Source organism: Mesorhizobium sp. WSM1386 (assembly GCF_055901595.1).
The window spans coordinates 6663283-6720953 of sequence record NZ_CM148373.1 but is presented as its reverse complement, the minus strand read 5'-3'; the positions used below and the strand labels follow the sequence as shown (position 1 = coordinate 6720953).

Here is a 57671-nt window from a genome sequence, read left to right as displayed (position 1 = left end):
ACAGGCCACGCAAAGAACAGGCCACGGAAAGAGCATGACCATGAGCAACCTCGCCTATGACGCCACCGTGGATGGCGGCGATACCTCGCCGCAGGACATCGCCGCGATGCAGGCGTTGCGGCCGATACCGCGCATCTCGATCCAGGCATTCTGCGAGACGGAGGGCGTTGCCAATCCGGTCGAGCGGGCCGGCGAGGACCGCCGCATGACCAAGGCGCATCTCAAGGTCCACATGGGCGGCGTTCCCACCGCAATCGAGTTCTATCAGTCGGCGCCGACGCCCAATCTGATCCTGCTGGAGTCGCGCAGCGAACCCAAACAACTGCTGGAGCAACTCGCCCAACTCTCGGAGTACTGCGATCCGTCCTCGAAAGTGGTGGTGATCGGCCACTACAATGATGTCGGCCTCTATCGTGAACTCATCCGCTCCGGCATCTCCGAATATGTCATCGCGCCGGTCTCGATGGCCGACATCGTCAGTGTCGTGTCGTCGATTTTCGTCGATCCGGAGGCTGAACCGCTCGGCCGCTCGGTCGCCTTCATTGGCGCCAAGGGTGGCGTCGGCTCCTCGACGATCGCTCACAACGTAGCCTGGGCGATGTCCTCGCTGTTCAAATCCGAGGTCGTCGTTGCCGACCTCGACCTCGCCTTCGGCACGGCCAACATCAATTTCGACCAGGATCCGGCACAGGGCATCGCCGAAGCGGTGTTTTCGCCCGAGCGCATCGACGAAGTCTATCTCGACCGGCTGCTGACCCAGTGTGCCGAGCACCTGTCGCTGCTCGCGGCGCCTTCGACACTGGAACGCGTCTACGACTTCGATCCGGATGCCTTTGCGCAACTTGTCGATACTGCGCAGCGCAGCGTGCCGCTGCTGGTGCTCGACGTTCCCCATGTCTGGACCGGGTGGGCCAAGAACACGCTGGTCAAGGCCGACGAGATCGTCATCACGGCGACGCCGGAGCTGGCCAACCTGCGCAACACCAAGAACCTGGTCGACATGTTGAAGCGGCTTCGCCCCAATGACCCGCCGCCAAAGCTGATCATCAACCAGGCCGGGATCCCCAAGCGGCCGGAGATTTCGCCTTCCGATTTCGCCGAGCCGCTCGGCCTGACGCCGATGTCTGTCATCGGCTTTGATCCGGTCCTGTTCGGCAATGCCGCCAACAACGGGCGTATGCTTGGCGAGATGGATGCCAAGAACCCGGTTGTGGCCACGATCAACGAGATTGCTCATGTGCTGACCGGCCGCAGCGAGATCAAGACGAAAAAGAAGGCTGGCCTGGGCAGTCTGCTCGGCAAGCTGTCGCGCAACAAGAAGTGACGCAGTGGGATCGGTAGTCGATCATGTTTGGTAAACGAGGCAACGACGACGGCAACCGGTTCACGCCGGAATTTCGCCAGCCGGCACCTGCGCCGGCCGCACCGGCAGCCGCGGGTTCGGCTGACACGGCGGTTCTTGCACGGCCGGCGGCAGCGCCGCAGCCGAGCGCACCTGTCGCACCGCCGGCTCGCCGCGCGGTAGAGGCGCCTCCCGTCGCGCCGGAGCCCAAGCGTGGCCGCGAAAAGAGCGAAACCTATTACGACACCAAGAGCCAGGTGTTCTCGGCGCTCATCGACACGATCGACCTGTCGCAGCTCGCCAAGCTCGACCCCGAAAGCGCGCGCGAGGAAATCCGCGACATCGTCAACGACATCATCGCGATCAAGAATTTCGCGATGTCGATCGCCGAGCAGGAGGAACTGCTCGAGGACATCTGCAACGACGTGCTTGGCTACGGGCCGCTCGAGCCATTGCTTGCCCGCGACGACATCGCCGATATCATGGTCAACGGCTCCAAGAACGTCTACATCGAAGTCAACGGCAAGGTCGAACAGACCCCGATCCGCTTCCGCGACAACCAGCAGCTTCTCAACATCTGCCAGCGCATCGTCAGCCAGGTCGGCCGCCGTGTCGATGAATCCAGCCCGATCTGCGACGCCCGCCTTCCCGACGGCTCCCGCGTCAACGTCATCGCGCCGCCGCTCGCCATCGATGGCACCGCGCTCACCATCCGCAAGTTCAAGAAGGACAAGCTGACGCTCGATCAGCTGGTCAAGTTCGGCGCCATCTCGCCACAGGGAGCCGAAGTCCTCAAGATCATCAGCCGTGTTCGCTGCAACATCGTCATCTCGGGGGGCACCGGCTCCGGCAAGACCACACTGCTCAACTGCCTGACCAACTACATCGACCGCGAGGAGCGCGTCATCACTTGCGAGGATTCGGCCGAACTGCAACTGCAGCAGCCGCATGTCGTGCGCCTGGAAACCCGTCCGCCCAACCTCGAAGGCGAAGGCGAGGTGACGATGCGCGATCTGGTCAAGAACTGCCTGCGCATGCGGCCCGAGCGCATCATCGTCGGCGAAGTGCGCGGACCCGAGGTGTTCGACCTTTTGCAGGCGATGAACACCGGCCACGACGGCTCGATGGGAACGATCCACTCGAACAGCCCGCGCGAATGCCTGAACCGTATCGAATCCATGATCGCCATGGGCGGTTACTCGCTGCCGCAGAAAACCGTGCGCGAAATCGTCGTCGGCTCCATCGACGTGATCATCCAGGCGGCCCGCCTGCGCGACGGTTCACGTCGCATCACCCACATCACCGAGGTGATCGGGATGGAAGGCGACGTCGTCATCACGCAGGATATCGTCCTCTACAACATCAAGGGCGAGGACGCCAACGGCAGGCTGCTGGGAGAGCACGTGTCGACCGGCATCGGCCGTCCGCATTTCTGGGAACGGGCCCGTTATTACGGCGAGGAGCAGCGCCTCGCCATAGCGCTCGAGGCTATGGAGAAACGCGCTGACTGACGTACCCGCAGGCGTGAAGGTTCTGGCCAATGTTTGGAATTGACGGCACCGTATTGGCGTTTGTCGTGCTCGCCGGCTTCAGCGCCGGCGCGGTCGCCTATGCATTTCTGTTCAACCAGATCAGCAATGAGAGACAGACCGGCAAGCGGCTTGAAACGATCAAGGCCGCGGAGACGGACCGTTCCGTTGTCAAGGCCACGCGCGACCGTGCGACGGACGCGGCCAAGCGCCGTAAATCGGTCCAGGATTCGCTCAAGGAGCTCGACGAGAAGCAGAAATCCAAGGACAGCGCCATCAAGAAGCCGCCGCTGAAGGCACAGCTTCGCCAGGCTGGGATGAAGGTTCCGATCGAGCGTTTCTATATCTATTCCGCCATATGCGGCATCGCGCTGACCGTGATCGCGTTCGTGGCCGGGGCGCCGCTGATCGTCTTGCCCGGCGTGCTGCTGGCCGGTGCGCTCGGCCTGCCGCGCTGGTTCGTTTCATTTCGCCGCAGCCGGCGCGTCAAGGCGTTCCTCAACGAATTTCCAAATGCGCTCGACATCATCGTGCGCGCCGTCAAATCCGGCCTGCCGCTGAACGATGCAGTGCGCCTGATCGCCAACGAAGCCCCCGAGCCGGTGAAGACCGAGTTTCGCCGCATCGTCGATTCGCAGCAGATGGGCCTGTCGATACCCGACGCGACCTTGCGCATGCCCGAAACCATGCCATGCACCGAGGCGAGCTTCTTCGGCATTGTCATCCAGATCCAGTCGCAGGCCGGTGGCAATCTCTCCGAGGCGCTGGGCAATCTTTCGCGGGTGCTTCGTGATCGCAAGAAAATGAAGGCCAAGGTCCAGGCACTGTCGATGGAGGCAAAGGCGTCGGCCGCCATCATCGGCGCGCTGCCTTTCATCGTCGCGTTTCTCGTCTACCTGTCGAGCCCGACCTACCTGATGCCGCTGTTCAACACCAGCGTTGGAAATCTCATCCTCGGCTGTTCGGCAGTCTGGATGTCAATCGGCATCCTGGTGATGCGCAAGATGATGAACTTCGAGGTCTAGGATCGCGACATGACCGATCAAGTCATCAAATCACTGACCGATCCGAGCCTCCTGATCGCGCTGCTCGTCGCCATCGCGGTGTTCGCGACCGTCTTTACACTGCTGCCGGCGTTCAGCGGAAACCAGCTCAAGTCGCGCATGAAATCGGTCGCGCTGGAGCGCGATGAGCTTCGCGCCAAGCAGCGCGCGCGGCTGGCAACCGAGGCCGATCGCCGGCGCAAGGGCTTGCGCGAAGAACAGTCGGTCGGCATGCGCAACATTGTCGACCGGCTTGATCTGCGCCGCGCCCTTGCCGACGAAAGCACCTTGCAAAAGCTCAAGGTCGCCGGCTTTCGCGGCCAGAATCCGCTGACGCGGTTTCTGTTCTTCCGTCTCGTGCTGCCTTTCGTCGGCTTCGCGCTGGCCCTGGTCTACATATTCGTGCTCGGAGGATTGCCCGACAAGCCATTGGTCATCCGGCTGTTCGTTTGCATCCTCGTTGCCTATGCCGGCTTCTACGCGCCGGTTGTCTATGTCAACAACCGCGCCACCAAGCGCAAGCAATCGATTCAGATGGCGTGGCCGGATGCACTCGACCTGATGCTGATCTGCGTGGAATCGGGCATGTCGGTCGAAGCCGCGCTCCGCAAGGTCGCCGACGAGATCGGCGCGCAATCGGTGGCACTGGCTGAAGAGTTCATCCTGACCAATGCCGAGCTTTCCTATCTGCAGGAGCGCAAGCAGGCTTACGAGAATCTGGCCAGCCGCACTGGCTTGGAATCGGTCAGGTCGGTGTCGCAGGCACTCGTCCAGGCCGAGCGTTACGGCACGCCGGTGGCGCATGCGTTGCGCGTGCTTGCAGCCGAAAGCCGCGACCAGCGCATGAACGCCGCCGAGAAAAAGGCGGCAGCCCTGCCGCCAAAGCTCACCGTGCCGATGATCCTGTTCTTCCTGCCGGTGCTTTTCGCCATCATTCTGGGTCCCGCCGGCATTCAGGTCAGCCAGCGCGGCATCTTCGGCAGCGATCATGCATCATCGACTGCCCAGTAACGGCGGCACGTCCCAGTAGAAAGCCGCGCTGAACAAGCGCGGCTTTCATTCATGGTCGCAGCGGATTTTCGCCTGACGCATGTCGCCCGAAAGTCCGCATGCATGAAATCGTGAGTTGAGCGCGCCGGCTGAATCCGCTTTCGGCGCGGTGCGCTTCAGTTGGTCGCGGACTTCGACTTGTCCTTGTCCTGGTCCTTGAGCTGGCTCCAGGCATTCTGCTGCGCCAGCATGTGCCTGAGATAGGCGACATTGGCCTGCGCCTGCTCGGGCGAGAGTTCCTGCGAGGCAATCTTCTCGGCTTCATCGAAGCGGCCTTGCAGGCCGACGACGAGCGCGAGGTTCTGACGCACGCGGCTGTCGGCGGTGGGTTGCTGTGCGGCCGAACGCATGTAGGTCTCGGCGGTGCGCAGATCGCCTGCCAGCACATAGGACATGCCGAGATTGGAGAGAACCGAAGGCTCGTTCGGCTTGAGTTCGAGCGCCTTGCGATAGTCCTGGCGCGCCTGGTCCTTTTGGCCGAGTTGATCGAGGATGGCCGCTTCCGCCGACACCAGCCTCCAGTCGGGATATTCCGGCGTCTGCGCGCGCTGCACGGCGTCGAGCGCCGCTTCGAACTGGCCATTGGCGGCCAGCGCCTTGCCATACGAGGCGAGCACGTCGCGATCCTTGGGGTAGGCGATCGCCAGCTTGCGCATCACGGCAAGCGACTGGTCGGCATCGCCGTCCATCTGCAGCGCCGCCGCGAAATTGGTGGCGATTCGCTTGTCGTTGGGGTTCCTGGAGTAGGACTGGCCAAGGGAAGCGGTGGCATTGTGGAGTTCGCCCGCCGACATGGTCTCCAGCGGTTTGCCGCTGGTGGTGCGGCCGATCGAGCCGGTGGTGAGATTGCTGGTTCCACAGCCGGCGACACCCGCGGCGAGCGCCAGCATGAGGGCCGTGGTGATCAGCCGTTTTCCCCTGACGTCGATGGTGCGGTTGGTCGGCATCGGCCCTGGGCCTCCATTCATACGCGGCCATTGCGTGGCCGTCTTTCCTCCCGCAGAAATATTCTGTTAACCCTAACGGACGGTTAAGAAACGCCGACTCGCCAGGGTCGGCAGGAGAACATCGAATGCCTGTCGAACTCGTCGAGAAGAAATTGCAGGGCGCGCTGCCGGTCCATCTGGTCGCCAGGGATGGCCTGGAGGCCGCGGGCCTTGCGCCGTCCATGGTCGCCTGGGCTAGGGTCAACGGCTTTTCCGGGGAGGCAGGCAGGACGCTGGCCGTGCCCGGCGAAAATGGCGCGCTCGCCGGTGCCTTGTTCGGTCTTGGCGACGGCGATGGCGCGCTAGCGCTCGGCGTGCTGGCGAAAGCCCTGCCCGAAGGCGACTGGCATTTCGCCTCGGGGCCGGCCGATCCGCAACTTGCGGCAATCGCGTTGGTGCTCGGCGGCTATGTCTTTACCCGTTATAGCAAGAAGCCGGGCAAGACGCTGCGCTTCGACCTGCCGGCCGGTGCCGATGCAGCGCACGTTCGCCGCATCGCCGATGGTGTCTTCCTGACACGCGACCTGGTCAACACGCCGACCAGCGACATGGGGCCGGACGATCTGGAGGCGGCGGTGCGCACCCTGGCCGAGGTCCACGAGGCCGAAGTCTCGGTCATCAAGGGCGACGACCTGCTTGTGCGGAATTTCCCGATGATCCACGCCGTCGGCCGCGCATCCGTCGGCGCGCCGCGCCTGATCGACATGACATGGGGACGGCAAGACGCGCCGAAGGTGACGCTGGTCGGCAAGGGCGTCTGTTTCGACACCGGCGGTCTCGACATAAAGCCCTCGTCCGGCATGCTGCTGATGAAGAAGGACATGGGCGGAGCGGCCAATGTGCTGGGCCTGGCCTCGATGATCATGGCGGCCCGGCTGAACGTGCGGCTGCGCGTGCTGATCCCCGCGGTCGAGAATTCCATCGCCGGCAACGCCTTCCGGCCTGGCGATGTGCTGGCGAGCCGCAAGGGCATCTCGGTCGAGATCGGCAATACGGACGCTGAAGGGAGGCTCGTGCTGGGGGACGCACTGGCGCTGGCCGATGACGAGGAGCCTCAGCTGCTGATCGACATGGCAACGTTGACCGGAGCTGCCCGCGTCGCGCTCGGCCCTGATCTGCCGCCGTTCTACACCGGTGACGAGGTACTGGCATCAGACCTGGCGGCGGCTTCCGCCGCGGTCGAGGATCCGCTGTGGCGCATGCCGCTGTGGCAGCCCTACGAGCCGAAACTGTCGTCGAAGATCGCCGACATCAACAATGTCACCACGGACGGTTTCGCTGGCTCGATCACGGCGGCGCTGTTCCTCAAGCGCTTTGTCGAAAGGACGGCGAGCTGGGCGCATTTCGACATCTTCGCCTGGAGCCCCGCCGACCGTCCGCACGGCCCCGCCGGCGGCGAGGCGCAGGGCATCCGCGCGTTGGAGCGGATCATCTCGAAACGCTTCGGCTAACCACGATCAAGGTTGAGACTGAAACGGAACCGAAACAATTTGCCGTCATGCTGGACGGATGTCGATTGCGCTGCGCCCGAGCCAGGCCTTGCGACTGTGGCAGCAAGTGATGCTGTCGCAGGTGCGCGCCGACGCGCCTGACCTGACCATGCGCCAGACGGCGATCCTGTTCACCATCTATCTCGATCCGCCGCCGCACACGGTGCGCGGGCTCGCCGCCCGCCTCAACGTCACCAAGCCGGTCATCACCCGCGCGCTCGACACGATGGGCGCGCTGAAGCTGGTGTCGCGCCACCGCGACGAGCTCGACAAGCGCAATGTGCTGATCAAGCGTACGGTCGAGGGCGCGCTCTTTGTCGAGCGCTTCGGCGATGGTATCATCGCTAAAGCTCACGAACTGCCGATCTAACCAACCAACCTTGATCGAGTTGCTGATTTGACTGCCAGGGATGCCCGCCTTCACGCCTTTCGTTCCGACCTTGCCGATGCAAGATTGAAAGGAGAGGTTACCGCCGACCGCTTTGTCGCCGGCCGGCCGGCCCGGATCACCGCCTCCGTTGCCGATCTGCGCAAGGCGCCGCGTCCGGATGCCGGCATCAACACGCAGCTCCTGTTCGGTGATGATGTCCTCCTCTTCGAGGACAGGGAAGGCTGGGCCTGGGTCCAGGCCGAGCGCGACGGCTATGTCGGCTATGTCGCCGACATGATGCTGGGCGGACGCGACCACGCGCCCACCCATATCGTCTCGGTACCGCGCACCTTCCTCTACCCTGGTCCGGACCTGCGTTTCCCGATCGCCGGGCAGCTGTCGATGGGATCCACGATAACCGTGGCAGGTGCCGCCGAGACGCGGGGCACGCACTATGCTGTCCTTCCTTCCGGCGAGGCCGTCATATCAGGTCACCTCCGGCCGATCGGTGAGAGGGCGAGCGACTATGTTTCGGTGGCCGAGATGTTTCTCGGCACGCCCTATCTCTGGGGCGGTGTTTCCGGCTTTGGCATCGATTGCTCGGGCCTCGTGCAACTGGCGATGCGCATGGCCGGCAAAAACGTGCTGCGCGATTCCGACATGCAGGCGGCAAGCATCGGCGAGCCGCTCGATCCGGGCGCTGATTTCTCAGGATTGCGGCGCGGCGACCTCGTCTTCTGGAAAGGCCATGTCGCCGTCATGACCGATGCCGAGACCATGATCCACGCCAATGGCCACACCATGCTGGTCTCGCGCGAAGGGCTGAAGGACGCCATCGCCCGCATCGGCTATCTCTATGGCGGTCCGACAGGGTTCAGAAGGCCGTAGCGCTGATCTTCCCTTCTCCCCTTGTGGGGTCCGAAGGACGGGCGAGACAAGTGGCTCGCCCCCGGGCGGTGTCGCCGAAGGTGACGGATGAGGGGTATTCCAGGGAACGCCAACGTCTCACTCCGCTGGAACACCCCTCAACCGTCTCGGCGCTTCGCGCCGATCCACCTTCTCCCGCAGGGGGAGAAGGAAGAACAGCTCGATCCCCTTTTGTTCCGATTTTCCTTGGCGTTGGGCCGCCGTCGCGCTACCTCTGGGAGCGTGACCGAGCAACCGCGCCTTGCCAATCAGAATGCAGCCGTCGTCCTGCCCGAACCATTCATCAGGTGGTTCGGCGAGAAAGGCTGGTCGCCGCGCGCTCACCAGATCGAACTTTTGGCGAAGGCCCAGGCCGGGCAATCGGTGCTGCTGATCGCACCGACCGGCGCCGGCAAGACGCTGGCTGGGTTTCTTCCTTCGCTGACCGAACTCGCCGTCAGGCCAAGGCGGAAACCGGGCCAGGCGCATCGCGGCATCCACACGCTCTACATCTCGCCGCTGAAGGCGCTGGCTGTCGACATCGAGCGCAACCTCGGCAAGCCGGTGGAAGAGATCGGCCTGCCCGTCACCATCGAGACGCGCACCGGCGACACGCCTTCCCACAAGCGCCAGCGGCAGAAGCTGGTGCCGCCCGACATTCTGCTCACCACACCCGAGCAGTTGGCATTGCTCATCGCCGCCTCCGGCGCCCGGCGCTTCTTCGAGGATCTGCGCTATGTCGTGCTCGACGAGTTGCACTCGCTCGTCACGTCGAAACGCGGTCATCTGCTGGCGCTCGGGCTGGCGCGGCTGCGCGGCTACGTGCCCGGCCTGCAGACAATCGGCCTCTCGGCGACGGTCGCCGAGCCGGACGAATTGCGGCGCTGGCTGGTCAGCCAGAACCCACCCGGCGATATGTCCGAATTGATCGTTGTCACCGGTGGCGCGAAGCCTGAGATTTCCATCCTCGATTCCGAAGAGCGGGTGCCTTGGGCAGGACATTCGGCGCGCTACGCCACGCCGGAGATCTATCGCGAGATCAAGCGCCACAAGACGACGTTGCTGTTCGTCAACACCCGCAGCCAGGCGGAGCTGCTGTTCCAGGAATTATGGCGGGTCAACGAGGATACCTTGCCGATCGCCCTGCATCACGGCTCGCTCGATGTCGCCCAGCGCCGGCGCGTCGAGAAGGCGATGGGCGAGAACGCACTGCGCGCCATCGTCGCCACCTCGACGCTCGATCTCGGCATCGACTGGGGCGATGTCGATCTGGTCGTGCATGTCGGTGCGCCGAAGGGGGCGAGCCGACTGGCGCAACGCATTGGCCGCGCCAACCATCGCATGGACGAGCCGTCGAAGGCGATTTTGATCCCGGCCAACCGCTTCGAAGTGCTGGAATGCCGTGCTGCTCTCGACGCCAACTATCTCGGCGCCCAGGACACACCGCCGCTGGTCGATGGCGGGCTCGATGTGCTGGCGCAGCACGTGCTCGGCTGCGCCTGTGGCGCGCCGTTCCGTGCCGATGATCTGTTTGAGGAAGTGCGAACGGCGGCGCCCTATGCCAGCCTCGACCGGCCGACCTTCGACCGCGTCATCGATTTCGTCGCCACCGGCGGCTACGCGCTGAAAAATTATGAGCGCTACGCCCGCATCCGCCTCAACAAGGATGGGCTGTGGCGCGTCTCCAATCCGCGCGTCGCCCAGCAATACAGGTTGAACGTCGGCACCATCATAGAAGTGCCGGCGCTCAACGTGCGCTACGTGCAGGCTGGCAGCAAGGGCTCGGCCTCACGCGGTGGCCGGGTTCTCGGCAAGATCGAGGAGGCTTTTCTCGAAACCTTGACGCATGGCGACACCTTCATGTTTGCCGGCAAGGTGCTGCGCTTCGAAGGCATCCGCGAGAACGAATGCTTCGTCTCGAATGCGCTGGGCAGCGATGCCAAGGTACCCTACTATGGCGGCGGCAAGTTCCCGCTTTCGACCTACCTTGCCGAGCAGGTCCGCATCATGCTGGACGACCCCCGGCGCTGGGGGAAGCTGCCCGAGCAGGTGGCCGACTGGCTGCGGTTCCAGGCCGACAAGTCGGTGCTGCCAAAGCGCGATGACTTGCTGATCGAGACCTTTCCGCGCGGTAATCGCCATTATCTGGTCGCCTATCCCTTTGAAGGCCGGCTGGCGCACCAGACGCTCGGTATGCTGCTTACCCGGCGTCTCGACCGGGCGGGCGCGAGACCACTCGGCTTCGTCGCCACCGACTACGCGCTGGCCATATGGTCGCTGGGTGATATGGGCGCGATGTTCAAGGCCCGGAAGCCCTCGCTCGGTGCGCTCTTCGACCAGGATATGCTTGGCGACGACCTCGAGGCCTGGCTGGCCGACAGCTGGCTTCTCAAGCGCACCTTCCGCAACTGCGCGCTGATTTCCGGACTGATCGAAAAACGCCATCCCGGCCAGGAGAAAAGCGGCCGCCAGGTCACCGTGTCGACCGACCTTATCTACGACGTCCTGCGCAGCCACGAGCCCGACCATATTCTGCTGCAGGCGACACGTGCCGATGCAGCGACCGGCCTGCTCGATGTCAGCAGACTTGCCGACATGCTCTCGCGCATTCAAGGTCGAATCGTGCATAAGGATCTGGAACAGATCTCGCCGCTTGCCGTGCCGATCATGCTCGAGATCGGCAAGATGCCGGTGAATGGTGAAGCCGATGAAACGCTGCTGATGGATGCCGCGACGCTGGTCGAGGAGGCCATGGGGCCGGAGATGGTCGAGGAATGAACTTTTCGCTGGCGCGGACATCGCTGATCGCCGAGGCCGACCTTGTCGGTATCGCCGGCGAGAGCGCGGTCTGCGATCCGCGCGGCGTGCTCTATTTTCCCGAGCTCCGGCTTCTGGCGGTATCGGACCTGCATCTCGAAAAAGGCTCGTCGCTGGCGCGGCGCGGCACGCTGATCCCGCCCTATGACACCGGCGCGACATTGCTGCGGCTGCAGGCTGTGATATCGGATTATCAGCCCTCGATCGTCATCAGCCTGGGTGACAGCTTCCATGATGGCGGTGGCGCGGAGCGCATGCATGCCAGTTTCCGCGAGCGGCTGGAAGCGCTGATGGCAGGCCGCGACTGGTTCTGGGTCGCCGGCAATCATGATCCCGAAGCGCCGGCCGATTTGCCTGGCGAAACGGTGCGCGAACTGGCGATCGGCTCGCTGCTGTTCCGGCACGAGCCATCCAAGCTGCGCGTCGAAGGCGAGATATCGGGTCACCTGCATCCGTGCGCGCGCATCGTCCAGCAGGGGCGCTCGGTGCGCAGGCGCTGCTTTGCCGGCGACGGTGGGCGCATGATCATGCCGGCCTTTGGCGCCTATACCGGTTCGCTCAACGTGCTCGACCGCGCCTATGCCGGGCTGTTCCGCCTGGAATCGCTGATGGCCTACATGCTTGGCGTCGACCGCATCTTCGCCATCTCCGGCTCGATGCTGCGCCCCGGCTGACCTCAACGTCCGTAGTAGAGCGTGACCGTGTGCTTCGCCTCGGCGAAGAACAGCCAGCGTTCGACCAGCATGCCGGCGAACTGGACGATCGCGGCGAGCACCGACGCCGCCGCCGCAAAAGGCCAGGGCAGGGCAGAGGTGACGGCGAGGAGCAGGACTGGCAAGGCAAAGGCCAGAGCTTGCGTGATCAGGCGCAACTTTGCACTGTGCTTGCGCGCGATGCGAAAGCCCATTTCCTTGAGCAGGTAGTTTTCCTCGGTATGCGGCCATTCCAACGACCGCACCGTGCCGCCGGCAAGGCCGGTCGCGGTGTTGGCGTTGGTCGGGATCTCCAGACGGTCGTTGTAGCGCCACGTCGCCAGCTTCCAGCCCCAGCCGATCATGGTCAGCAGCACGCAAGCCGCCAGAAGCGTCTTCGAACCGACATCAAAACTCTGCATCAACGCGTTCAACAGCACGCTGCCGGTCATCGCAGAGAAGATGAGATAGCCGGGCAAGGTGAATCGGCTGTGCCACTGCGCGATCGGCTTCAGCGACGCGTAGATCATGCCCGTGGTGCAGACGGTGACCACCGCGCAAAAGGCCGTCAGAATTCCGGCGATGCCGACCCAGCCGTCCGTGCGGCCGAAGAACACCCATCCTATGCCGAACAGGCCCGCCGGGATGAAGGTGAGAACGGAGGCAACGCCCTCCCGCGACAGCCACGAGCTGCGCCATTGCGAGAACGCCCTCCAGGCTCGCTCAGGCCTGCCGAGATGGGCGGTCGAGGACAACAATCCGGCCGCGACGAGGCCGAGCGCCAGACCCAGGCCGATGAGGCCGAGCCAGAAATCGGGCGGGATGATCTGCAAGCCTCCGAACACGCCAAGCAGCGCCAGCAGGCCGTAGCCCGCGCCGGTGGCAGTGGTGAAGAAGACGACGGAAAAGGCTGGATGCATGTTCTAGTTCGAAAGCATGCGGTCGACCCAGCCGAGGAAGCCGCCCTCGGCCCGCACCGGCTCCAGCGCCTTCGCAGGCACCGATGCGGCGCGTTGCGTGTGGGCGCGCGGCGGCAGGTATTTGTTGGTCGGGCGATAACCGAGCTCGGGCATCAGGTCGACGCCGCCGCGCTCCGCCACCAGTTGCGAGACGGCAGAATGGGGGTCGCCGAGGTCGCCGAAATGCCGGGCGCTGGTCGGGCAAGCGGCGACGCAGGCCGGCACGCGGTCTTCTTCGGCCAGATTGTCATTGTAGATGCGGTCGATGCACAGCGTGCATTTCTTCATCACGCCGACATCGGTGTCGAATTCGCGCGCGCCGTAGGGGCAGGCCCAGCTGCACAATTTGCAGCCGATGCACTTGTCTTCGTCGACCAGCACGATGCCGTCCGAGGCCCGCTTGTAGGAGGCCCCGGTCGGGCAGACCGTGACGCACGCCGGCGTCTCGCAATGCAGGCAGGAGCGCGGGAAGTTGACCGTGCGCCCGCCCATCTCGGTGGTGTGCTCGTAACTGTGGACGCGGTTGAACCATACGCCGTCGGCATGGCCGCCATAGGGATCGATGTCGGTCAGTGGCGCCATGTGGCCGCCGGTATTCCACTCCTTGCAAGCGGTGACGCAGGCCTGGCAACCGACGCAGGTATCGAGGTCGATGACCAGGCCGAGCCTTTTGTCGGTGTGGGAGGGAAGGCAGGTCATCCGGTGGTTTCTCTTTTCGTGCGGAATTCGGCGCCGAAGGTCAATTTATCGGGCGCGGGCTCGAAATGCGGGGGTTGTTGAAACCGCTCGAATTGCGGTTCGGTGAAGCCGGCTTCCTCATCGGCGCATTTGACGATGCGCACGCGAAGATCGAACCATGCCGCCTGGCCGGTGACCGGATCGGAGTTCGAATAGCGTTTGCCCTGCGCGTCCGCCGCGGTCTGGTCGCCGATGACATGGTTGAGCAGGAAGCCGCGATTGCTCTCGGCCGCGTCGTCCTTCAGCCCCCAGCTGCCGCGCCGCTTGCCGACCGCATTCCAGGTCCAGACCGTGCTTTCGTTGATACCGTCGACCAGCTTGATCTGCCCCTTCACCTTGCCATTGACGCTTTCGATCCACACCCAGTCGTCATCGGCAAGACCGAGGCCGGCGGCGGTCCGGTGATGCACGAACAGCCGGTTCTGGCTGGTGATTTGCCTGAGCCACGCATTTTGCGAACCCCAGGAATGATACATGTGCATCGGCCGCTGCGTCAGCGCGTGCAGCGGGTATCTTTCGAGGTCGATGGCCGCTTCCTCGAACGGCATGTGCCAGAACGGCAGCGGGTCCATGTAGGTCTCGATGCGCTGGCGATCGCCCTCTGGCGGCAACACGCGGCCGTGGCCTCGCGCGGCGAGGCGAAAGCGCTGCAACGGCTCGGAATAAAGCTGGAAGACGATCGGCTCCGCCGTGGGGATGAAGCCCATCTGCACGGCGAAGTCGAGATAGGAGCGGTTGGCCATCTTGTAGTAACGCTGGTCGTCAGCGAAATCGTGGTGCCAGAAGCCGCCATTGTCGATGTAACGCTGCAACTGGTCCGGATTGGCCGCGCCCTTGCCGATCGACGATCCATCCTGGCCGCGCCAGCCGGCAAGCGGGCCGATGCCCGGCGTGCGCTCGTGGTTGACGATGTAGTCGGCATAGTCGGCATATCTGGTCGAGCCGTCGTCCTTGACGAAACCGGGCAGGCCGAGCCGCGCACCGAGCTCGATCAGCACCGACTGGAACGGCCTGACGTCGCGGTCCGGCGCGACGACGGGATGGCGGATGGCATCGCCTGGCCCGTCGGCATGGCTGATCGGCCGGTCGAGCAGGCTGATGCAGTCATGCCGCTCGAGATAGGTGGTGTCCGGCAGCACGAGGTCGGCGAACGGCACGGTCTCGGAATAATAGGCGTCGGAATAGATGATGAAGGGGATCTTGTAGTTACCCGCATCATCGCTGTCGGTCAGCATGGCCATGGTCTCGACGGTGTTCATCGAGGAATTCCACGCCATGTTCGACATGTACATCATCAGCGTGTCGATCGGGTACGGATCGCCGGCCCAGGCATTGCGGATGACGGTGTGCATCAGGCCGTGCGCGGCCAGCGGCGCCTCCCACGAATAGGCCTTGTCGATGCGAAGCGGTGTACCAGCCTCGTCGACCAGCAGATCGTCCGGCCCACAGACGAAGCCAAGCGGCATGCCATCGAGCGGCGTCATCGCCTTGGTTGCCTTGCCGGCGGGTTTTGGCCCCGGCGGTGCCGATCTGGGGTAGGGCGGCTTGAAACGGAAGCCACCGGGAACATCCACGGTTCCCAGCAGCACCTGGAGCAGATGGATGGCGCGGCAAGTGTGAAAGCCGTTCGAATGGGCGGAGATGCCGCGCATGGCATGCATCGAGATGGGCCGGCCCTTGATCGTCTCGTGCCGGCGCCCGGCCCAATCGGTCCAAGCTATTGGCAATTCGATGGTCTGTTCGAAGGCGACATGGGCGAGTTCGGCGGCGATCCGGCGGATCGTATCGGCCGCAATGCCGCAGCGCTCAGCGACCGCATCCGGCGCATGGCTCTCGTCGAGGTAGCGGTCGGCAATGAGCTGGAACACCGGAACGCAGTGACGCCCTTCGATCCTAAAGCTGCCGGTCAGCACCGGCTTCGCCTCCGGGTCGGTTGCCTTGATGGAGGCCTTCGCCACCCTGTCCCAGGCCAGCGGATTGCCGTCGGCATCGCGGACGAACAGACCGTCGTCGGCAGCACCTGGCTCCTGGACGACGAGGATATGGGCGTTGGTGTAGCGGAGCAAATAATCGAGATCGACGCGGCCGGCCTTCAGCAATTCGTGGATGAGCGCGAAGACGAACAGCCCGTCGGTGCCCGGCCGGATGCCGATCCAGTCGTCGGCAATGGCGTTGTAGCCGGTCCGGCACGGATTGATCGACACCACCTTGGCGCCGCGCGCCTTGAGCTTGCCGAGGCCGATCTTGATCGGGTTGGAATCATGATCCTCGGCGACGCCGAACAGCATGAAGTACTTGGTGTTGTCCCAGTCGGGCTCGCCGAACTCCCAGAACGAGCCGCCGATCGTATAGAGGCCGCCAGCCGCCATGTTGACCGAGCAGAAGCCGCCATGGGCGGCGAAATTCGGCGTGCCGAACTTGCTCGCCCACCAGCCGGTCAGGGATTGCGACTGGTCGCGGCCGGTGAAGAAGGCAAGTTTTTTCGGATCGGTGCGGCGGATGGCGGAGAGCCGCTCGGTGGCGATCACGAACGCTTCTTCCCACTCGATCTCGCGGAACTCGCCAGAGCCGCGCGGGCCGGTGCGCAACAGCGGCTTCTTCAGTCGCGCCGGGCTGTAGTGCTGCATGATGCCGGAACTGCCCTTGCCGCAGATCACGCCGCGATTGACCGGATGGTCCTTGTTGCCGTTGAGGTAGCGGACCTTGCCGTCCTTGATGTGCACGTCGATGCCGCAGCGGCAGGCGCACATGTAGCAGGTGGTCTTGGCGATGCTGTCGGAAACATCGGGCGAGGTGTCGACGCCGTCACCTTCGTCAGGCGCACGCGTGTCGGCAAGCGGGCGTTGCGATGGTGCCGAATTCGCGCCGCGCGGTGGTCCGTGCATCATGATCCAGTGCGGTTCGCGGATTTGGCGCGCGTCTTCGGTCCGGGGCCGCGCATGTAATGCTCTTCCGGGTGGTAGCGATCGCCGGCCAGCCGTCGCCTTATGCCACGGGCCCAATGGGCAAACAGGGATCTGAACCGCCCGATCATTTTATTCGCTGCGACCTGATGGCCAATTTTTTCTAACTTCACCTGAAAAAATAGAATAAAGCTATCGATCCGTCTAATCAGTTGTTCTTGTAAATTCGATCGATATTGGTTCTTAATGCACGCATGACCCTGGACCAGTTGCGCATTTTCGTCGCCGTCGCCGAGCGCGGCCACATGACCAAGGCGGCGGAGCTTTTGGGTATCTCCCAGTCGGCGGCATCGGCCGCCATCCGCGCGCTCGAAGAACAGCACGGCGTGCACCTGTTCAACCGCGTCGGCCGCAACATCGAACTGTCCCAGACTGGCCATCGGTTCCTGCCGGAGGCGAAGGCCGTGCTCGAGCGGGCCGCCGCCGCCCGCAATGTGCTTGAACATGTCTCACAGACGATCGCCGGCAGTCTCTCGATCGCGGCCAGCCTGACCATCGCCAGCTACTGGCTGCCACGCCGGCTGGCTTCCTTCCACGAAGCCTATCCGGCCGTCAGGCTGAGCGTCACCATCGGCAACACCAGGCAGGTCGAGGCCAGCGTGCTGGATGGAACCGCCGATCTCGGCCTGGTCGAGGGGCGCACCGAATCCGACATATTGCGCCGCGCCAAGGTCGATACCGACAGGCTGATGCTGGTCGTTGCCAGTTCCCACCCCGAGATCGCCGAAACCGCGCCCGGCCATCCCGACATCAGGGGCCTGCGCTGGATCATCCGCGAGGGCGGCTCGGGCACGCGCGAGGTGCTGGAGGATCTGGCGCGGCGCGAGGGGATTTCGCTTGCCGACCTGCAAATATTCCTGGTGCTGCCCAGCAACGAGGCGGTTCGCCAGGCGGTCGAGGCGGGTGCCGGCGCCACCATCATTTCGGACCTGGTCGTCGGCCGTGCCGTTGCCGAAGGCAGCCTGCGGTCGGTGCCGCTCGAACTGCCGAAACGCGACTTCGCCATGATCACGCACCGCGATCGCCAGGCAAGCTTGGCCCAGATGGCGCTCAAGGCGCATCTCGGTGCCGAAACGACCGGATCTGCGCCAGCATAAGGTTCGTTGAGGTTCAGGTCAGGCCGTGCCGAAAATGGTTGGTTCCGAGAACCGGAACGGAGCGTACGTTCGGGTACGCGAGTACCGGAAGCGCAGGAAACGGCCATTTGCAGGCCGGCATCACCTGAATATCAACGGACCGGTCAGCCGAACTTGCGCTGCGCGTCGAGAGCCAGGCCAAGCCCGACCGAGCCGAACATGTCGCCCTCGATGACGGAAGCCTGCGGCACCAGCGACAGGATCTCCCGTCTTGCCAGCGGGATCGCGGTCGATCCGCCGGTCAGGAACACCGCGGTGATGTCGGATGGTTTGACCCGCGCGTCGCGGATGGTCTCCCCGACCGTTGCGGTGACCCGCTCGATGTCCCGGGCGATCGTGGCGTCCAGCCCGCCGCGCGTGATCTCGGCGGAGAAGTCCGCCCCCGGCAGCTTCACCGCCACCTCGGCGGATGATCTGTCCGTCAACTCGATCTTGGCCTTTTCGACCAGTGCCGCCAGCGCGTGCCCATAACGATGCTCGACGATGTGGATGAAACGATCGACCAGGTCGGCGCGCACGGCCTCGTAGCGGATCTGGCGCAGATGCGTCATCGCCTTGGCGGTGTAGACCAGGTTGATGCGCTGCCATGTCGCGAGATCGATGAAATAGCTGGCCGGCAGATTGCGCTTGCCGTCCTTGGTCGGGGTCAGATAGCCGAGCCGCGGCATCACATGGGCAATGCTCAGCAGCCGGTCGAAATCCGTGCCGCCGATATGAACGCCCCGGCTGGCCAGGATGTCGTCCTTGCGGTCCAGCGAGCGGGAGCGCTCCGGCGAGACGCGCACGACCGAGAAGTCGGACGTGCCGCCGCCCATATCGATGATCAGCGCCAGCTCCTCGCGCGTGACCCTCTGCTCGTAGTCGAGCGCCGCGGCGATCGGCTCGAACTGGAAAGCAATGTGCTTGAAGCCCTGGGCATGGGCGGCTTTTTCAAGGTCGCCCTGCGCATTCGCATCGGCTTGCGGATCGTCGTCGACGAACTGCACCGGCCGGCCGAGCACCACCGTCTCGACCACGTCGCCGGCGTCTTCTTCCAGCCTCTTCCTGAGATGTCCGAGGAACAGGCCGATGATTTCCATGAAGCCGATCGAGCGCGCCTTGATGCGCGTCTTTTCGTGCGCCAGCGAACTGCCGAGCACGCTCTTCAGCGAGCGCATCAGCCGGCCTTCGACGCTGTCGGTGTAGTTGGCGATGGCCTGGCGGCCAAAGCAGATGCGGCCGTCCTCGAAATTGAAGAACACCGCGCTCGGCAACGTGACCTGGCCGTCTTCAAGCCCGACGAGGCGCGGCTGCCCGTTGCGGACCACGCCAACCGTGGAGTTCGACGTGCCGAAGTCGATACCGGCGAATGCTGGTCGCAAGGCAGCCTCCTGTCATTGGTGGCAGGCAGCGGATCGGCGCTCGCGGGAGAAGCGTGCGCTGCGGTCCGGGCGACCGAACCACTATGCCGGATTGACCACTCTGCCGAATTGAATTGCTTGCCCGTCGGGCGGGGAGGTGCGGTCTACAGCATGACCCGGGAAAGGGGAACCCCTTTTGGTCGTCTCAGTCCCTGCGGAAGACCAGCCTGCCGAGCCAGCCCGTCAGCATGGCCAACGATATGGCGAAGACGCCGTAGAGGAAGGCATAATCGTGCGCGACGCGGAAGATCGACTGTTCGAAGCCGGACTTGCGGATTTCGAGCTGGGCCGAGCTCTCCTTGATGAACAGGCCGCTCTTGAACAGGAACGCGCGGGCTTTATGGGTTCCAACTGGCACATTCGGTGCCAGCCTGACGGTGGCGCGGAACAGGTTCTGCGACAGGAACTGCACGCCGCCGACATTCTCGCTGTAGAGGCCGGCCGCCGCCTTGCGTTCGCGCAGCGCGGCGGTGAATTCCTGGATCGTCGCCGGGCTGTCGCCGGCATCGGCGGGCTGCATGTAGAGGTTGGAGGCGCCGAGCGACAGCTGCTTGTAACTGTTCGGTTCGGTAATGTCTTGCAGCGGCCGTGTCGTCGCCACCGAATAGGAGACCGGCACGTTCTCGAAGGTTTCCGATTCCAGATTGATCCAGACGCCGAGCACCCGGTCCTTTCGGCGCACCACCACAGGCTTGGGCGGCCCTTCGAGCACGACGATGACATCGTAGCGGCCTTGGCGGGCAACCAGCGGGTCGGGGTTCTCCAGCGAACCGAAAATGGTCAGGTCGGCACCGGAAAAGCCGGCGGTGATCGAGACATTGTCGGTGGAGAGCCCGATCTGGATGCCTTCCGTCAGCGGCGTCTGTGCCTTCGCCGGCAAGGCGGCCACCAGCAAGGACAGGAGAATGGCGGTTGCGAATGCGTTAGGGCCCGTCATCAGTTGAGGCCCGCGCCGGACAGCGAATAAAGGTTGGGCGGCGTGACGAACAGGCCGATGGCCAGCCTTATCGCCACCGCCAGAACCAGCAATGCCAGGAGCGCCCTCAATTGTTCGCCGCGCAGCCTCTGGCCGGCCTTGGCGCCATATTGTGCGCCGGCCACGCCACCAGCCATCAGCAGGAAAGCCAGCATCACGTCGACGGTCTGGTTGGTGCTGGCGTGAACCAGCGTCGTGTAGGCGGAGGTGAAGATGATCTGGAACAGGGACGTGCCGATGACCACATTGGTCGGTACTTTGAGCAGATAGATCAGCGCCGGCACCATGATAAAGCCGCCGCCGACGCCCATGATGGACGACAGGAAACCGATGCCGGCGCCAAGGCCCAGCACCGGGATGACGCTGACGAACAGTTTCGAGGCCCTGAAGCGCATCTTCAGCGGCAAGCGGTGGATCCAGTTGTGTTGGCCGGATTTCTTCAGGACCGGTGCCGCGCCGCTGCGCGTCGCGCGCAGCGCATTGACGCTTTCAACCAGCATCAGTCCGCCCACCGTGCCGAGCAGCACGACGTAAAGCAGCGAGATGAACAGGTCGAGCTGGCCGAGCCTGCGCAGGAAAGCGAACACGAAGATGCCGCCGGTCGAACCGACAATGCCACCGGCCAGAAGCACCCCGCCGAGCTTGAAGTCGAGCGTACCCCGCTTCATGTGCGACAGCGCACCGGAGAAGGAGGAGGCGATGACCTGGTTGGCGCCCGTGGCGACCGCGATCGCTGGCGGAATGTTGTAGAAGATCAGGAGCGGCGTGATGAGGAAGCCGCCGCCGACGCCGAACATGCCCGACAGGAAACCCACCGCGGCGCCCATGGCCAGCAGCACGAAGACGTTGACGGAAATTTCCGCAATCGGGAGATAGATGCCCACCCGTCAGTCTCGATCAGTTTGCCTGTCGGCGAATACAGCCGTTGCGGACAGTCTCGCACCGAAAAGCCAATTTTTTCTTGCGCCGACGCGGCGGCGGGAAAAAACCCCGTTACCGCGCCGAAACAAAAAACATCTCAATCAGTTAACAGGCAAATGTGTGGCAAGGGCGTCGTGGAAGCGACGCATCTGCCGTTATTTGCGCGCCAGCAGCGCCTTGACCAGTTTCTCGTCGACCGCGCCGGTGGCCGGCATCTTGTTGTCCGTTTGGAAAGCCATGATCGCGGTCTTCGTCTTCTGGCCCATCTTGCCGTCGGCGCCACCGGCGTCGTAGCCGTTCTTGTTGAGAATGCGCTGGATGTTCTGGACCGCCTTTTTCATGTCGATGCTGGCGGTGGTCTGCGGCGTGCCTTCCTGCCAGGCATCGGGAACGTCGACCGAATTGGCTGCCACGTTGAGCGGCTTGGCTTTCCACAATTCGGTCGCGGCACGGGCGCGCTCGAGCTGTTCGGGCCGCAACGCATTGGCAATCTCGTCGCGCTTGGCGGCCGCGTCCTTGTCGCCGGTCTTGGCGACGAGCGCGAACCATTTGTAGGATTCCTCGAGGTTCTGCTTCATGCCGACGCCCTTGGCGGCGAGAATGCCGAGATTGAACTGGCTGTCCTTGACGCCGAGATCGGCGGCCTCCTGGAACCAGTGGGCGGCCGATTCATTGTCGGTCACGCCGTCGGCGGCCATGGCGAACAGCACGGCCAGATTGTGCATGGCGCTGGCGTTGCCCTGCTCGGCGGCCATCTGGTACCAGGTCTTCGACTTCTTGATGTCGCGCGCGACGCCGATGCCCTTCTCGTAGAAATTGCCGATACGGTATTCGGCCGGCGCGAAGCCGAGTTCTGCCGATTTCTCATACCATTTGGCCGCTGTCGCCATGTCTTCCTTGACGCCGCGCGACTCCGCGTAGCGCGAACCGATCTCGAACAGCGCCTTGGCGTCGCCGCCAGCGGCGGCATCGCGGAGCCCGACCGGGCCGGCCTCGGCCGGAATGTCGAACTTGGCCGCGGCTGTCGTGGCGGATGTATCCGTCGGCGCAACCGCGCCAGTGGTGTCGTTGCCTTTGGTGTCGTTGGTCGCGGTTGGCGCGGCCATGGTCGGCTGGGCATCGCTGGCCGTGGCCTGCGCGCCACCGGTGATGGCCGCCAGCGTTGACGTCGTCGGGGCCGTCGAAGTGGGCGCGGCCGGAGCCATTGCTTCGGAGGCGGCGCCTGCGCCGGAAGCGTCGGCCGTAGCCGTGGATCCCGCTGTGGCTGGTGCCGTATCCGCCATCGCATCGTTGTCGGAAGGCATCGCCATGGCGGTCTGGTTGACCATGTCGTCTTTAGCCATCGGCGCGGATGGTTCGGCCTGCCTGACGGCGTGGGCCGGCGCGTTGTCCGTTGCCGCCGGCTGGGCTTCCGCCTTCGGCGGGCTGGCTGCGTCGACGGATGCCGTTTGAACCGGCTGCGAGGCCACGATTGGTGCCGCGTCGTTGCTTGCCACCTGGGCCGGATCGGAGAGGAATGCCTTGCCGAGCTGCAGGCCTGCAAGCGCCAGCATGATCGCGGCCGCCGCCATCAGGATCGGCTTGCGCCGCGCCTTGAGCAGGTCGCCGATCCTGAGCGCCTTTACCGGCCCTTTCATCGTCGACTGGCGCTTCAAGGCATCGGCTTCGGCCGCGGCGGCCTGCGCCGCGCGCCGCGCCGCCGCGATGAAGTCCGATTTGGAGGCATCGCTGTCGCTGAGCTTTGCCGGCTGGCCCCGCTCGTCGCGCACGCGCTTCATGATGGCATTGAGGTCGGGCGCGCCCGAGCCGGGCTCCAGCGGCCGGTTGGCCATTTTCGGGTCGAGCGGCTCGTCGAGATCGACGCTCGGGATATCGGCGCTCGGCGCCGAGCCGGCCAGGGGCGGAATATCCGCCGCCTTCTTGCCCTTGAAGGCGCGTGCCAGCCCGCCGAACATCGATTTGCGGCCGGCCGGCTGGTCCTTCTCGGCAATGGTGTCGGAACCGAGTGCGGCCATCGCGGCTGCAGCGGCGGCTTCCGCCGGCGAGCGTGTGCCTCCCGGCTCGTTGCGCATTATGGCGGCGGCACGGCCGTCGAGATCGGCCATGTCGCCCGTCAGCGGCATCGGCGCGTCGATATCCATCGACGGCGCCTCGACAGCCATCTTGGCCGTGCGTGCGCGGCGTTTGCCGACTGCTTCATCCGGCCGTGCGTCCAAAAGCTCGCTTACCGCCTCGGACGGATCGCTGGTTTCCAGCGAGCCCAGCCTGTCGACGATCTTGAGCAGCGTGTCGTGGATGGCCTCGAAGGTCCGCGAATTGCGCTCGTCGGAACGGCGTGTCAGCGTCTCAAGCGTCTTCAGGTCCTGCGCGAGCCCCGAAACGGCGGCGGTATTGGCGCTCGACCCGGCCAGCGACTGCACTGCGTTTTCGGCCGCTTCGCGCGCCGCGCCGAGGATGGAATCGCGGGTCCCGGCCAGCGACTTCTCGATTTCGTTGAGGCGCGGGCTGATGTCTTCGAATTCCGGCAGCGGCGTGCCGGGCTTGGAAAGATGCGCGGACAGGCCGGTGACCTGCGCCTCCAGGCTGCGGATCAGCGCCGGGTCGATGCCGGCTACCTGCGCGGCCGATGCGTCGAGCCGGCTGGAAATGTCCACGAGCCGGCTTTCCAGGCCGCGGATTGCCGCTTCGCCGGCGGGATCGGGAGCGCGCGTCTCGATGCGCTTGGCGAGCGCGGTGAAGCGGGCGTCGATGGCCTCCATGATACCGGCACTGTCGATCTGCGGCACGCGCTGGTCCAGCCGATCGGCAACCTCGTCCAGCCGGCGCTCGAGATCGCGAAACAGCATGTTGCCCTGTTCGATGGCGTCGCCCTGGCGGCGTTCCATCATGCTCGACAGCACGTCGAAACGCTGCTCCAGGCCGTGGAAGATATAGTCGGCATCGGGCATGGCCGGCGCTTGGTCGATCTTGTCGGCGATGAGCGCGATCTGCTTGGCCAGCCGTTCCATCGCCTGTTCGGGCAGGTTGGCGCGGCCGGCGAGTTCGTCGACACGGCTCGACAGCGTGCTCAGGCGATCCATGACGGCATTGCCCGGGCGGTCCTGCGCCACTTCCTCGATCTGCCGGGCCAGAGAATCGATCCGCTTCTCGATGCGCTCGAAGGCTTCATGGTCGAGCGAATTGGCCTGCGCCGCGACGGTCGAGGCAACGATAGCGCGGGAAATTTCGTCCAGCCGCTCGTCGATCATGGCCAGCGTGTCGCTGCCGCTATTGTCCTGCTGGCTGGCGAAGTGATCGACGGCGCCGGCCAGCGTGCGGACTTTTTCCTCCAGCGAACGCAGCGATAGCGATTCCGGCAGGTTGTTGACGGCATTGCTGATCTGCTCCAGCCGATCGGTCAAGGCGGCAAGCGCGGGCTCGTCGGAGCGCTTGCGCTGGTCGGCGTCGACGCGGTCTTCGAAGGCTGTCCAGCGGCGATCGAAATCATCCCAGCGGCGATCGACCTTCTGCACGCTCTCCTCGCGCGCCAGCGTGTCGAGCGCGGACTTGACCTGCTCGAGTTCCAGCCGCAGCAGGTTGACGCTTCTGTCGTCGCTCTTTTCCGACAGCGACTTGATGGCGCCGGAGAGCCGTTCGAATTCGACGCCGAGTTCGGCGCTGCCCTTGCCCGATGCGCCTGGGCCTGATGCGCCCGTCTTGGCGTTCGACTGGAAGGCGCGGTCGATATCCTTGCGCAGTGCTTCGAATTCGCGCTGCAGTCCTGATGTCATCTGGTGGCGCAGTTCCTCGCGCATGCCGCGCAGCTCGCCGGCGATCTTGCCGACCATGGCGACGCTGTCTTCCTGGCCGCGGACACGGTCGATGTCGCGGGCAATAGCCTGATAGCTCTGGTCGAAAGCGGGGGGCGGCACTGGGGCCTTGGCGCGCGGTGCCGGCTGCGGATCCTCGTACCAGCGCTGCTGGCCGGCAGGCTGGGTGGCGGGATAGCGGGGATCGGCCGCGGGATAGCGCGGTTCGGCGCCATACTGTCGGGGAGCGGGCCGTGCCATCGTGTCTTCGCGCGTCTGCCCCAGCCGCTGTTCCAGCGTCTCCAGCGAGCGGTTGAGCTGCTCGAGCGTGGTCTGCGGCCTACGCTGCCTGCCGGCGTTGAGTGTATCGAGATAGGACCGCTTGCTGTTCATCGGTGCGTCCGTCTTTCAGATTGGCCAGTTTGCGACCAGCTCCCCAAGTCCCTGCCGGAACGAGGCGACCGCGCTTCCATGCGGTGGAAGACAAGCTTCCCGGGGTTCACCCGCGCTCCGAAAAACCGTGAAAAATTCGATACAGGATAAACACGGGTAGCCGACATGCGCACATTTCGCCCAACGTGGTAAACAACGCGTTAACCAAGCTTAAGAAGTTGGAAGGAAGTTCACGGCCGCGCCCGCGCTGCGGCATCGCATTTGCGCTGCGGCAAAAAGCACCGTTCGTGGAACACCCACAGAACGCCCTTGCGTCATGAGGCGGCTATCGGTATAGAATTGACGTAAACGTAAAAGGCGCATTGAGTGTGCTGTTTTGCGATTTGTTTGTCGAAACCACGGCCGGAAGCACGCCCCCGCTTCCAGTCAGGCGACGCATGGTCAAGGACCGCGACGCCACCAGACGGGGAATGCCAGTGACCATGAAGCTTATTTCGGCCGGCGAGACCGCGGCCAATACCAACAATATACCTGTCGAAGCCGGCGAGGATCTCGTCCGCATCGGCGAGATGGCCAAGAAGTACGGCGTGACGCTGCGCACGCTGCGTTTCTACGAAGACAAGGGCCTGCTCAATCCTCAGCGTGACGGCTCGACCCGCCTCTACACGCGCCGCGACAGGGCCCGGCTGAAGCTGATCCTGCTCGGCCGCAAGGTCGGCTTCTCGCTGCGCGACGTCAAGCAGATGATGGATCTCTACGATCCGACCGGGTCCAACACCAAGCAGCTGCGGCTGGCGCTCGACAAGTCTGAAAAGCAGCTTGCCCGCCTGCAGAAGCAGCGGGCGCTGATCGACGACGCCATCAATGAGCTGGGCGGCTCGATGACGGCGGTGCGCCAGATGCTGGCCGAGCGCTCGGCGCCGCAGGCGAGCGTCGCGGGCTAAGCCAGCCCCCATCTGCTTTCAACCGAAAAAGCCGCGTGGCCGTTGCCGCGCGGCTTTTTTAGGATGGGCGCAGCGGACCGCCGCGCTAGGATGATGCCTGCGCCTGTGAACTGGTGATCCGAAGGCCGGTCGCGCCTGCAGCTTCAAGAAGCGCAAGCAGGCTCCAGAATGCGTCCGGGGAAGCCGTTCCGAAGTCCACGTTCAGCACTTTGGGCCGAATGGAAGCCGAGTGGATGATATTTCCCAATTCGGCGCCCTCTTGGTGACGCTCGTCATCGGGATCGAACCAGTGCTGGAACCAGATGCCTATCTGGTCGAGCGGAGCAGCCGCGAGCGTGTGATGGATCACGACATCGTTCCATTGCAACTGCTCTATCAGGAATTCGGCGCGCTCAATCCGACCCGATATCGGCTCGAATGTGAGGAAATCCGGCTGAAGCTCGATGGGATCGACTTTGCCGTCATTCTTGACAAAGTCGACGCAACAAAGCCCCCGAAATATCCCGCTATCCTCACCGATCTGGAACTTTACTTCGGGAGACCCCTGAACGCAGCTCTGCCGCTGCTTTGCTACGAACGCCCGAAACTGATCCAGGTAATGGCTCTGAACGCTGATTATGAATGCGGCGGGGTTCATGCGATGAAATTGCCCTGTCGCGAACAGCCGGGCAAGCGGCCGCTTGCGAAATTTCGGACAAAGCCTGGCAAAAATTTTTGCGGCGCAAACAATTGACGTTTACGCAAACGTCAATAATTGCTATTGCGACTTCGACATTGGCTCGCCTGCCTCGCACGGCTTGGTTTGGGGCCAAATCCGCATGGTGGAGGAAAAGCATGCCGATCTACAGGGCACCGGTCCAGGATACGCTGTTCGTGTTGAACGAGGTGCTGGGCTACCAGCGCTATTCGAACCTTCCCGGATTTGCGGATGCCACGCCCGACGTGCTGGAGGCGATCCTCGCGGAGGGCGCCAAGCTTGCCGAAAACGTCATGCACCCGCTCAACCGTGTCGGCGACATGGAAGGCTGCGTCCGTCACGACGATGGCTCGGTGACGACGCCCAAGGGCTTCAAGGAAGCTTTCGACCAGTACCGCGAAGGCGGCTGGATGGGGCTTGCCGCGCCGGTCGAGTTCGGCGGCCAGGGCTTGCCCTACGCCGTGCACACCGCGGTTGCCGAATACATGGTGTCGGCCAACATGTCGCTGATGATGTATCCGGGCCTGACGCAGGGTGCGATCGCGGCGATCATCACCCATGGCACCGATGAGCAGAAAGCCAAATGGCTGCCCAGGATGGTCGAGGGTGCCTGGACCGGCACCATGAACCTGACCGAGCCGCATTGCGGCACCGATCTCGGCCTGCTGCGCACCAAGGCGGTGCCGAACGGCGATGGCACCTACAAAATCTCGGGCCAGAAGATCTTCATCTCGGCCGGCGAGCACGACATGTCGGACAACATCGTCCATCTGGTGCTGGCCCGCATCGAGGGCGCGCCGGAAGGCGTCAAGGGCATCTCGCTGTTCATCGTGCCGAAGCTCAAGCTCGATGCATCAGGCAATCCGGGCGAGCGCAACACCCTCTCCTGCGGTTCGATCGAGGAGAAGATGGGCATCCACGGCAATTCCACCTGCGTCATGAATTACGACGAGGCCGAGGGTACGTTGCTCGGCGAGGCCAATGGCGGCTTGAAGGCCATGTTCACGATGATGAACGAGGCGCGGCTCGGTGTCGGCCTGCAGGGGCTGTCGCTGTCCGAAATCGCCTACCAGAACGCCGTCGCCTACGCCAAGGACCGTTTGCAGGGCCGCTCGCTGTCGGGGCCGAAGGCGCCCGACAAGAAGGCCGACCCGATCATCGTCCATCCCGACATCCGCCGCTCGCTGATGACCATGAGGGCCTTCAACGAAGCCGGCCGCGCGCTGGCGCTGTGGACGGCGATCAAATCCGACATCGCGCACCGTTCCGCCGACGAAAAGGACCGCCAGGCGGCTGACGACTACACCGGCCTGATGACACCGGTGGTCAAGGGCGTGCTCACCGACAAGGGTTTCGACCACGCTGTCATGGCTCAGCAGGTGTTCGGCGGCCACGGCTACATCGAGGAACACGGCATGAGCCAGTTCGTGCGCGATGCCCGCATCGCCATGATCTATGAAGGCGCCAACGGCATCCAGGCGCTTGACCTCGTCGGCCGCAAGCTTGGCCTGAATGGCGGCCGCGCCGTGCAGGCTTTCTTCAAGGAAGTCGGCGAATTCTGCGAGGAAAACCGCGCCGACGAGAAGATGGCGCCCTTCACCAAGGCGCTGAAGAAGGGTCTCAACGATTTGCAGGCGGCGACCATGTGGCTGCTGCAGAACGGCATGGCCAAGCCTGACAATGCCGGAGCCGCCTCGACCGACTACATGCATCTCTTCGGCCTTGTGGCGCTCGGCTACATGTGGGCGCAGATGGCCAAGGCGGCGCTGGGTAAGACCGGCGCCAACGGTTCCCAGTCCTTCTACGACAACAAGGTGGTGACGGCGCGCTTCTTCATGGAGCGGATCATGCCGGAGACATCGGCACATCTGGCCCGCATTTCCAGTGGTGCGGACACGCTAATGGCGCTGACTGCGGAAGCGTTCTAGAAATGGCCGGCGTCACCCTCCCCCTTGAGGGGAGGGTGGCCCGAAGGGCCGGGAGGGGTCCTGCGTGCAGTGCGCCGGCTGGTTGGCGCTTTGGGAGGAGAATGATCGCAATGCCCCAAACCCGCGTCAGTTTCGAAGATAAGGTCGAGCACGTCATCGGCGACCCCACCCGACCGCTTCGCGTGCCACCCTCCCCTCGAGGGGGAGGGGGACGTCGGCGCGGGAGAAACGGCATGACAAATCCAGCTGAAGTGCTTTCTTTGCCGAAACCCGCCTGGGCGGCGGACGAGGTCGGCATGCTCTACGACATGGCGGTCCGCTTCATGTCGGAGGAGATCGCGCCGCGTTACGACGAGTTCGAGAAGAACGAGATGGTCGACCGCGAAAGCTGGCTGAAGGCGGGAGCCGCCGGCCTGCTCTGTGCCTCGATGCCGGAAGAGTATGGCGGCTCGGGCGGAACCTTCGCGCATGAGAGCGCCATCATCGAGGCCATCGGCCATGTCGGTGTCGACGGCTTCGGCATCGGCCTGCACAATTCGATCGTCGCCCCCTACATCCTCCACTACGGCTCGGAAGAGCAGAAGAAGAAGTGGCTGCCGAAGCTGGCGACCGGCGAACTGATCGGCGCCATCGCCATGACCGAGCCGGGCGCCGGCTCCGATCTGCAAGGCGTCAAGACGCGCGCCGAAAAGGACGGCAACCAGTACAAGATCAACGGTTCCAAGACCTTCATCACCAATGGCCAGCTGGCCAATTTCATCATCGTCGTCACCAAGACCGATCCGGCCAAGGGCGCCAAGGGCACCTCGCTGATCGTCGTCGAGAGCGACGAGGTCGAAGGGTTTCAGCGCGGCCGCAACCTCGACAAGATCGGCTTGAAGGCCAACGACACCTCGGAATTGTTCTTCAACGACGTGCGCGTGCCGACCTCCAACCTGCTTGGCCATGAGGAAGGGCAGGGCTTCATCCAGCTGATGCAGCAGCTGCCGCAGGAGCGGCTGCAGATCGGCACCGGCGCCATCGCCATGATCGAGCGGGCGCTGGCGCTGACCATCGACTACGTCAAGGAGCGCAAGGCGTTCGGCAAGGCGATCATCGACTTCCAGAACACCCAGTTCAAGCTGGCCGAACTCAAGACCGAGGCCACTATCGGCCGCGTCTTCTACAACGATTGCGTCGCCCGCCACATCAATGGCGGCCTCGATCCGGTGACGGCGTCGATGGCCAAATACTGGCTCAGCGACCTGCAGGGAAAAGTCGTCGACGAATGCCTTCAATTGCATGGCGGCTATGGCTACATGAATGAATATCCGATCGCCCGCATGTTCCGCGACGCCCGTGTCCAGCGCATCTACGGCGGCACCAACGAGATCATGAAATTGCTGATCGGCCGCTCGCTCTGAGAGCGACGACCGGCAAACCCAAGGAGCAGAAAAATGGCTGACGCTTATGTCTATGACGCCGTGCGCACGCCGCGGGGCAAGGGCAAGAAGGACGGGTCGCTGCACGAGGTGCCGGCGGTACGGCTCGCCGCCAAGACGCTCGAGGCTTTGCGCGACCGCAATGGGCTGGATACCGGCAATGTCGACGACATCATCTTCGGCTGCGTCGATCCGGTCGGCGAGGCCGGCTCGGTCATTCCGCGTGCCGCCGCCTTCGAGGCCGGTTACGACGACAAGGCGCCGGGCATGCAGATATCGCGCTTCTGCGCCTCGGGCCTCGACGCCATCAATTTCGGCGCCGCCAAGATCGCCCAGGGCGCCGACGAGATCGTCATCGCTGGCGGCGTCGAATCCATGTCGCGCGTTGGCATGGGCGCCTCGGGCGGCGCCTGGTTCATGGACCCTTCGGTCGGCCTGCCCGGCTGGTTCGTGCCGCAAGGCATCTCGGCCGACCTGATCGCCACCAAATACGGCTTTTCCCGCGACGACGTCGACGCCTATGCGGTGGAAAGCCAGAAGCGCGCCGGCAAGGCCTGGGCCGATGGCCGCTTCAAGAACTCCGTCATCCCGATCAAGGACCAGAACGGCCTGACCATTCTCGACCATGATGAGCACATGCGGCCTACGACCGACATGCAGTCGCTGGCCTCGCTTAATCCGTCCTTCGTCATGCCCGGTGAAATGGGCGGCTTCGACGCGGTTGCCGTGCAAAAGCACCCGGAAGTGGAAGAAGTGAACCACGTCCACCATGCCGGCAATTCGTCGGGCATCGTCGATGGCGCTGCCGCCGTGCTGCTCGGTTCGAAGAAGGCCGGCAAGACGATGGGGCTGAAGCCACGCGCCCGCATCCGCGCTTTCGCCAACATCGGTTCCGAGCCGGTGCTGATGCTGACCGGCCCGGTCGACGTGACTGAAAAGCTGTTGAAGCGGGCCAAGATGAAGCTGTCCGACATCGACCTGTTCGAACTCAACGAGGCTTTTGCCTCGGTGGTGCTGCGTTACATGCAGGCTTTCGACATCCCGCACGACAAGATCAACGTCAATGGCGGCGCCATCGCCATGGGCCATCCGCTCGGGGCTACCGGCGCGATGATCCTCGGCACCGTGCTCGACGAACTCGAGCGCCGTGACCTCAACACCGCGCTGGTGACGCTGTGCATCGGCGCCGGCATGGGCACGGCAACCATCATCGAACGCGTCTGACGGGGAGAGAGAAAATGAGCTACACCAATTTCACCCTCGACATCGACGCCGACGGCATCGCGCTGGTCACCTGGAACAGCCCGGACCGCTCGATGAACGTCTTCACCGAAGAGGTGATGCGCGAGTTGAACGCCATCGTCGATCATGTGGCCGGCGACGCGGCCATCAAGGGCGCGGTGATCACCTCCGGCAAGGACACGTTCTCCGGCGGCGCCGACATCACCCTGCTGCAGAAGATGCTGGCGACTTTTGCCACGGACAAGGGCAAGGATGCCGAAAAGGCGACCAAGGCGCTGTTCGAGAATGCCGGTTACATGACCGGCCTGTTCCGCAAGCTGGAGACCTCAGGCAAGCCGTGGGTTTCGGCGATCAACGGCACCTGCATGGGCGGCGCTTTCGAGCTGTCGCTCGCCTGCCACGGCCGCGTAGCAGCCGACTCTGATAAGGTCAGGATGGCGCTTCCCGAGGTCAAGATCGGCATCTTCCCGGGCGCCGGCGGCACCCAGCGCGTGCCGCGGCTGACCGATCAGCAGCAGGCGCTGCAGATGCTGACCTCCGGCCAGACGCTGTCGCCGCAGAAGGCTAAGGCGATGGGGCTCATCCACGAGATCGCCGAACCGGCCAGGCTGGTCGAGACCGCCAAGGCGATGATCAGGAACGGCCTCAAGCCGGTGGCGCCGTGGGACGAGAAGGGCTTCAAGCTGCCTGGCGGCCAGATCTATACACCCGCCGGCTTCAACCTGTGGCCGCCGGCCATCGCCATCCTGCGCCGCGAGACCTATGGCAATTATCCGGCAGCCGCCGCGATCCTGAAATGCGTCTATGAAGGCCTGCTGGTGCCGTTCGACACCGCGCTCAGGATCGAACAGCGCTATTTCACCGAGATCATGCAGACCAAGGAAGCGGCGGCGATGATTCGCTCGCTGTTCGTGTCGCTGCAGGAACTGAACAAGGGCGCCCGCCGCCCGGCCGGCGTGCCGGAAACCAAATTCAAGAAGATCGGCATTCTCGGCGCCGGTTTCATGGGTGCCGGCATCGCCTATGTCACGGCCAAGGCCGGCATTCCGGTGGTGCTGCTCGACCGCGATATGGAGTCGGCGCAGAAGGGCAAGGCGCATTCCGACAGCCTGGTCTCCGATCAGGTCAAGAAGGGCCGCGCCAAGCCCGAGGAGCGTGACAAGCTTTTGTCGCTGATCACGCCGACGGCCGACTATGCCGACCTTGCCGCCTGCGATCTGGTGGTCGAGGCGGTGTTCGAGGATTCCGCCGTCAAGAAGGCCGCCACCGAACAGGCGGAGGCCGTGCTGAAATCGTCGGCGATCTTAGCGTCCAACACCTCGACGATCCCGATCACCGGTCTGGCCAAGAATTCGGCGCGGCCGAAGAACTTCATCGGCATCCATTTTTTCTCGCCGGTCGACAAGATGATGCTGGTCGAGATCATTTTGGGCAAGAAGACCGGCGACAAGGCGCTGGCCACCGCGATCGACTTCGTGCGCGCCATCAAGAAGACGCCGATCGTCGTCAATGACACGCGCGGCTTCTACGTCAACCGCTGCGTGCTGCGCTACATGTCGGAAGCCTACAAGATGCTGATCGAAGGCGTACCCGCGCCGATGATCGAGAATGCGGCCAAGGCCGCCGGCATGCCGGTTGGTCCGTTGGCGCTGACCGACGAGACGGCCATCGACCTTGCCCAGAAGATCATGAAGCAGACCATCAGGGATCTCGGCGACAAGGCTGTCGACCCCAAGCAGATGGCGCTGATCAACACCATGGTCGACGACCATGGCCGCTTCGGCCGCAAGAACGGCAAGGGCTTCTACGACTATCCGGCCAAGCCCGCCAAGAAGAAGCTTTGGCCCGGCCTCAAGGATCTCTATCCGCAGTTGGCACCCGAGAAGGTCGACTATGAGGAGCTGCAGCAGCGTCTGCTCGTCACCATCGCGTTGGAAGCGGCGCGGGTGATGGAGGAGGGGATCGTCACCGATCCGCGCGAGGCCGATGTCGGCTCGATCCTGGCCTTCGGCTTCGCACCCTACACCGGCGGCGCGCTGTCCTATATCGACGGCATTGGTGCCAAGGAATTCGTCAAGATCGCCAAGGGCCTGCAGAAGAAATACGGGGCCGAGTTCAAGGCGCCGAAGCTGCTGCTCGACATGGCCGAGAAGGGCGAAACCTTCTACGAACGCTTCGATCCCTACGCCAAGGGCGACGTGAAGCAGGCCGCCTGATGTAAAATTATGTACGTCTGGGCGCGTATGGCGCGCATGCTGGCCACGACGCGAAGCCGTGGCCCCTACGTGATGGGCGGTGAAAGCCGGCTGGGCTTTCGCTGCCTGCCGACCGACATCGATTTCAACGTCCATCTCAACAATGCGCGATACATGATGCTGGCCGATCTCGGCCGCATCGACCTGTTCGTCCGTGCCGGCCTTATCAGGCTGGCGCGGAAGAATGGCTGGGCGCCGATGATGGGCGGACTGCAGGTGGTCTATGCCCGCGAGATCAGGCTGTGGCGCCGTTTCGAGGTGGTGTCCTCGATCGAGACCTGGGAAGGCACCCAGGTCATCGGCAAGCACCGCTTCGTCCTCGACAATGGCGAGACGGCCGCCTTGATCCTGACGACGGCCGGCGTCTACGACCGCAAGGCGCGACGCTTCCTCGACATAGACGAGGTTGTGACCGCCCTTGGCCGCGCTGTAAATCCGCGGCCGCCAACGCATGAAGAGCGGATTTTCATGACGTCGCACCAGGGTTTGCGCAGTCTTGCCAAGGCGGCTGACTAATCCCCGCAATCGGAGTTTGCCCGGCCGACGGGACCGCGCGTCATGGCCGCACGCCGGTGGACAAACCGGCATTCCAAGACTAGAAGGAAAAGGCATTTTTTCCTGTTTCGGAGGAGAGCACGACATGCTCTCGCACGACCGTGTCTGGGCTGCCATCGATGCTCTTGCCGAGCGCTATTCGCTTTCGGCCTCGGGTCTCGCAAGGCGCGCAGGGCTCGATTCGACCGCCTTCAACAAGTCGAAACGCCTGTCGTCGGATGGCCGGCCCCGCTGGCCCTCGACCGAATCACTGGCCAAGATCATCGAGGCGACGGGGGCTTCGCTCGACGAATTCACCGGGCTGATCGAAGGCAGGGCCGGACTTGTCCATGACGCCCGGGATGGCCGCAGACGGTCGGTGCCTTTGCTCGGTTTTGCCCAGGCCGGCGCCGGCGGCTTCTTCGACGATGCCGGCTTCCCGGCGGGTCAGGGCTGGGATCTGGTCGAACTGCCGGCGCAATCGACCGAGAGCTCCTACGCACTGCAGGTGCAGGGCGATTCCATGTTGCCGCTCTACCGCAATGGCGACGTCCTCATCGTCGAGCCGGGCGCGGTCACCCGCAAGGGCGATCGTGTCGTCGTCAAGACCACTGCCGGCGAGGTGATGGCCAAGGTGCTCGAACGCCAGACCGTCAAGTCGATTTCACTGGTTTCGCTCAATCCCGATCATCCCGACCGCGACATCTCCATGCGCGAGGTCGAGTGGGTGGCGCGGATTGTCTGGGCAAGCCAGTAGGTCCGGCCGATGCGGTTTCCCCATCTTGTCCTTGCGGTTCTGATGGTCCCGGCGATGGCGGCGCTGGTCATCGCCGGCGGGCGCACGCTGAAGGGAAGCGAAAGCGCTGTTACGGTCGATCAGATCGATCCTGGCGCCGATACGATCGCTCAAGGTACAGGGCCCGAAGAGCCGGCCACCTCGGCTCTTCCCACGCCCTCGCAACCGTCAAAGCCGCCTTCGCCGCATTCGAGGGCTATCGATCCCGCCGTCGTCGCGCCACCGGAACTGCCCAGCGGGGAACTCGAGCGGATCGAACCGCGCGAACCGTTGAGCAAGCTGGCGCTTGCCACACCGCCCAAGCCGAAGATGCCTGACGACTGGAACGGCACGAAGCTGTTTCAGCCGGTCGCATCGGCCGCCGGCCTGATCGAGGCGAAGGGCTATTCGGTCGCGGTCTCCGGCATCGACGTTGTCGGGCAGGACGAGACCTGCACCACGGATGGCAAATCCTGGCCATGCGGCATCCGCGCCCGCACGGCGTTCCGCGCCTTCCTGCGCGGCCGCGCCGTGGTCTGCACCGTGCCGCCCGAGGGCGGTCGCGACCTGGTCGCGGCGGAATGCCGGATCGGCAAGCAGGATATCGGTCAATGGCTGGTCGAGAATGGCTGGGCGCGCGCCGCCAAAGGCGGACCCTACGTCGATGCCGGCGAAAAGGCCCGCACCGAAAAGAAAGGTATTTTCGGATCGGCGCCGAACCTTGCCGGCATCTCGGCGGCGCCAGCCGCGCCCGCCCCGGCGCCTCAGGCGCCGGGCTCGATCCTGGAAGAGGTCGACGGCGCCCTCAAGCCAGCTGTCCCGCCAACGCCTTCTGAATGAGCGCGCGGGTCTCGGCGACGCCGTAGAGCGCTGCGAACGATCCGAAGCGCGGGCCGCGCTCCTGGCCGATGAGCACCTGGTAGATCATCTGGAAGAAGGCACCCGAAACGCCCGGGCCGCCTTCCGGGCTCTGCTTGGAATGATCCTGATAGCGCTCGATCTTGCGAGCCACGTTGAGCGAGGCGTTCTGGATCGCCTCGCCACCGGCGTCCGCCGGCAAGTCGCCAAGCGCCTTGTCGAGGGCCAGCAGCGCTTCGCGCTCGATCTCGTCGGCCGGGCGGAAGGTCTTCGTCGGCTTCACGAAATCATCGAAATAGCGGATCGCATGGCCGACCAGCTGATCCAGCTCCGGATGCGTCTTTGGCGTTACGCCCGTCGTGTGGCGGGAAATGAAGCCCCACAGCACGTCCTTGTTCTGCGCATTGGAAGCGCTGACCAGATTGAGCAGCAGCGAGAACGGCACCGGCATGTCGATGGCCGGCGGGTTGCCGTCATGCATATGCCAGACCGGGTTGCCCAGCCGTTCCTTCCAGTCCTGGCGCGGGTAGGCGCCAAGGAAGGTGTAATACTCGTCCACCGCCCTCGGGATGACGTCGAAATAGAGCTTCTTCGCCTGCCGTGGCCGCTGGTACATGTAAAGCCCGAGGCTTTCGGTCGGCGCATAGGTCAGCCATTGGTCGATGGTCAGCCCGTTGCCCTTCGACTTCGAGATCTTCTGGCCGTTCTCGTCCAGGAACAGCTCGTAGACGAAATGCTCCGGTGCACGCCCGCCCAGAATGTTGCAAATGCGGTCGTAGACCACCGCATTGGTCTGGTGGTCCTTGCCGAACATTTCGAAATCGACGCCAAGCGCGGCCCAGCGCATGCCGAAGTCCGGCTTCCACTGCAGTTTCACCCGGCCGCCGGTGATCGAAAGCGTCGTCTCCGTGCCCTCGTCGTCGAAGGTGATGGTGCCGGCCTCGGCGTCGACATGCTTCATGGGCACGTAAAGCACGCGCCCGCTCTTCGGGGAAATCGGCAGGAACGGGCTGTAGGTCGCCTGCCGCTCCGGGCCGAGCGTCGGCAGCATCACCGCCATGATCTGGTCGTAGCGTTCGGCGGCGCGCTTGAGCATCGCGTCGAAACGGCCTGACTTGTAGTACTGGGTCGCACTGGCGAATTCGTAGTCGAAGCCGAACGTGTCCAGGAAGCGGCACAGCATCGCATTGTTGTGGTCGGCAAAGCTCGCATAGTCGCCGCCGAACGGATTGGGAACCGAAGACAGCGGCTTGTGCAGATGCGGCTCGAGCGCCGCCCGATCCGGTACGCTGTCGGGTATCTTGCGCATGCCATCCATGTCGTCGGAAAAGCACAGCAGCTTGGTCGCGATCTTGTCCTGCGTCAGCACACGAAACGCATGCCGCACCATCGAGGTGCGCGCCACTTCGCCGAACGTGCCGATATGCGGCAGGCCGGATGGTCCGTAGCCGGTCTCGAACAGGATGGTTTCGGGAAAGTTGGCGCCCTTGTAGCGTTCGATGATCTTTTTGGCTTCCTCGAACGGCCATGCCTTGCTTTCGGCCGCCGCCGCCAGCAGTTCGGGATTGAGATCGATGATGTTTGATCCCGCCATGGTCCTGTTTTCCAATTATGCGCCGGCCAAATTCGCGATCTGGCCGCAAGTGTCGATTTTCAACCGGTCTCTAGGCGCGCGTGGCCGGAGCGTCAACGCGCGCGGCGCTTTTTCCTTGCGGCCCTTGGGGCACGTTCCTACCTTCGAAGCCCGTTCAAGGAGCAAACAATGCCATCGCCGTCCCCGCATGAAGCCCTGATCTACCTGATGGTCATCACCTCGGCCTCCGACCGTGACATGACCGATGTCGAACTGGCCAGGATCGGCGACGTAGTCCGCTCATGGCCGGTGTTCGAGGATTTCAATCAGGACCGGCTGGTTCCCGTCGCCCAGGCTTGCCAGAAACTGCTGCATGAAAAGGATGGTCTCGAGGGTGTGCTGGCCCAGGTTGGCGAGGCTTTGCCGGAGCGCCTGCGCGACACCGCCTACGCCGCCGCCTTCGAAGTGGCCGCCGTCGATCTCGAAATGCGCTTGGAAGAGGTGCGGGTGCTGCAGCTGATCCGGCGTGAGCTCGATCTCGACACGCTGACCGTCGCCGCCATCGGCCGCGCGGCCAAGGCACGGCTGCGCACGCTGACCTGACGGCATTCCGTTCGGATCAGAAAAAACTGACCGGAGCCGGATCAGAAAAAGCTGACCGGAAAATAGCGCAGGTAGAATTCGGCAAAGGTGCCTTTCATCGAAATTTCCTGCAGCGCGTAATCCAGCGCCGCCGCCAGCGCCGGATCGTCCGCCCGCGTGGCGATGGCCATGCCCGTGCCCAGATATTCGGGCGCCAGATAGGGGCCGCCGGCAAAGCGGCAGCAGCCAGCCGCGTCCGAGCCGCCCAGCCAGAAGGCGAAACGCATGCCGTCGCCGAAGGCGGCGTCGATCTTGCCCGCCTTGAGATCGCTGTAGAGGGCTTCGGGTCCGTCGAAGGTGACGACCTGGACCGTGCTGAAATAGTCGCGCAGCATGCGCTCATGTGCCGAGCCTGATATCACGCCGACGCGCTTGCCGCGCAGTTTGTCGAAGATCGGTTCCAGCAATGCCTTGCCCTTCGGCATGATGAAACGCGCCGGAAACTGCAGGTAGGAGCGCGAGAAGGCGTATGTCTGGCGCGACTGCGGCGTCGCGGCGATGCCAGCGATGATCGCTTCGCCTTCGCCTTTCTCGAGCGCCCCTTCGAGCTCAGTCCATGGCAAGGCCTGGATTTGGCATTTATCGACGATGCCGAGTTCCGCGCAGATGGCGCGCGCCAGGTCGATGTGGAAACCGGACAATTTTCCCGAGCTGTCGAGGAAATTGAAAGGTGGAAAATCCGTGGTCGTCAGGAAGCGCAGCCGTGGCAGCGCGGAAAGGTCCGGCTTGGGCAGCCGCTCCTTGGCGTCCCACAGCACCGGCACCTGCGGTTCCGCGGCGCGCGCGCCAGCCAATGGCAGCACCGCGATCAGCATCGAGGCCAGGACCAGGAACCTCCGTTGGAACGCCACGATAGAACTCCGTCGCACTCGTCTTCGGAGCGGTTTTGGTACGAAAATGGTACAGGCACAATGGTTTTTGATTTCAACGCGCCGATTTCAGGATATGCTTTAGCGTGTTTGCAAACAGCGGTGGCTGCCCTGGTTGGGGGACCAGGGTCGAGAACCACAACCGGAAACGGGCGCGTTGCAATCGGCGGTCGGTGGCAAAGTGCAGACAATGCATGGACCATCGGTCTCAATGCATGAGGCAACATGGGGTTGATGTTGCGATGGGTCAATTTGATCTTACGCTGGAATACATAGACCAACTGCAGCACGCAGGAACGGCGGCGGCGGTCTGTGAGAAACTGTTGGGTATAACATCGGATTTCGGTTTGACCGCGCTGATGGCTGGAACCGTTCCGCAGCCAGGCACGCCGGCCGGGCAGCAAAAGCAGCACGTGCTGCTTTGCGACTGGCCTGTCGAATGGCTGGAGCGCTACGTAGCGCGCAACTATGTCGATCACGATCCCGTGGTCAGCCACATGAAGCAGCTGCAGGCACCTTTCCAGTGGCGCGAAGCTGCCCAGGACATTCGCATCGACAAGAGCAGCGGCGAAGTGATGGGCGATGCCGGCGCGTTCAAGCTGCGCGACGGGCTGGCCTTCCCCCTGATCACGCTCGACGGCCAGATCGTCATGGTGTCGCTGGGCGGCGAGGCCGTGGAGCTGTCGACGGCCGAGTTCGGCCTGGTGTCGCTGGTCTCGACCTATGCGGTCGGCCGCGCCATGCAGCTCCACACCATGTCCGGCAACACCATCGACCATGTCGAGTTGACGCCACGTGAACGCGAATGCCTGCAATGGGCCGCCGTCGGCAAGTCCGAATGGGAGATTTCGCAAATCCTCGGCATCTCCGAACATACGTCGGAGAAACATCTTCTTAACGCCAAAAGCAAACTCGGTGCCGTCAATAGAGTTCAGGCTGTCGCCGAAGCGATAAGACGCGGCTACATTAGTTAGGTCGGCCGTGCCGACCTAGAACTCCCGCCTACGTGATCGAACTCCCGCCTACGTGATCACGCAATTTTCTCATCAAAGCACGGCCGTATCATCCTTTGAACACAGGAGACGGCAGTATGCTTTTTTGTCTTACAACCCAGGAATTGATGCAACGCCCCGACCTTTGGGAGGCGGTCCATCGGCTACGCTATCAGATTTTCGTCGAGGAGATGGGGTGGGAGGATCTGCGCCGCGCGGACGGCTTCGAGGTCGACCAGTTCGATCATGACGAGGCGGTGCATCAGATCGTCATCCGAGGCAACGAAGTCGCTGGCTATCAGAGGATGCTGCCGACCACGCGGCCGCATCTGTTGACCGAGGTTTTGACCGACCTTTCCGAAGGCACGCCGCCATCGGGTCCGAACATCTGGGAATTGACCCGCTATGCGGTGGCTCCCGGATTTCGCGATGGCCGTCGTGGCGTCTCGACCGTCGGCACCGAACTGATAGCCGGCTTCGTCGAGTGGGGGCTGAAGCGCGGCGTCGACAAGGTGATCATCGAGTTCGAGCCAATGTGGGTGCTGCGCGCGTTGCAGCTGCATTTCCTGGCGACGCCGCTGGGTTATCAGCGCACCTACGGCAACCAGCAGGTCGTGGCGACGCTGCTCTCCTTCAACGAGCACACGCTGGACGTGGTGCGTTCGCGCCGCAATCACCATGCCCCGGTCCTGGCCCGGGGATATCCCGACATGTTCGGTCAAAGGCGGGCGTCATGAGATCGGAAATCGCCATGCACCCGCAACCTGAACTGCGCAACCATACGCTGGTCGTCACCGTGTCGTCGAATGATGGCCGGCCGGTGCTCGACAGACGAGCCTATGAAAGCCTTGCCAGGACGTTCCACGAAGCCGCCGACAATGAAGAAGTGCGTGTCGTCGTGCTGCGTGGCCTGGCCGGCTGCTTCTGCCTCGGCGGCGATTTTTCCGAGTTCCTCGATGCCAGCAAGCATCAGAAACTGATCGCCGCCGTCACCGACATGTTCCGCACGCTGGCAACGTTTCCCAAACCGATCCTGGCCTGCGTCGACGGCGATGCCGTCGGCGTCGGCTGCACCATCCTGTTCCATTGCGACATGGTGATTGCTTCCGGCAAGAGCACGTTCAGGGTGCCGTTCGTCGATTTCGGCCTTGTGCCGGACGCTGCGACCAGCATCCTGGCGCCGCAGAAGCTCGGCTATGCCGGCGCCTTCCGCTTCTTCTGCCTCGGCGACACGCTCCATGCCGAGGACGCCAGGGCGCTCGGCCTCGTCGCCGAGATCGTGCACGACGGTGTCGAGGAAGCGACGCTTGGCCGGGCAAGGCAGCTCGCCAAGAAGCCGGTCGCCGCCTTGCTGCAGACGCGTGGCCTGCTCAAGGGCAACACTGGTGCGCTGTGCGACCGCATCGACCAGGAGATATCGCTGTTTCAGCAGGCGCTTCAGGACGATGCCACGCTGCGGCGATTGCAGCGCATCGCCAGGCTGGCGGCCTGAGGATCGCCAAGAATGCCGTGCCGCGCGGACGTCACGCGGCACGGCAGGCATCAGCCTTCCTTGCCGAGGAATGACGGCCCTTCGCCGATGATCTTCTTGTCTTCCTTGCCGACGACATCGAGATCGCGCCCCTCATAGGGCAGCGACAACAGGATGCGCCGCATCACCGCCAGCCGCGCACGGCGCTTGTCGTTGGCCCGCACGATGATCCACGGTGCGAATTCCTTGTGGGTGCGCTCGAACATGGTGTCGCGCGCCTTCGTGTAATCGTCCCATTTGGTAATGCCGGCAATGTCGATCGGCGAGAACTTCCAGCTCTTCAGCGGGCTGTACCGGCGATCGTGAAAGCGCTCGAGCTGCGTTTCCCGGCCGATATTCAGCCAGAATTTGAAGAAGTGGATGTCGTCATTGACGATCATCCGCTCGAAATGCGGCGTGTCGTCGAGAAACTTCTCGTGCTGTTGCGGCGTGCAAAACCCCATCACCGGCTCGACGCCAGCGCGGTTGTACCAGGAACGGTCGAAGGTGACGAATTCGCCCGCCGTCGGGAAATGGTCGACATAACGCTGGTAGTACCATTGTCCGAGTTCGGTGGGCGTGGGCTTGGTCAGCGCCACGTTGCGCGCCGTGCGTGGGTTGAGGTACTGGCGCACCACGAAGATCGTGCCGCCCTTGCCGGCGGCGTCGCGTCCCTCGAACAGCGCCATCACCCGCTTGCCCGTCGCCTGCAACCACGCCTGCGCCTTGACCAGCTCGATCTGCAATTTCTCGAGCGTCTCGTCATACTCGTCGCTTTTCATTTTCTTGTCGTAGGGATAGCCGCCTGCGGTCAGCTTGTTGTCCTCGACCCAATCTGGAAGCTCGGGATTCTCGATATCGAACTCCCGCTCCTTGCCGCCGATCCTGATTTTCAGCGGACCCGAAGTCGGCGCGGCGGAGTCTTCCTTGGCTTTTTTCATCGAGACGAACCCTTTTAAGCATCCGGACTCATGCTATTGGGAGCCTCCGGAGCGGTCCAGCGGAAGTTTCCGTCGCCGCACGACCGGTGGGGACGGCATAGGCGCGGGCACGCGGGCGGATGACAGACCTGGACGCAGAGCAGGAAGGCATGGCACGGACCTTGGCCGTCAGGCTGTGGAACAGCCGCTGGCTGCTTGCGGGCGGTGTCGCGGCGGTTCTGATCGCCTTCGCCTTCGCGGGTATTTCCGCTTACGTGCTGGTGCCGGCGCTGCTCCTGCTGCTCGCGGCCGCGATGTTGCCGACGGCCGGTGCCCTCCAATCCGTTGAGGGTGCGGCGTCGATCGAAGCGATCGGCCTGCAGCGGCTCTCCGGCGAATATCTGGCGGCCGCCGTCGCCGACCCGCTCATCATCTTCGACCATGCAGCCACCATCGTCCACGCCAACGCCGCTGCCTTCGCCGCCTTTGGCGGGATTGCGCCGGGCATATCGCTGTCGCTGAAATTCCGGGCGCCGGAAATGCAGGCCCTGCTGGACGGCGTGCTGTCGGGCAACGTCGCGTCGGATGTCGTCGACTATACCGAGAAACTGCCGGTCGAGCGCGCCTACCGGGTCAGCGCGTCCTCTGTCGGACACGGTACCGATCTTTATGTGCTGGTGTTCAAGGACCAGAGCGAAGCGCGGCGGATCGACCGCATGCGGGCCGACTTCATCGCCAATGCCAGCCACGAATTGCGCACTCCGCTGGCCTCGATCTCCGGCTTCATCGAAACGCTGCGCGGACCGGCCCGCAACGATCCGGCGGCGCGGGAGCAATTTCTGCAGATCATGCAAAACCAGACCGGCCGCATGGCGCGCCTGATCGATGATCTCCTGTCGCTGTCGCGACTGGAGATGAAGCCTTATCTGAAGCCGGGAACCGAGGTCGATCTGCGCCAGACCGTCGACAGCGTCATCGATTCCCTGGCCCCGCTGGCCCGTGAAAATAGCGTCGTCATCGAGCGCGATTTCGCCGACGGGCCGCTCGATGTGCCGGGCGACCGCGACGAGCTGTTTCAGGTTTTCGAGAACCTTCTGGAGAACGCCTGCAAATACGGCCAGTCGGGCGGCCGCGTCGTGGTGTCGATCGCGCCCGGTGACGACGGTTCCGAACCCGGTGTCGACGTGACGATCAGGGATTTCGGTCCCGGCATTCCCGAGGAGCACATTCCGCGCATCACCGAACGCTTCTACCGTATCGATGTCGAGACCAGCCGGACCCAGAAAGGCACCGGCCTCGGCCTGTCGATCGTCAAGCATATCCTGACGCGTCACAACGCCAGGCTGACGATCAGGTCGGAGGTCGGCAAGGGCGCCGCCTTCTCTGTTCATTTGCCGGCGCACTGATACTGCCCTAGTTTTCCCAGAGGCCGTTTCTTTTTTCTGTCATCCGGTTAGCGTATCAGCGGGGATTCGAAGGAAACGACTCAAGACATCCGTGGGAAGGCATTCGTCCATGCAGTCCGTGCACATAGTGAGCGCCTACGACGAGGAACTGAAATATCTGTCGAAGCGCATCGCGGCGATGGGCGGCCATGCCGAACGCATGGTCGAGCAGGCGGTCGCCGCCCTGGTCAACGCCGATCCGGGACTGGCCCAGAAGGTCATCCGTGACGACGCGGTGCTGGACGAGGGACAGCGCGAGATCGACGACAAGGCGATCATCATCATCGCCAGGCGCCAGCCGATGGCGACGGACCTGCGCGAGATCGTCGGCGCCATCCGCATTTCCGCCGACCTCGAACGGGTCGGCGACCTCGGCAAGAACGTCGCCAAGCGCGTGGTCGCCGTCACCGACGGGCGCCAGCCGACCAGCCTGTTCCGAGGCCTGGAGGCCCTGGCCAATTTGGCGCTGACCCAGCTCAAGGAAGTTCTCGACGTCTACGCGTCGCGCTCGGTCGAGAAGATCGGTTTCGTGCGCGACCGCGACGACCAGATCGATGCCATGTACACGTCGCTGTTTCGCGAATTGCTGACCTACATGATGGAAGATCCGCGCAACATCACGCCCTGCACGCATCTCCTGTTCTGCGCCAAGAACATCGAGCGCATCGGCGACCATGCCACCAACATCGCCGAGACTATCTACTACATCGTCACCGGCGATCAGATGCCCGCGGACCGGCCGAAGGGCGACAAGACGGACAAGATCGGCCTTTCACCGCCACCGTCGGCGAAGTGAGTGCACTTTTTCTCGAACGCTTGATCATATTGCGCTAAACTATCCCGATGCCAGACGGGTTGGTTCCCCAGTGAAGGCAATGCTTTCGGGAGGCAGCGATGGAATATGTCCGGGAGTTCCAGCCCGCGCCGCCGCAGTCAGGCATCATCGCCTCCGGCGTCTATACCGCCGGGCGTCGCATTGCCGACATCCCGATCGAGGAAGCCGGCGAGTGGGCCAAGAAGTCGGGACACGTCGTCTGGATCGGGCTGCTTGAACCCGACCGGGAGCTTCTGTCGCGTGTCCAGGCGCAATTTCATCTGCACGAACTGGCGATCGAGGATGCCGAACATCCGCATCAGCGGCCCAAGATCGAACAATATGGCGATGCGCTGTTCATCGTCGCCCGCACCGCGCAGCTGATCGAAGGACGTGTCACCTTCGGCGAGACGCATTTGTTCGTCGGCTCGGGCTACATCGTCAGCGTCAGGCACGGACCTTCGACATCCTATGCCGCCGTGCGCCAGCACTGGGAAAGCTGCCCGCATTCGCTGGCCAAGGGCGAGGATTTCGTCCTCTATGCCATTCTCGATTTCATCGTCGACAATTACATGCCGGTGCTCGAGCAGATCGAGGACGAGGTCGAGGCGATCGAGGACAAGGTCCTTTTGAAGCCGATGACCGGCCCCGACATCGAGCGGCTCTATATGCTGCGCCGCGATCTCTTGCGCCTGCGCAATGCAGCGCTGCCGCTGGTGGAAGTCTGCCGCCGGCTGACCAGCGCCGACCTGCCGCAGATCCATTCCGCCATGCACCCGCTGTTCCGCGACGTGACCGACCACATCCGGACCGTCCAGGAAAAGATCGACAGCCTGCGCGAGGTGCTGGCCTTCGCCTTCGAGGCGAGCCTGCTGGTCGGTCAGAGCCAGGAAACGGCGATCTCGAAGAAACTTGCCTCATGGGCGGCCATCCTGGCCGTGCCGACCGCCTTCGCCGGCATCTACGGCATGAATTTCACCGACATGCCGGAACTGAGGATGGAATATGGCTATCCGATGGTACTGGCCACCATCGCGCTGATCTGCGCGGTCCTGTACTGGCGGTTTCGCAAGAACGGGTGGCTGTGAAAGTAGGGCAGTAGGGCAGTAGGTTAAGGCGCTCACAAGCGCAGCTCAAAACATACTGCCCTACTGCCTTACTGCCCTATTCCCTTACTCCCCTATTCCCTTACTTACCTGTTCCGCCTCCGCTCCGCCGCCGGCTGGAACGCGACGCGGGCGTGGTATTTGCAGTAAGGGCCGGTTTCGGCGGCTTCGTTGCCGCAGAAGTTGAAGTCTTCCGAGAGCGGATCGCCGTTCGGCCATTTGCAGGTTCGCTCGGTCAGTTCGACAAGCTGCAGATGCCGTGAGATCGGTACCACGACGTTCTCGACCGGCCGGATATAGTGCCGCGCCACCGGTTCGGCGTCGAACTGGGTCTGCAAGGCCGTCGCGCCGATCGATGTCGTGACGTGACGCGATGCGCTTGCGGCCCGCGCCACCGATTTCTGAACGGTCGATCCCTGCGCCGTCTTCTTCTGGCGTGCCGGCGCCGCCGTTGCGCGCCCGCGGCCCGACAGCTTCAGCCTGTGCACCTTGCCGATGACCGCGTTGCGGCTGACCCCTCCGAGCTGCGCAGCAATCTGGCTTGCGCTCAGACCCTCCGACCACAGTTTTCTGAGAAGTTCGACCCGCTCGTCAGTCCAGTTCATGAGACCGCGCTCCTGCTAAGCGTGCGGCAATCAGAATCCACACCCGACCCAGCACCACTGCTGGGGCAGACACCACATATATCTGGTGATTAGGTCCGCCGCACGAAATCTAGTTATTTCTCGACTACAACTACTCTATGCGCTGACTCGGTGACAAGAGTCCCAAGTGCAACACGAATCGGTTTTTTCGGTTTTCCCCAACTTGCCGCTCTCTTATGAGCCGGCGTCCTGCCAGGGGGCTTGCCGCGTGCCACTACGCGACGTTTTCGTTGACTTCATGGCCGAAAAACACGATAAGCCGCAAAGGCCGCCGCTTTGGCGGCTTTTTTGATTTTCCGGCACCGGAGAAGCATATAATGAGCGGTTCGGCGCTTTTCGAGACCTTTTCTCGCGCACCCCTGGCTTTCGACCATGGGGAAGGCTCCTGGCTGGTTACCGACAAGGGCGAGCGATATCTCGATTTCGCCGGCGGCATCGCGGTCAATTCGCTTGGCCACGGCCATCCGCACCTGGTCGCGGCCCTCACCGAGCAGGCAGCCAAGCTCTGGCACGTTTCCAACCTCTACGAGATTCCCGGGCAGAGCCGGCTTGGCGAGCGGCTGGCCGATGCCACCTTCGCCGACAAGGTGTTCTTCACCAACTCCGGCGCCGAGGCGTTGGAATGCGCGATCAAAACGGCGCGGCGCTACCACTTCGTCAAGGGTCATCCCGAGCGCTTCCGCACCATCACCTTCGAGGGTGCTTTCCACGGCCGCACGCTGGCGACCATCGCGGCCGGTGGCCAGTACAAATACCTCGAGGGGTTCGGACCCAAGGTCGAAGGCTTCGACCAGGTCGGCTTCGACGACATCGATGCCGCCGAAAAGGCGATCACCCCGGAGACCGCCGCGATCCTGATCGAGCCGGTGCAGGGCGAGGGCGGCATCCGCCCGGTGCCTGCGCAATCGCTGAAGCGGCTGCGCCAGCTTTGCGACCAGCACGACCTGCTGCTGATCTATGACGAGGTCCAGTGCGGCATCGGCCGCACCGGCAAGCTGTTCGCGCATGAATGGTCAGGCGTCACGCCCGACATCATGGCCATTGCCAAGGGCATTGGCGGCGGCTTCCCGATGGGCGCCTGCCTTGCCACCGACGAAGCGGCCGTCGGTATGACCGCCGGCGTGCATGGCACCACCTTCGGCGGCAACCCGCTGGCCATGGCGGTCGGCAACGCCGTACTCGACGTGGTGCTCGAAGAGGGCTTCCTCGAGGACGTCCAGCGCAAGGCGCTGCTGATAAAGCAGGGACTTGCCGCCGTTGCCGACGAATTTCCCGAGGTCATCGAGGACATCAGGGGCACCGGGCTGATGCTCGGCCTCAAATGCGCCATGCCCAATGCCAAGGTGAACATGGCATTGCGCGACCAGCACCTGCTGGCGGTTCCGGCCGGCGACAACGTCATTCGCCTGCTGCCGCCGCTCACCGTCACCGATGCCGAGATCCACGACGCGCTCGATCGCATCCGCGCCGGCGCCAAGGGCCTGGTGGAGGCGATCGCCTCCGCCGCCGCGAAGTAAATCCCGGAACCGTTGCCGATGTCACTTCGCCACTTCACCGATCTTTCCGCCGTTTCCGAAGGCGATTTGCGCTTCATGCTGACCGATGCAGTGGCGCGCAAGGAGCGCCTCAAGGCCGGCGAGCGCTCGAAGCCGCTCGAAGGCAAGGTGCTGGCCATGATCTTCGACAAGCCGTCGACGCGCACGCGGGTGTCCTTCGATGTCGGCATGCGCCAGCTTGGCGGCGAGACCATCATGCTGACCGGCACCGAGATGCAGCTCGGCCGTTCCGAGACCATCGCCGACACCGCCAAGGTGCTGTCGCGCTATGTCGACGCCATCATGATCCGCACCACCTCGCACGAACGGCTGCTGGAGCTGACCGAGAACGCCACCATTCCGGTGATCAACGGGCTGACCGACGATACCCATCCATGCCAGCTGATGGCCGACATCATGACCTTCGAGGAGCATCGCGGTCCGGTTGCCGGCAAAACCATTGCCTGGACCGGCGACGGCAACAACGTGCTGCATTCGCTGCTCGAGGCGTCGGCGCGGTTCCGCTTCAACCTCAACGTCGCCGTACCCGAAGGCAGCGAGCCGGCGCAGAAGCATATCGACTGGTCGCAGGCGAATGGCGGCAAGCTGCACTTTACCCGATCGCCCGAGGAGGCCGTCGACCAGGCCGACTGCATCGTCACCGATTGCTGGGTGTCGATGGGGCAGGAGCATCGCGCCCGTGGCCACAACGTGTTCTCGCCCTATCAGGTCAATGCCAAGCTGATGGCGAGGGCGAAGCCCGACGCATTGTTCATGCACTGCCTGCCTGCTCATCGCGGCGAGGAAGTGACCGACGAAGTCATCGACGGCCCGCATTCGGTGGTCTTCGACGAGGCCGAGAACAGGCTCCACGCCCAGAAGGCCGTGCTTGCCTGGTGTTTGGGCGCTTGACGTGTCCGGGTGCCTGAAGTGTCTGGCCGCTTGATCTGCGGGGCCGCGATGCCTATCTGCGCCGCATCACGCAAATCAAGCGCGTTTGGACGCATGCTCCCGAGAGGACGGCATGGCCGCGCCCCGGAGCTTTGTCATGTTGGAAACGTATCAAGTGACTGAACACCACCCCAAACTCGGCGAGTTCGGTTACGCCGGCGACGATCACGTCGTGCCCTTCGAGGTCGGCCCTCTCGACGTGCGTGGCCGCACGGTCCAGCTCGGGCCGATGCTCGACGCCATCCTGAGCCGCCACGATTATCCCGAGCCGGTCGCGCGCCTGCTGGCGGAAGCCTGTGTGCTGACGGTGCTGCTCGGCACTTCGCTCAAGTTCGAGGGCAAGTTCATCCTGCAGACCCGCACCGACGGGCCGGTCGACATGCTGGTGGCGGACTTCTCCACGCCCTCGGCGCTGCGTGCCTATGCGCGCTTCGACGCCGATCGGCTCGAGGCTTTGGTCGCGGTCGGCGAGACATCGCAGCAGACGCTGCTCGGCAGCGGCGTTCTGGCGCTGACCATCGACCAGGGCGCCCACACGCAGCGCTATCAGGGCATCGTCCAGCTCGACGGCGAAACGCTGGAAGACGCCGCGCGCACCTATTTCCGCCAGTCGGAACAGATCCCGACCGATATCAGGCTGTCGGTGGCCAAGCTGTTGACGCCCGGCCCTGGCGGCGCGCGCGAGCAATGGCGTGCCGGCGGCATCCTGGCGCAGTTCCTGCCGCAATCGCCCGAGCGCATGCCCGTTCCGGACCTGCCCGGCGGCGATGGCGATCCGCGCGAGGAGATCCATGATCCGGCCGACAATTCCTGGCAGGAGTTGCTGGCGCTGCTCGGCACCATCGAGCCGACCGAACTCATCGATCCGACGATCGGCGCCGAACGGCTGCTCTATCGCCTGTTCCATGAGCACGGCGTGCGCGTCTTCGGCGGCGTTCCCGTCGCCGACCAGTGCTCATGCTCGCGCGACAAGATCCGCGGCATCCTCGAGGGCTTCTCCGCGCAGGAGATCAAGGACAGCACCGAGGATGGCGGCATCCACGTCGCCTGCGAGTTCTGCTCGAAGCAATATGACTTCGACCCAGCGGAATTCGCGGCGCAATGAAGGAACCGGCTTTCTCTCCATGGAACGGGGAGAAAGCCGCTAATTCACCGTCCGCCGCGTTCCTGGCAGGTCGAGTGAAAATGCCGGAATGGCGATGTCGAAGGTCTCGCCGCGCTTGTTGCGCATCGTGTAGCGGCCGACCATGATCCCTGACGGGGTCGAGAGCGGGCAGCCGGACGTATACTGATAGCTGTCGCCGGGATTGAGTTCAGGCTGGTCACCGACGACGCCCGGCCCACTCACTTCCTCGACCCGGCCGGTGCCGTCGGTGATATGCCAATAACGCGACAGAAGCTGCACGAACTCGTCCGACTGGTTGTCGATCGTTATCTGATAGCCCCAGACATAGCGGTTCTCCGAAGGATCCGAGCGATCCTCGAGATAGAACGGCCTGACCTGCACTTCGATGTTGCGCGTGACGGCGCTATACATAAACGGCTCCAAACTGATCCGGTAATTTCGGCGCTCCCGGCGGGCAGGTCAACATGCGCGTCTTGTCGCGCCCGGCCTTGAAAGGCAGGTGCCGGCAAAGAATGTCATTTAAGTGACACAGGACAATGGTGGTGTGCGCCAAGCGGGCGACTCGACGCTCTGTCGAACTGTTGAAAACGGCCACAAAGCCGGCCGTCTTTTCTGGAGTGACCAGATCTCGATGGAACTCACTCTCATAGCCGCCTCGCTTTCGACTGCTCTCATTCTCTCAAATGCCGCCAGCATTTCGCTTGCCGCTTCGCAGCTGAAACGGCAAACCACGATCGCCCCGCCGGGCGGCAAATCACAGCCAGTGTCGATTGTCGTGCCATCGCGTGGTGTCGAGCCGTTCACGCACGAGACACTGGAGCGCGCCTTCTCGCTCGACTGGCCGCGCTACGAGCTGATCTTCTGCGTCGCCCATGCCGACGATCCGGTCGTCAAACTGATAAACAGGGCAATTGCCCGGTTTCCCAAAGTGCCGGCTCGGCTGTTGATCGGCGACGACCGCATCAGCGCCAATCCCAAACTCAACAACTGCGTCAAGGGCTGGGAAGCGGCGCGCCACAACTGGGTCGTTCTTACAGACTCCAACGTGCTGATGCCCAGGGACTACATCCAGCATTTGATGGCGGCGTGGCGGGCGGATACCGGCCTTGTCTGCTCGACGCCGATCGGCTCGCGTCCCGACGGTTTTTGGGCCGAGGTCGAATGCGCCTTTCTCAACACGCTGCAGGCCCGCTGGCAATATGCCGGCGAGGCGCTCGGCCTCGGCTTCGCCCAGGGCAAGAGCATGCTGTGGAACAAGCCGATGCTGGATGCCAGCGGCGGCATTCGCGCGTTGGCGGCCGAGATCGCCGAGGACGCCGCCGCGACCAAGCTGGTGAACGGCCTCGGCCTGCGCGTCAATCTCGTCGCTTCGCCCTTCGAGCAGCCGCTCGGCCGGCGCACGCTTGGCGAGATCTGGTCGCGCCAGGCCCGCTGGGCGCGCCTGCGCCGCGTCACCTTCCCGCTGTTCTTCGCGCCCGAAATCCTCACTGGTGCTGTGGTGCCGCTGGCGCTTGCGCTGGTCGCGGCGGCAGGCGCCGGCTTCAGCCTCTGGGCAACCGCGCTTGCCGTGTTGGCGGCCTTCTATCTTCCGGAATGCGCCCTGGCCTGGTCCAAGGGCTGGTACCTGTCGCCGCGCATGGTCGCGGCGATCATGGTGCGCGACCTGATCCTGCCGGCGATGTGGACGCGCGGCTGGCTCGGCGGCGCCGTCGACTGGCGCGGCAACGCGATGACCATCCGCACCAAGGCGGCCGAACTGGAGGAGACGCCGTCAAGCGCTTGATAGCGCCCGTTCGACTGACCTGCTTGGCGGTCTTCCCTATTTGGCTGCCCTCAACGCCTGCGCGATGTCTTCCAGAAGGTCGTCGGTATCCTCCAGGCCGACCGACAGCCTGAGCGTACCTGGCCCGATGCCGAGTTCGGCGCGCGCCTCGTCGCTCAAATTCTTATGCGTCGTCGTCGCTGGATGGGTGATCAGGCTCTTGGCATCGCCGAGATTGTTCGAGATCAGAACGATGTCCAGCGCATTCTGCAAGGCGAAGGCCGCCTGCTTGCCACCCTTGACGTCGAGGCAGATCAGCGTCGAGCCGCCCGACATCTGCTTCTTGACGATATCAGCCTGCGGGTGGTCGGCACGGCCGGGATAGATGACGCGGGCGATCTGTGGCTGCTCGGCCAGGAAATCGGCGATCCTGCCGGCGCTTTCCGTCTGCTGGCGCACGCGCACCGGCAGCGTCTCCAGTCCCTTCAGCAGCGTCCAGGCATTGAACGGCGACAGGCTGGGGCCGGTGTGGCGGAAATAGTCGTGCAGGTTCTCGTCGATCCACTTCTTGTCCGAAAGGATGACGCCGCCGAGACAACGGCCCTGGCCGTCAATGTGCTTGGTGGCCGAATAGACGACAATGTGGGCGCCGAGCTGCAGCGGCTTCTGCTGCAGCGGCGTGGCGAAGACATTGTCGACGACGAGCCGCGCACCGATTGAATTGGCCAGCGATGCGACGGCGGCGATGTCGACCACTTCCAGCGTTGGGTTGGTCGGGCTTTCCAGGAAGAACAGCTTGGTGTTGGGCCTCACCGCCTTTTCCCAGTTGGCGATATCGGTGCCATCGACCAGCGTCGCCTCGATGCCGTAGCGCGGCGCCAGCGTCTCGACCACCCAGCGGCAGGAGCCGAACAGCGCGCGCGCCGCCACGATATGGTCGCCGGCCTTGACGCTGCACAAGAGTGCCGCCGTCACCGCCGCCATGCCCGAAGCCGTGGCGCGCGCATCCTCGGCACCCTCCAGCGCGCACATGCGCTTTTCGAACATGTCGACGGTCGGATTGGCGTAGCGCGAATAGATGAAGCCTGGTTCCTCGCCCTTGAAACGGGCCTCCGCCGCCTGCGCCGTCTCGTAGACATAGCCCTGGGTGAGGTACATTGCTTCCGACGTCTCGCCGAATTGGGAACGCAGGGTTCCGCCGTGGACGAGGGCTGTCTGTGGCTTCCAGTCGCGCTTCTTGTTGCTCATTGCTTTGTTCCAGACACAAAAAAACCGGCCGCGAAAGTCGCAACCGGTCCATACGGCCTTGCGGCCAACGGTCCTTTAGCGACTTGTTTAACGTGGCTGCAAGCCGACCGGCCAAATCACCACGGGATAACGACCCTTTAGACCCGTCCCACGCTTGCGTCAATTGCCGGCTTCATTAAGAGGTTTGTGCGACAAGAAAATCGTCGGCCAGGAGCGCAGCCTTGCGGCAGACAGGCATTCTTCCCGATCAGGACATATCGGCGCTGTTCCAGTCCGGCGCGCTGAAGTCGGCGCGCGCGCTCGATGCCGACCAGATCCAGCCGGCGAGCCTCGATCTCAGGCTCGGGGACAAGGCCTGGCGGGTGCGAGCCTCCTTCCTGCCCGGCCCCAACCACACGGTTTCGGAAAAGCTCGATCGCCTGAAGCTGCACGAGATCAATCTTGCCGAAGGCGCTGTGCTGGAAACCGGCTGCGTCTACATCGTGCCGCTGCTCGAAAGCCTGGCGCTGCCGGCGGAGATTTCGGCCTCGGCCAACCCGAAGAGCTCGACCGGCCGGCTCGATATCTTCACCCGCGTCATGACCGACCGCGGCCACGAGTTCGACAAGATCGCCGCCGGCTACAACGGTCCGCTCTATCTGGAAGTCAGCCCGCGCACCTTCCCGATCGTCGCGCGCACCGGTTCGCGCCTGTCGCAGATACGCTTCCGCACCGGCAACGCACTGCTCTCGGAAGCCGAATTGCATGAACTGCACCGTGCCGAGATGCTGGTCGCCACCGAACCACCGAACATTTCCGGCGGCGGCATCGCACTGTCGATCGACCTCAACGGCGACAAGGATGGCCTGGTCGGCTATCGCGGCAAGCATCACACCGGTCTCGTCGACGTGGACAAGCGCGCCGCGCAGGATGTCGTCGACTTCTGGGAGCCGATCCACAAGAGCGGCGCCGGCGAACTGGTGCTCGATCCCGACGAATTCTACATCCTCGTCAGCCAGGAAGCGGTGCACGTGCCGCCTCTCTATGCCGCCGAGATGACACCCTTCGATCCGCTCGTTGGCGAATTCCGCGTCCACTATGCCGGCTTCTTCGATCCGGGCTTCGGTCATTCGGCGTCCGGCGGCACCGGCAGCCGGGCGGTGCTCGAAGTGCGCAGCCACGAAGTGCCGTTCATCCTCGACCATGGCCAGATCGTCGGCCGGCTGGTCTACGAGCACATGCTGAAGCGGCCGCAGGCGCTCTACGGCACCGATCTCGGCTCCAACTACCAAGCGCAGGGCCTGAAGCTGTCCAAGCATTTCCGCCCTGCGGGCTGAGCTCTGACTACCACCAGGTAAAATACTTGCCTGCGCTGGCACATCATGCTTGGCTGGCTTGTCGGTCGCCGGGATGCGGCGTTCAAGGGGAACAAGAAAATGCAGATTTCAAAATGGATCCTGTCGGCGGCAGGCGCTGCCATGTTGGCGATGGCGGCCGGCTCTCTGTCGGCGCAGGCTGCCGAGAAATTGAAAATCGGCACCGAGGGCGCCTATCCGCCGTTCAACACCATCACCTCTGACGGCAAGGTTGTCGGCTTCGACATCGACATCGCCAATGCGCTGTGCGCGCAGATGAAGGTCGAGTGCGAAATCGTCACCCAGGACTGGGATGGCATCATCCCCGCCCTGCAGGCCAAGAAGTTCGACGCCATCATCGCCTCGATGAGCATCACCGAGGAGCGCAAGAAGCAGGTCGCCTTCACCAACAAATATTATACGACGCCGCTCGCCCTGGTCGCCTTGAAGGACAGCGACATCGCCTCCACCGAACCGGCAGCACTTGCCGGCAAGACGGTCGGCGCCCAGGCTGCGACCACGCAGGCCACCTATGACCAGGATGTCTATGGCAAGGCAGGCGCGGAGGCAAAGCTCTACCCGACCCAGGAGGAAGCGATCACCGACCTGCAGAACGGCCGGCTTGACGCTGTGATCTCGGACAAGTTCGTGCTGATGGACTGGATGAAGAAGGCGAGCGACGGCTGCTGCAAGATGATTGGAGACGTCAAGGGTACGGAGACGCAAGCCGGCATCGCCGTGCGCCTCGAAGACACCGCACTGCGCGACAAGCTCAACGCGGCCATCGACGCCATCGTCGCCGACGGCACCTACAAGAAGATCCAGGCCAAATATTTCGACTTCGATATCTATTGAGGGATTGAGGCTGCCAATCTCCCCCCTCGTGGGGGAGATGCCCGGCAGGGCAGAGGGGGGCGCGAAGGATCGCGGTCTTTCTTCAAAATGCCGGGAATAGCCTGAAGACAGAATTGTTTCGATTGAGACGCTGGCGGGACAGCGCCCCCCTCTGGCCTGCCGGCCATCTCCCCCACAAGGGGGGAGATCACTCCATCACAACGCCCTGACCGCCACCTTCACCGGCTGCTCAATCTCGAGCGGGTTGCGTAGCGGCAGGCCGAAATCCCCGGCCTCGATCTCGAATACGTCGCCGGCTTCGGTCTTGATGCCGTCGGCGAAGGACAGCGTCGCCGTGCCGAACATGTGCACATGCACGTCGCCCGGCTGACGGAAGGCCGAGTATTTGAAGTGGTGATGTTCGAGATTGCCGATGGTGTGCGACATGTTCGCTTCGCCCGACAGGAACGGCTTTTCCCACAGCGTCTTGCCGTCGCGCACGATACGCGACGTGCCGCGGATGTCCGATGGCAGGTCTCCAATCAGGATCTCGGGTCCGAAGGAGGCGTTGCGCAGCTTGGAATGGGCGAGGAAGAGATAGTTGACGCGCTCGGTCACGTGGTCGGAAAACTCGTTCGACAGCGTGAAGCCGACGCGGAACGGGGCACCATCGTCGCCGATGACATAGATGCCTGCCACCTCGGGTTCCTCGCCGGCGTCCTTGGCGAAGGCCGGTGACAGCAGCGCGGCACCCGGCGCTACGGCCATCGTGCCGTTGCCCTTGTAGAACCATTCCGGCTGCACGCCGGTCTGGCCTTTCGCGGGCTTGCCGCCTTCCAGGCCCATGCGGAACATCTTCATGGAATCGGTGAGCTGCTCCTCACCGTCGGTGCTGAGCTTCTTGTGCATGGAATCGCGCGTCGCGGCCGAACCGAGATGGGTCAGCCCGGTGCCGGTCAGATGCAGGTGCGCCGGATCGGGGTGATTGATCGGCGACAGGAGCCGCCCCTTCTTGTAGGCGGCGTCGATATCGACCGTCTCGCCAAGTCCCTTGCGCTCGATCAGCGCGACGAGGCCGACGCCGGTGCGGGCAGCCTCCATCGCCAGCGAATAGACGCTGCGCGCCCCGTTGATGATCCGGGTCTTGCCGCCGCTGCGGGCAACGACACGAATGGTCTCGGCGTCGTCGAGAATCTGCGAGATCAGCATGATCAATCCTCTCTCATGTGCCTTGGCATGGCTGCCGGTGCGGCAAACCTTCCCAAGCGCGGCCGGAACGTCGTCCGTGCCACGGGTGAAATTCTCCGTTCGGATTGCGCTCGCGGGGCCTGGTTCCTGGAGGGAACTTCTTCATGCCGGCGGGTTGCCGGCAGCGCCGCGATGTGACCCGTATGCCTTCCTCGTTGCCTTGCTGGAGCAGTTCGAGCCGCTCCCAGTATTTTTTGTTCCTACGCAATTCCTGTGGGAAAACCGCGACGCACTTTTCCTGGAATTGCTCCTGTCAGGCCTTGTTCTTGTTGTAGACGTCGAAGATCACGGCGCCGAGCAGCACCAGACCTTTGACCACCTGCTGCCAGTCGACATTGACGCCCATGATCGACATGCCGTTGTTCATCACGCCCATGATGAAGCCGCCGACCACGGCGCCGATGACCTGGCCGACGCCGCCCATCGCCGAGGCGCCGCCGATGAAGACGGCGGCGATGACGTCGAGTTCGCTGCCCAGGCCTGCCGCCGGCACGGCCTGGCCGAGGCGTGCCGCGATGATCAGGCCGCCGAGCGCCGACAGCACGCCCATATTGATGAACACCAGCAAAGTCAGCCGCTCGGTGTTGATGCCCGACAGCTGCGCCGCCTTGGGATTGCCGCCCATCGCGTAGATACGGCGGCCGATGGTCATGCGCTTGGTGACGAAGACGAACAGCGTGATCAGCACGCCCATGACGAGCAGCACCACCGGCAGACCCCGGTAGCTGGCGAACTCATAGACCAGGAACAGCGCCAGCGCGCTGGCGACCAGCGTCTTGATGATGAACAGGGGGAAGGGCTCGGCCTCATAGCCATGACGTTCGCGCTTGCGCCGCGTCCTCACCCCGAAATAGGCATAGGCCAGCACGGCGATCAGGCCGAGCACGACCGTCGTCATGTGCAGGGTCACGCCGCTGCCCAGGATGGTCTTGCCGGCCGCGTTCACTACCGGCGGGACAAGCGTC

At 63.7% G+C, this 57671-nt stretch carries 48 protein-coding genes and 1 riboswitch (1 of these 49 running past the window's edge); of the genes, 32 read left to right on the top strand and 16 right to left on the bottom strand.

Annotation, left to right across the window (positions count from 1 at the left end):
• Positions 1–34 precede the first annotated feature (34 nt).
• From AC0NIH_RS32605 to AC0NIH_RS32590, 4 genes are read left to right on the top strand one after another with little or no spacing between them, the layout of a single operon-like run.
• Positions 35–1324 (top strand): CpaE/TadZ family protein, encoded by a 1290-nt coding sequence (locus AC0NIH_RS32605; protein ID WP_032923236.1) that lies wholly within the window; start codon positions 35–37, stop codon positions 1322–1324.
• A gap of 23 nt (positions 1325–1347) precedes the next feature.
• Positions 1348–2853 carry a CpaF family protein gene (locus AC0NIH_RS32600; protein WP_013897306.1) on the top strand — a complete coding sequence of 502 codons (1506 nt, stop codon included), beginning with the start codon at positions 1348–1350 and terminating at the stop codon, positions 2851–2853.
• Positions 2854–2882: 29 nt separating this feature from the next.
• A complete protein-coding gene (locus tag AC0NIH_RS32595) occupies positions 2883–3896 on the top strand; it encodes a type II secretion system F family protein (RefSeq protein ID WP_023766943.1) in 1014 nt (337 codons plus the stop codon).
• Positions 3897–3905: 9 nt separating this feature from the next.
• Positions 3906–4925, top strand: coding sequence for a type II secretion system F family protein (locus tag AC0NIH_RS32590; RefSeq protein ID WP_023766942.1), 1020 nt, complete (start codon positions 3906–3908; stop codon positions 4923–4925).
• 155 nt (positions 4926–5080) lie between these two features.
• On the opposite strand, the gene AC0NIH_RS32585 is transcribed toward AC0NIH_RS32590, so the two are convergent.
• Positions 5081–5911 (bottom strand): tetratricopeptide repeat protein, encoded by an 831-nt coding sequence (locus AC0NIH_RS32585; protein ID WP_023766941.1) that lies wholly within the window; start codon positions 5909–5911, stop codon positions 5081–5083.
• A 125-nt stretch (positions 5912–6036) separates the two neighbouring features.
• Here AC0NIH_RS32585 and AC0NIH_RS32580 point away from each other — a divergent pair, with 125 nt between their 5' ends.
• The 5 genes from AC0NIH_RS32580 to pdeM all read left to right on the top strand — a co-directional run bounded on the left by AC0NIH_RS32580 (position 6037) and on the right by pdeM (position 12207).
• Entirely contained in the window at positions 6037–7401 is a 1365-nt protein-coding gene (locus AC0NIH_RS32580) for a leucyl aminopeptidase family protein (RefSeq protein ID WP_473463247.1), read from the top strand.
• A 58-nt stretch (positions 7402–7459) separates the two neighbouring features.
• Positions 7460–7810, top strand: coding sequence for a MarR family winged helix-turn-helix transcriptional regulator (locus tag AC0NIH_RS32575; RefSeq protein WP_023780951.1), 351 nt, complete (start codon positions 7460–7462; stop codon positions 7808–7810).
• Between the two features lie 27 nt (positions 7811–7837).
• Entirely contained in the window at positions 7838–8698 is an 861-nt protein-coding gene (locus tag AC0NIH_RS32570; protein WP_473463244.1) for a C40 family peptidase, read from the top strand.
• A gap of 261 nt (positions 8699–8959) precedes the next feature.
• Positions 8960–11494, top strand: a complete 2535-nt coding sequence (locus AC0NIH_RS32565; protein ID WP_473463242.1) for a ligase-associated DNA damage response DEXH box helicase — start codon at positions 8960–8962, stop codon at positions 11492–11494.
• On the top strand, positions 11491–12207 hold the full coding sequence (gene pdeM / locus AC0NIH_RS32560; RefSeq protein ID WP_013897299.1) for a ligase-associated DNA damage response endonuclease PdeM: 717 nt from the start codon (positions 11491–11493) through the stop codon (positions 12205–12207). Before AC0NIH_RS32565 ends, pdeM begins: the two co-directional genes overlap by 4 nt.
• A gap of 2 nt (positions 12208–12209) precedes the next feature.
• Here pdeM and AC0NIH_RS32555 read toward each other — a convergent pair whose 3' ends face one another.
• Genes AC0NIH_RS32555 through AC0NIH_RS32545 form a run of 3 tightly spaced genes read right to left on the bottom strand, consistent with a single transcriptional unit; the run spans position 12210 to position 16810 of the window.
• Positions 12210–13145, bottom strand: coding sequence for a dimethyl sulfoxide reductase anchor subunit family protein (locus tag AC0NIH_RS32555; RefSeq protein WP_473463239.1), 936 nt, complete (start codon positions 13143–13145; stop codon positions 12210–12212).
• A gap of 3 nt (positions 13146–13148) precedes the next feature.
• On the bottom strand, positions 13149–13883 hold the full coding sequence (locus AC0NIH_RS32550; RefSeq protein WP_352701639.1) for a 4Fe-4S dicluster domain-containing protein: 735 nt from the start codon (positions 13881–13883) through the stop codon (positions 13149–13151).
• Positions 13880–16810 (bottom strand): molybdopterin oxidoreductase family protein, encoded by a 2931-nt coding sequence (locus AC0NIH_RS32545; RefSeq protein WP_473463237.1) that lies wholly within the window; start codon positions 16808–16810, stop codon positions 13880–13882. The genes AC0NIH_RS32550 and AC0NIH_RS32545 overlap by 4 nt, the downstream gene beginning before the upstream one ends.
• Positions 16811–17079: 269 nt before the next feature.
• Between AC0NIH_RS32545 and AC0NIH_RS32540 the strand changes: the two genes are divergently transcribed.
• Positions 17080–17982 (top strand): LysR family transcriptional regulator, encoded by a 903-nt coding sequence (locus AC0NIH_RS32540; protein ID WP_023777220.1) that lies wholly within the window; start codon positions 17080–17082, stop codon positions 17980–17982.
• A gap of 143 nt (positions 17983–18125) precedes the next feature.
• Here the strand turns inward: AC0NIH_RS32540 and AC0NIH_RS32535 are convergent, their stop codons facing one another.
• The 4 genes from AC0NIH_RS32535 to AC0NIH_RS32520 all read right to left on the bottom strand — a co-directional run bounded on the left by AC0NIH_RS32535 (position 18126) and on the right by AC0NIH_RS32520 (position 25499).
• Positions 18126–19382 carry an Hsp70 family protein gene (locus AC0NIH_RS32535; protein WP_352701664.1) on the bottom strand — a complete coding sequence of 419 codons (1257 nt, stop codon included), beginning with the start codon at positions 19380–19382 and terminating at the stop codon, positions 18126–18128.
• A 184-nt stretch (positions 19383–19566) separates the two neighbouring features.
• Entirely contained in the window at positions 19567–20358 is a 792-nt protein-coding gene (locus AC0NIH_RS32530) for a TIGR02186 family protein (RefSeq protein WP_287272836.1), read from the bottom strand.
• Complete coding sequence (locus tag AC0NIH_RS32525) at positions 20358–21281, bottom strand: sulfite exporter TauE/SafE family protein (RefSeq protein WP_287272838.1); 924 nt, start codon at positions 21279–21281, stop codon at positions 20358–20360. The genes AC0NIH_RS32530 and AC0NIH_RS32525 overlap by 1 nt, the downstream gene beginning before the upstream one ends.
• A gap of 192 nt (positions 21282–21473) precedes the next feature.
• Entirely contained in the window at positions 21474–25499 is a 4026-nt protein-coding gene (locus AC0NIH_RS32520; RefSeq protein WP_473463234.1) for a peptidoglycan-binding protein, read from the bottom strand.
• Between the two features lie 482 nt (positions 25500–25981).
• On the opposite strand from AC0NIH_RS32520, the gene AC0NIH_RS32515 reads away from it, so the two are divergent.
• The 9 genes from AC0NIH_RS32515 (at position 25982) to AC0NIH_RS32475 (ending at position 36135) form a co-directional block, all read left to right on the top strand.
• Positions 25982–26443, top strand: coding sequence for a MerR family transcriptional regulator (locus AC0NIH_RS32515; RefSeq protein WP_224685580.1), 462 nt, complete (start codon positions 25982–25984; stop codon positions 26441–26443).
• Positions 26444–26672: 229 nt separating this feature from the next.
• Positions 26673–27176, top strand: coding sequence for a hypothetical protein (locus AC0NIH_RS32510; RefSeq protein WP_473463231.1), 504 nt, complete (start codon positions 26673–26675; stop codon positions 27174–27176).
• A 101-nt stretch (positions 27177–27277) separates the two neighbouring features.
• Positions 27278–29068, top strand: a complete 1791-nt coding sequence (locus tag AC0NIH_RS32505) for an acyl-CoA dehydrogenase (protein ID WP_473463229.1) — start codon at positions 27278–27280, stop codon at positions 29066–29068.
• Between the two features lie 233 nt (positions 29069–29301).
• A complete protein-coding gene (locus tag AC0NIH_RS32500; protein ID WP_473463226.1) occupies positions 29302–30471 on the top strand; it encodes an acyl-CoA dehydrogenase family protein in 1170 nt (389 codons plus the stop codon).
• A 33-nt stretch (positions 30472–30504) separates the two neighbouring features.
• Positions 30505–31713 (top strand): acetyl-CoA C-acetyltransferase, encoded by a 1209-nt coding sequence (locus tag AC0NIH_RS32495; protein ID WP_473463223.1) that lies wholly within the window; start codon positions 30505–30507, stop codon positions 31711–31713.
• Between the two features lie 14 nt (positions 31714–31727).
• Positions 31728–33947, top strand: a complete 2220-nt coding sequence (locus AC0NIH_RS32490) for a 3-hydroxyacyl-CoA dehydrogenase NAD-binding domain-containing protein (protein ID WP_473463221.1) — start codon at positions 31728–31730, stop codon at positions 33945–33947.
• A 9-nt stretch (positions 33948–33956) separates the two neighbouring features.
• Entirely contained in the window at positions 33957–34502 is a 546-nt protein-coding gene (locus AC0NIH_RS32485) for a thioesterase family protein (protein WP_473463218.1), read from the top strand.
• Positions 34503–34626: 124 nt separating this feature from the next.
• A complete protein-coding gene (locus AC0NIH_RS32480) occupies positions 34627–35277 on the top strand; it encodes a S24 family peptidase (protein ID WP_023777207.1) in 651 nt (216 codons plus the stop codon).
• Positions 35278–35286: 9 nt separating this feature from the next.
• Positions 35287–36135 carry a thermonuclease family protein gene (locus tag AC0NIH_RS32475; RefSeq protein WP_473463215.1) on the top strand — a complete coding sequence of 283 codons (849 nt, stop codon included), beginning with the start codon at positions 35287–35289 and terminating at the stop codon, positions 36133–36135.
• Here AC0NIH_RS32475 and AC0NIH_RS32470 read toward each other — a convergent pair.
• Positions 36101–37747 (bottom strand): lysine--tRNA ligase, encoded by a 1647-nt coding sequence (locus AC0NIH_RS32470; RefSeq protein ID WP_473463213.1) that lies wholly within the window; start codon positions 37745–37747, stop codon positions 36101–36103. The two genes, AC0NIH_RS32475 and AC0NIH_RS32470, sit on opposite strands and share 35 nt — an antisense overlap.
• 168 nt (positions 37748–37915) lie before the next feature.
• Here AC0NIH_RS32470 and AC0NIH_RS32465 point away from each other — a divergent pair, with 168 nt between their 5' ends.
• Entirely contained in the window at positions 37916–38329 is a 414-nt protein-coding gene (locus AC0NIH_RS32465; protein ID WP_140569974.1) for a tellurite resistance TerB family protein, read from the top strand.
• Positions 38330–38370: 41 nt separating this feature from the next.
• Here the strand turns inward: AC0NIH_RS32465 and AC0NIH_RS32460 are convergent, their stop codons facing one another.
• Positions 38371–39183, bottom strand: coding sequence for a transporter substrate-binding domain-containing protein (locus AC0NIH_RS32460; protein WP_425339712.1), 813 nt, complete (start codon positions 39181–39183; stop codon positions 38371–38373).
• Between the two features lie 296 nt (positions 39184–39479).
• On the opposite strand from AC0NIH_RS32460, the gene AC0NIH_RS32455 reads away from it, so the two are divergent.
• From AC0NIH_RS32455 to AC0NIH_RS32445, 3 genes are all read left to right on the top strand, one after another.
• Positions 39480–40211: a helix-turn-helix transcriptional regulator gene (locus tag AC0NIH_RS32455; protein WP_287389072.1), complete on the top strand. Its 732-nt coding sequence runs from the start codon at positions 39480–39482 to the stop codon at positions 40209–40211.
• Between the two features lie 116 nt (positions 40212–40327).
• Positions 40328–40966: an acyl-homoserine-lactone synthase gene (locus tag AC0NIH_RS32450; protein ID WP_352569599.1), complete on the top strand. Its 639-nt coding sequence runs from the start codon at positions 40328–40330 to the stop codon at positions 40964–40966.
• Positions 40963–41721: an enoyl-CoA hydratase-related protein gene (locus AC0NIH_RS32445; protein WP_287275495.1), complete on the top strand. Its 759-nt coding sequence runs from the start codon at positions 40963–40965 to the stop codon at positions 41719–41721. Before AC0NIH_RS32450 ends, AC0NIH_RS32445 begins: the two co-directional genes overlap by 4 nt.
• Before the next feature lie 50 nt (positions 41722–41771).
• Here the strand turns inward: AC0NIH_RS32445 and ppk2 are convergent, their stop codons facing one another.
• Complete coding sequence (gene ppk2 / locus AC0NIH_RS32440) at positions 41772–42680, bottom strand: polyphosphate kinase 2 (protein ID WP_023768363.1); 909 nt, start codon at positions 42678–42680, stop codon at positions 41772–41774.
• Between the two features lie 119 nt (positions 42681–42799).
• On the opposite strand from ppk2, the gene AC0NIH_RS32435 reads away from it, so the two are divergent.
• From AC0NIH_RS32435 to AC0NIH_RS32425, 3 genes are all read left to right on the top strand, one after another.
• Positions 42800–44065 carry an ATP-binding protein gene (locus AC0NIH_RS32435; protein ID WP_473463209.1) on the top strand — a complete coding sequence of 422 codons (1266 nt, stop codon included), beginning with the start codon at positions 42800–42802 and terminating at the stop codon, positions 44063–44065.
• Positions 44066–44174: 109 nt separating this feature from the next.
• Positions 44175–44900: a phosphate signaling complex protein PhoU gene (gene phoU / locus AC0NIH_RS32430; RefSeq protein ID WP_023777201.1), complete on the top strand. Its 726-nt coding sequence runs from the start codon at positions 44175–44177 to the stop codon at positions 44898–44900.
• Positions 44901–44998: 98 nt separating this feature from the next.
• A complete protein-coding gene (locus AC0NIH_RS32425; RefSeq protein WP_287275490.1) occupies positions 44999–46006 on the top strand; it encodes a magnesium and cobalt transport protein CorA in 1008 nt (335 codons plus the stop codon).
• Positions 46007–46110: 104 nt separating this feature from the next.
• Here AC0NIH_RS32425 and AC0NIH_RS32420 read toward each other — a convergent pair whose 3' ends face one another.
• Positions 46111–46629 (bottom strand): GcrA family cell cycle regulator, encoded by a 519-nt coding sequence (locus AC0NIH_RS32420; RefSeq protein WP_023777200.1) that lies wholly within the window; start codon positions 46627–46629, stop codon positions 46111–46113.
• Between the two features lie 356 nt (positions 46630–46985).
• Here AC0NIH_RS32420 and AC0NIH_RS32415 point away from each other — a divergent pair, with 356 nt between their 5' ends.
• From AC0NIH_RS32415 to AC0NIH_RS32405, 3 genes are all read left to right on the top strand, one after another.
• Entirely contained in the window at positions 46986–48185 is a 1200-nt protein-coding gene (locus AC0NIH_RS32415; RefSeq protein WP_023768359.1) for an aspartate aminotransferase family protein, read from the top strand.
• An 18-nt stretch (positions 48186–48203) separates the two neighbouring features.
• Positions 48204–49115 (top strand): ornithine carbamoyltransferase, encoded by a 912-nt coding sequence (gene argF / locus AC0NIH_RS32410; protein WP_013897269.1) that lies wholly within the window; start codon positions 48204–48206, stop codon positions 49113–49115.
• A 112-nt stretch (positions 49116–49227) separates the two neighbouring features.
• Positions 49228–50259: an Hsp33 family molecular chaperone gene (locus AC0NIH_RS32405; protein WP_473463205.1), complete on the top strand. Its 1032-nt coding sequence runs from the start codon at positions 49228–49230 to the stop codon at positions 50257–50259.
• 39 nt (positions 50260–50298) lie between these two features.
• Here AC0NIH_RS32405 and apaG read toward each other — a convergent pair whose 3' ends face one another.
• Positions 50299–50691: a Co2+/Mg2+ efflux protein ApaG gene (gene apaG, locus AC0NIH_RS32400; protein ID WP_224685566.1), complete on the bottom strand. Its 393-nt coding sequence runs from the start codon at positions 50689–50691 to the stop codon at positions 50299–50301.
• 220 nt (positions 50692–50911) lie between these two features.
• On the opposite strand from apaG, the gene AC0NIH_RS32395 reads away from it, so the two are divergent.
• Complete coding sequence (locus tag AC0NIH_RS32395) at positions 50912–52063, top strand: ceramide glucosyltransferase (RefSeq protein WP_473463202.1); 1152 nt, start codon at positions 50912–50914, stop codon at positions 52061–52063.
• A 36-nt stretch (positions 52064–52099) separates the two neighbouring features.
• Here AC0NIH_RS32395 and AC0NIH_RS32390 read toward each other — a convergent pair whose 3' ends face one another.
• Entirely contained in the window at positions 52100–53290 is a 1191-nt protein-coding gene (locus AC0NIH_RS32390) for an O-succinylhomoserine sulfhydrylase (protein WP_352701835.1), read from the bottom strand.
• Between the two features lie 55 nt (positions 53291–53345).
• Positions 53346–53423, bottom strand: a riboswitch (SAM riboswitch).
• 88 nt (positions 53424–53511) lie between these two features.
• Here AC0NIH_RS32390 and AC0NIH_RS32385 point away from each other — a divergent pair.
• Positions 53512–54606, top strand: coding sequence for a 2'-deoxycytidine 5'-triphosphate deaminase (locus tag AC0NIH_RS32385; protein ID WP_473463200.1), 1095 nt, complete (start codon positions 53512–53514; stop codon positions 54604–54606).
• A 99-nt stretch (positions 54607–54705) separates the two neighbouring features.
• A complete protein-coding gene (locus AC0NIH_RS32380) occupies positions 54706–55479 on the top strand; it encodes an ABC transporter substrate-binding protein (protein WP_023768353.1) in 774 nt (257 codons plus the stop codon).
• 195 nt (positions 55480–55674) lie between these two features.
• Here the strand turns inward: AC0NIH_RS32380 and araD1 are convergent, their stop codons facing one another.
• Complete coding sequence (gene araD1, locus AC0NIH_RS32375; RefSeq protein ID WP_473463197.1) at positions 55675–56667, bottom strand: AraD1 family protein; 993 nt, start codon at positions 56665–56667, stop codon at positions 55675–55677.
• A 292-nt stretch (positions 56668–56959) separates the two neighbouring features.
• Positions 56960–57671 carry the 3' portion of a multiple monosaccharide ABC transporter permease gene (gene mmsB / locus AC0NIH_RS32370; RefSeq protein ID WP_473463195.1) on the bottom strand. The gene runs 575 nt beyond the window's last position, so only the last 712 of its 1287 coding nucleotides appear in the window; its start codon lies beyond the right edge, outside the window; the stop codon is at positions 56960–56962.

Bases quoted from the DNA above. Each gene is read 5' to 3' on its own strand.
- AC0NIH_RS32605 (WP_032923236.1), top strand. From the start codon at position 35: ATGACCATGAGCAACCTCGCCTATGACGCCACCGTGGATGGCGGCGAT.
- AC0NIH_RS32600 (WP_013897306.1), top strand. From the start codon at position 1,348: ATGTTTGGTAAACGAGGCAACGACGACGGCAACCGGTTCACGCCGGAA.
- AC0NIH_RS32595 (WP_023766943.1), top strand. From the start codon at position 2,883: ATGTTTGGAATTGACGGCACCGTATTGGCGTTTGTCGTGCTCGCCGGC.
- AC0NIH_RS32590 (WP_023766942.1), top strand. From the start codon at position 3,906: ATGACCGATCAAGTCATCAAATCACTGACCGATCCGAGCCTCCTGATC.
- AC0NIH_RS32585 (WP_023766941.1), bottom strand. From the start codon at position 5,911: ATGCCGACCAACCGCACCATCGACGTCAGGGGAAAACGGCTGATCACC.
- AC0NIH_RS32580 (WP_473463247.1), top strand. From the start codon at position 6,037: ATGCCTGTCGAACTCGTCGAGAAGAAATTGCAGGGCGCGCTGCCGGTC.
- AC0NIH_RS32575 (WP_023780951.1), top strand. From the start codon at position 7,460: ATGTCGATTGCGCTGCGCCCGAGCCAGGCCTTGCGACTGTGGCAGCAA.
- pdeM (WP_013897299.1), top strand. From the start codon at position 11,491: ATGAACTTTTCGCTGGCGCGGACATCGCTGATCGCCGAGGCCGACCTT.
- AC0NIH_RS32555 (WP_473463239.1), bottom strand. From the start codon at position 13,145: ATGCATCCAGCCTTTTCCGTCGTCTTCTTCACCACTGCCACCGGCGCG.
- AC0NIH_RS32550 (WP_352701639.1), bottom strand. From the start codon at position 13,883: ATGACCTGCCTTCCCTCCCACACCGACAAAAGGCTCGGCCTGGTCATC.
- AC0NIH_RS32545 (WP_473463237.1), bottom strand. From the start codon at position 16,810: ATGATGCACGGACCACCGCGCGGCGCGAATTCGGCACCATCGCAACGC.
- AC0NIH_RS32540 (WP_023777220.1), top strand. From the start codon at position 17,080: ATGACCCTGGACCAGTTGCGCATTTTCGTCGCCGTCGCCGAGCGCGGC.
- AC0NIH_RS32530 (WP_287272836.1), bottom strand. From the start codon at position 20,358: ATGACGGGCCCTAACGCATTCGCAACCGCCATTCTCCTGTCCTTGCTG.
- AC0NIH_RS32520 (WP_473463234.1), bottom strand. From the start codon at position 25,499: ATGAACAGCAAGCGGTCCTATCTCGATACACTCAACGCCGGCAGGCAG.
- AC0NIH_RS32515 (WP_224685580.1), top strand. From the start codon at position 25,982: ATGAAGCTTATTTCGGCCGGCGAGACCGCGGCCAATACCAACAATATA.
- AC0NIH_RS32505 (WP_473463229.1), top strand. From the start codon at position 27,278: ATGCCGATCTACAGGGCACCGGTCCAGGATACGCTGTTCGTGTTGAAC.
- AC0NIH_RS32500 (WP_473463226.1), top strand. From the start codon at position 29,302: ATGACAAATCCAGCTGAAGTGCTTTCTTTGCCGAAACCCGCCTGGGCG.
- AC0NIH_RS32495 (WP_473463223.1), top strand. From the start codon at position 30,505: ATGGCTGACGCTTATGTCTATGACGCCGTGCGCACGCCGCGGGGCAAG.
- AC0NIH_RS32490 (WP_473463221.1), top strand. From the start codon at position 31,728: ATGAGCTACACCAATTTCACCCTCGACATCGACGCCGACGGCATCGCG.
- AC0NIH_RS32485 (WP_473463218.1), top strand. From the start codon at position 33,957: ATGTACGTCTGGGCGCGTATGGCGCGCATGCTGGCCACGACGCGAAGC.
- AC0NIH_RS32480 (WP_023777207.1), top strand. From the start codon at position 34,627: ATGCTCTCGCACGACCGTGTCTGGGCTGCCATCGATGCTCTTGCCGAG.
- AC0NIH_RS32475 (WP_473463215.1), top strand. From the start codon at position 35,287: ATGCGGTTTCCCCATCTTGTCCTTGCGGTTCTGATGGTCCCGGCGATG.
- AC0NIH_RS32470 (WP_473463213.1), bottom strand. From the start codon at position 37,747: ATGGCGGGATCAAACATCATCGATCTCAATCCCGAACTGCTGGCGGCG.
- AC0NIH_RS32465 (WP_140569974.1), top strand. From the start codon at position 37,916: ATGCCATCGCCGTCCCCGCATGAAGCCCTGATCTACCTGATGGTCATC.
- AC0NIH_RS32460 (WP_425339712.1), bottom strand. From the start codon at position 39,183: ATGCTGATCGCGGTGCTGCCATTGGCTGGCGCGCGCGCCGCGGAACCG.
- AC0NIH_RS32455 (WP_287389072.1), top strand. From the start codon at position 39,480: ATGGGTCAATTTGATCTTACGCTGGAATACATAGACCAACTGCAGCAC.
- AC0NIH_RS32450 (WP_352569599.1), top strand. From the start codon at position 40,328: ATGCTTTTTTGTCTTACAACCCAGGAATTGATGCAACGCCCCGACCTT.
- AC0NIH_RS32445 (WP_287275495.1), top strand. From the start codon at position 40,963: ATGAGATCGGAAATCGCCATGCACCCGCAACCTGAACTGCGCAACCAT.
- ppk2 (WP_023768363.1), bottom strand. From the start codon at position 42,680: ATGAAAAAAGCCAAGGAAGACTCCGCCGCGCCGACTTCGGGTCCGCTG.
- AC0NIH_RS32435 (WP_473463209.1), top strand. From the start codon at position 42,800: ATGACAGACCTGGACGCAGAGCAGGAAGGCATGGCACGGACCTTGGCC.
- phoU (WP_023777201.1), top strand. From the start codon at position 44,175: ATGCAGTCCGTGCACATAGTGAGCGCCTACGACGAGGAACTGAAATAT.
- AC0NIH_RS32425 (WP_287275490.1), top strand. From the start codon at position 44,999: ATGGAATATGTCCGGGAGTTCCAGCCCGCGCCGCCGCAGTCAGGCATC.
- AC0NIH_RS32420 (WP_023777200.1), bottom strand. From the start codon at position 46,629: ATGAACTGGACTGACGAGCGGGTCGAACTTCTCAGAAAACTGTGGTCG.
- AC0NIH_RS32415 (WP_023768359.1), top strand. From the start codon at position 46,986: ATGAGCGGTTCGGCGCTTTTCGAGACCTTTTCTCGCGCACCCCTGGCT.
- argF (WP_013897269.1), top strand. From the start codon at position 48,204: ATGTCACTTCGCCACTTCACCGATCTTTCCGCCGTTTCCGAAGGCGAT.
- AC0NIH_RS32405 (WP_473463205.1), top strand. From the start codon at position 49,228: ATGGCCGCGCCCCGGAGCTTTGTCATGTTGGAAACGTATCAAGTGACT.
- apaG (WP_224685566.1), bottom strand. From the start codon at position 50,691: ATGTATAGCGCCGTCACGCGCAACATCGAAGTGCAGGTCAGGCCGTTC.
- AC0NIH_RS32395 (WP_473463202.1), top strand. From the start codon at position 50,912: ATGGAACTCACTCTCATAGCCGCCTCGCTTTCGACTGCTCTCATTCTC.
- AC0NIH_RS32390 (WP_352701835.1), bottom strand. From the start codon at position 53,290: ATGAGCAACAAGAAGCGCGACTGGAAGCCACAGACAGCCCTCGTCCAC.
- AC0NIH_RS32380 (WP_023768353.1), top strand. From the start codon at position 54,706: ATGCAGATTTCAAAATGGATCCTGTCGGCGGCAGGCGCTGCCATGTTG.
- araD1 (WP_473463197.1), bottom strand. From the start codon at position 56,667: ATGCTGATCTCGCAGATTCTCGACGACGCCGAGACCATTCGTGTCGTT.